The sequence below is a fragment of the Inquilinus sp. NPDC058860 genome, assembly GCF_042743185.1.
GTDB lineage: Bacteria > Pseudomonadota > Alphaproteobacteria > DSM-16000 > Inquilinaceae > Inquilinus.
Genome location: NZ_JBHYMS010000017.1, coordinates 55,006 through 109,448, shown reverse-complemented (window position 1 = coordinate 109,448; position 54,443 = coordinate 55,006). Strand labels below are relative to the sequence as shown.

The following is a 54,443-nucleotide window of genomic DNA, read 5'->3' as shown; positions in this document are numbered from 1 at the left end:
CCGAATCCATCGGATTGGCGTTGCGGCTGACCAGCGTCTGCAGCGCGCCGACCAGCTGGGCCGCGATCACCACCGGGTCCTTCGCGGTCTGCGGAATGGCGGCATGGCCGCCGACGCCGCGGATCCGGATGTCGAACATGTCGGCCGCCGCCATCATCGGGCCGGGGCGCACGCCGACGATGCCGGCCGGCAGCAGCGGCCAGTTGTGCAGGCCGTAGACCTCGTCGCAGGGGAAGCGGTCGAACAGCCCCTCCTTGACCATCACGTCGCCGCCGCCGCCGCCCTCCTCGGCCGGCTGGAAGATGAAGTGCACGGTGCCGTCGAAGTTCCGCGTCTCCGCCAGGTACTGCGCCGCTCCGAGCAGCATGGTGGTGTGGCCGTCATGGCCGCAGGCATGCATCTTGCCGGGATTGGTGGATTTGTGGGCGAAGTCGTTGAGCTCCTCCATCGGCAGGCAGTCCATGTCGGCGCGCAGGCCGATGGTGCGGCCGCTGTCGGTCCGCCCCTTCAGCACGCCGACCACGCCGGTCCTGGCCAGGCCGCGATGCACCTCGATGCCCCAGGAGGCCAGCTTCTCCGCCACGATGCCCGAGGTCCGCACCTCCTCGAAGCCAAGCTCGGGATGGGCGTGGAGGTCGCGCCGCCAGGCGGTCATCTCCTCCTTGCGGGCGGCGATCGAATTGATGACGGGCATCGGTCGGTCTCGTCTTGCGCTGGCTGGGATGGCGAAACTCCGATACTGGTCCGTCCGCGCCGCCAGGGCAACCCGGCGCAGCCGCGCAGGGGTCATTCGCGCGGCAACCGGCCGCTGCCCCGGGCCATGGACGGGCGCCGCCGGCCGTGACAAGCTGCGGCCGCACGCTTCCGCTGCCGTCATCAGGACCGGCCCGCCGATGAGTGACACGACGATCAAGCCCCGCAACGAAGTCAAGCCGAAGACGGAACGCCCGCGCCTGCACAAGGTGATCCTGGTCAACGACGACTACACGCCGCGCGAATTCGTGGTCACCGTGCTGCGGGCCGAGTTCCGCATGAGCGACGAGCAGGCCTACCGGGTGATGATGACCGCGCATCGCCGCGGCGTCTGCGTCGTCGCCGTCTATCCCAGGGAGGTGGCCGAGACCAAGGCCACGAGCGCGACCGAGGCCGCCCGCCGCAAGGGCTATCCGCTGCTGTTCACCACCGAGCCGGAAGAGACGTAGGCCCGCTCAGCCGATCGGCGTGGTCGGGCCCAGCCGCGGCAGGGCGGCGTCGATCGCCGCGGCGGTCGGCATGCTCTCCTGCGCGCCGAGGGCCAGGCAGGCCAGCGCTGCGCCGGTCGAGGCCCGGCGCAGCGCCTGGTCGAGCGGCAGGCCGGCATCGAGCCCCGCCGCCAGCACGCCGGTGAAGGTGTCGCCGGCGCCGGTGGTGTCGACCGGCTGGATCGGCAGCGCCGGCACGGCGAAGCCGGCCCCCCAATCGCCAAGATCTGGCCCGACCGCGATCGCGCCCTTGCCGCCGAGGGTGACGACGCAGGTGAGGCTCATCCGGCCGCTGAGCGCCTGCGCCGCGGCGCGGGGACTCGTGGCGTCGAGGCCGAGCCCGCCGGCGATCGCCAGCGCCTCATGCTCGTTCACCACCAGCAGGTCGAGGTCGCGCAGCGCCGCCTCGGGCACCGGCGCGGCCGGGGCGACGTTGAGGATGGCGCGGCAGCCGCGGGCCCGGGCGCGCTGCAGCAGCGCCCAGTTCTGCTCCGGCGGCAGCTCCATCTGCAGCACCAGCAGCGTGTCCGGGGTCAGCCGGTCGTCCGGCACCTGGTCGGCCCGGACCGCGAGGTTGGCGCCGCTGCCGACGGCGATGAAATTCTCGGCCCTGGCGTCGACGCAGATATAGGCGACGCCGGTCGGCCGGTCGCTGGTGGCGAGCAGCGCGGTGTCGATACCCTCACTGGCCAGGGTCGCGCGCATCACCTGGCCGAAGCCGTCGTCGCCGACCGCCCCGGCCATCGCCACCTTCGCCCCGGCCCGCGCCGCCGCCACCGCCTGGTTCGACCCCTTGCCGCCGGGCTTGGTGACGTAGCCGTCGCACAGCACGGTCTCGCCCGGCCGCGGCAGCGCCGCGACCGCCATCACCAAATCCATGTTGATCGAGCCGAAATCCAGGATCACGCGGCTTTCCTCCCCGACGAAGGGCGCGATCCTGGCGCGGTGCGGGCCGGAACGCAACCGATCCGCGCGAAATCCGCCCGCCGCCCCTGGGCGCAGGAGGAAAAACCTGCAAAGCTCGGCCTCTTCCCCAACTGCCGCGACCGAGAGGGACGAAAGTGACCGCCGAGCCGAAGGACATCCTGGCCGAGATCAAGGGCTATGAGGACGAGCTGATCGCCATCCGCCGCGACATCCACGCCCATCCGGAGACCGGGTTCGAGGAGGTGCGCACCGCAGCGCTGGTGGCGAAGACGCTGCGCGGCTGGGGCATCGAGACCCATGAGGGCATCGCCAAGACCGGCGTGGTCGGCACGCTGAAGGGCACCCGGCCCAGCAACAACCGTGCGGTGGCGCTGCGCGCCGACATGGATGCGCTGTTCATCGAGGAGAAGACCGGCCTGCCCTATGCCTCGACCGTGCCCGGGAAGATGCATGCCTGCGGCCATGACGGCCACACCGCCATGCTGCTGGGCGCCGCCCGCTACCTGTCGGAGAACCGCGACTTCGCCGGCACCGTGCACTTCATCTTCCAGCCGGCCGAGGAAGGCCAGGGCGGCGGCCGGCTGATGGTCGAGGAAGGGCTGTTCGACCGGTTCCCGGCCGACGCCGTCTACGGCATGCACAACAACCCCGGCCGGGCGGTCGGCGAGTTCGGCATCCGCCCCGGCCCGATGATGGCGGCAGCCGACACCTGGACCGTCACCTTCGGCGGCACCGGCGGCCATGGCGGGTCCGCCCCGCATCTGGCGACCGACCCGACCGTGGTGCTGGCGCATTTCATCCTGGCGGTCCAGGCCATCGTCGGCCGCAACATCCCGTCGGTCGAGCCGGCGGTGATCAGCGTCGGCCACGTCTCCGGCGGCTCGGCCGGGTCGCCCAACATCATCCCGCCGGAGGTGGTGGTCAGCGGCACGGCGCGCAGCTATTCGCCCCAGGTGCGCGACACCATCGAGCGCCGGCTGCGCGAGACCGCCGAAGGGCTGGCGGCGACCTATGGCTGCACCGCCGCGGTCGACTACAACCGCCGCTACCCGACCCTGGTCAACCATCCGGAGCAGACCGACATCGCCGCCGGCGTGGCCGCCCGGATCGTCGGCGAGGACAAGGTCGCGACCCGCATCCCGCTGATCACCGGGGCGGAGGACTTCTCCTTCATGCTGGAGCAGAGGCCCGGCGCCTTCATCATGATCGGCAACGGCGTGAACCCGGACGGCAGCTACCACTACGTCCACACGCCGCATTACGACTTCAACGACGAGATCCTGGCGCTGGGCTCCACCTACTGGGTCACGCTGGTGGGGCAGGAGCTGGGGGTACAGGAATGACGGAGTCAGTTGGGTTCGCATTGCGAACCCAACGGCCCGGCCCTGGGTGTTGGGTTCGCGGCCGCGAACCCAACCTACGCCGATAGCACCGTCCCGTCCGGCGCGAGCCGGACGGTGAACGGGTCGGCGACCTCGCCGGCGACGCTGAGATGCGACACCCAGCCGCTGACCTCGATCGAGCCGTCGGGCAGGGTGCGGGCGGCGGCGGGGCCGATCGCCCCTTCCGGCGCGGGCGGCACCAGGTCGGCGCCGCTCCTCAGCACCTCGCCGGTCATCACGATCTCCTCGACCCAGCGCACGGCGATCGCCTCGCGCGTCGCCTCGTCCGCCGCCGACCAGCCGGTGTCGGGCAGCAGCAGCGGGGCGAGGTCGTCCGGCGTCGCGGCCGGCTGCCAGACGCCGTCGATGGCGACGCCGCGCCAGGACGGCACCGCATCCGGCGCGACATGGCCGATGAAGGTCACCCTGCTGAAGCTGTCGGGGCGATAGAGATAGAGCGGGGCGGTGCCGTCATTGGCCGCGCGGACCGAACCGAGATAGGCGGCAAGCGCCTCCCCATAGGGCGGCCTCTCCGTCGCCATGGCGAGGTCGGCCTGGCCCAGGCTGAGGAGAACCGACACGCCCCAATAGCGGAACTTCGCCATCTGCTTCCTCCGTCGGTGCCCCTTCGCCCTCGGAGGTAAGTGGGAATTGCGGCGAAACAAGGGTCCGAAACAAGACCTTAACGTGTTGTATAGGCCCGCAAAAACACCGCGACGGCCCGTTCGGCGATGCCGCGCAGCTCCGCCGGCTCGGGCGCCGGCTCGACCCCGAACAGCGTGCGCTGCCGCCGGCCGCCCTGCAGCAGCGCGATCAGGTCGTCCGCCACCATCACCGGGTCGGCACGAACCAGCACCCCGGCCTCGATCTTGCCCCGCAGGAACTCCACCAGCCCGGCGCGGACGCGGCCCGGGCCGGCCGCGTAGACGATCCGCGCCAGGTCCGGGAAGGCGGCGGCCTGGGCGATCATCAGCCGCTGCACGCCGAGGATCTCGGGATCGAAGATCCGGCGCAGCATGTGCTCGCCGAAGGTGGCGAGCTCGGCCGCCAGGTCGCCGGCCGGGTCGAGCCCGCCGAGCGACTGCTGCTTGTACCGGTCGAAGAGGGCGTGGAAGAGGCCCTCCTTGCTGCCGAAATGGCTGTACAGGGTCTGCTTGGCGACGCCGGCCTCGGCCGCCACCCGGTCCATGCTGGCGGCGTAGCCCTCGGCCATGAACACCTTGACCCCGGCGTCGAGGATCGCCTCGCGCTTCTTCCGGCCGCGCGGGGTCAACGCGACCCTGGCCGCCGCATCCTGCACCGTCATCGAACCCAACCCGTCCCTGCGATCCCCATGCCCGGGGATCATGACGCCGAAGCCGGCGGGCGCAAAGCCCGCCGGGCTTACTCTTCGTCGCATGGGAAGGTCGGGTTGCCCCAGAGCGGAATGGCTACGCCCGTAGCGGCGGGACGCTGCGGTCAGTCCTCACCGCGATAGGCCCGCTCGATGGCGGCGATGTCGATCTTGGTCATCTGCAGCATCGCCTGGAACGCCCGGGCCGCCTTCACCGGATCGGCGTCGTGGGTCCGCTCGAGCAGGATCTTCGGCGTGATCTGCCAGGACAGACCGAACCGGTCCTGCAGCCAGCCGCACTGGTTGTGCTTGCCGCCGCCCTCGACCAGGCGGGCCCAGTAGCGGTCGACCTCCTCCTGGGTCTCGCAGAGCACCATGAAGGAGACCGCCCAGGAGAACTTGAAGTCTCCGCCGCCGTTGATGGCGGTGAAGTCCTGGCCCTCGAGCTGGAAGCCGACGGTCAGGGGAGTGCCGTTCGGCCCCGACATGGTGTCGCCGTTGCGCAGCACGGAGGTGATCCGCGAATTGTCGAAGACCGAGACATAGAACTCGGCCGCTTCCTCGGCCTTGCCGTCGAGGAACCATAGGAACGGCGAGATCTTCTGGGTGAGCTGGGCCAAGTCGGCCTCCTTCGTTGGCGATGCTCAGAGGACGGACGGTCCGGGACCGTCCCGACAGGGATCCTGAAAATTTTCTCGGCCGATGCGGCGGATCGCCGCCGAACCCGCCGCAAGCCTCGCTTGCCGGCATGGTTCGACTATGGTGCCATTTCACGCGGCGGCAACAGATGCGCTACACTTTCCGCTCGGGTCCCGGCCCGAGGCACGGCGAGACGGTGGAATGGACTACGAGAACATCTTCAGGACGGCGATCGAGACCCTGAAGGCCGAAGGCCGCTATCGGATCTTCGCCGAGCTCGAACGCCATGCCGGTGCCTTCCCGCGCGCCGCCCATCACGGCCTCGACGGCGCGCCGGACGTCACCGTCTGGTGCTCGAACGACTATCTCGGCATGGGCCAGCACCCGGCGGTGCTGGCGGCGATGCACGAGGCGCTGGACCGCTGCGGCGCCGGCGCCGGCGGCACCCGCAACATCTCCGGCACCCATATCTACCACCGGGCACTGGAGGCTGAGCTGGCCGACCTGCACGGCAAGGAAGCGGCGCTGCTCTTCACCTCCGGCTTCGTCTCGAACGACGCCTCGCTGTCGACCCTGGCGAAGCTGATCCCCGGCTGTGTCGTGTTCTCCGACGCGCTGAACCACGCCTCGATGATCGCCGGCATCCGCCATTCCGGCTGCGAGAAGCGGATCTTCCGCCACAACGACCCGGCCGACCTGGACCGGCTGATGTCGGAGTATCCGGCGACGCGGCCGAAGCTGGTGGCGTTCGAGAGCGTCTATTCGATGGATGGCGACATCTCGCCGATCGCCGAGATCTGCGACGTCGCCGACCGGCACGGCGCCATGACCTATCTCGACGAAGTCCATGCCGTCGGCATGTACGGCCCGCGCGGCGGCGGCATCGCCGAGCGCGATGGGCTGACCCGCCGGCTGACGGTGATCGAGGGCACGCTGGGCAAGGCCTTCGGCGTGATGGGCGGCTATGTCGCCGGATCTTCCATGCTGGTCGACGCGCTGCGCAGCCATGCACCCGGCTTCATCTTCACCACCTCGCTGCCGCCGGTGGTCGCCGCCGGGGCGCTGGCCGCGATCCGCCATCTCAAGGCCAGTGGCGCCGAGCGCGAGCGGCACCAGGAGCGGGCGGCGACGCTGAAACGCCAACTGCGCGCCGCCGGCCTGCCGGTGATGCCGTCGGCCAGCCACATCGTGCCGGTCTTCGTCGGCGACGCCCGGTTGTGCAAGGCGGCCAGCGACCTGCTGCTGGACCGGCACCGGATCTATGTCCAGCCGATCAACTATCCGACCGTGCCGCGCGGCGCGGAGCGGCTGCGCATCACCCCGACGCCGCTGCATGACGACCTGCAGATGGCGCGGCTGGTCGAGGCGCTGCGCGATGTCTGGTCGACGCTCGCGATCCCCGTCGCCGCCGCGGCAGCCTGACCTGCCGCGCAAGCCGCCCGCGCCGCCCCCGGCACGGGATCGCCGGCCGGTGAAGGTGCCGCCCGTGCCGCCTCGCGGAAAGCCTGCGTCAAAGCCGCCGAAGCGCTGAGCCCGCGGCGCCCGCCGCCCGGCGGGATCAGGCGGCCTTGTCCTGCTCCGCCCGGCGATGGCGGCTGACCTGCACCCCGTCCTCCGGCCGCAGCCGCAGGAAGCCGGGCAGCGACAGCAGCGGGATGACGGCCATCAGCAGGAACACCTCGTGGAACCGCTCCGGCGTCAGCGCATGGCTGTCGAAGGAGACCAGGCCGAGCATCGTGGCGGCGACCGAGACGCCGAAGCTGACGCTGAGCTGCTGCAGCACGCCGCCGAGGCTGGTGGCCCGGCTGAGCTTCTCCGCCGGCATGTCGGCATAGGACAGGGTGTTGGACGACATGAACTGCATCGACCGGACCAGGCCGAAGGCGAAGACATAGCCGCCGATCAGCCAATGCGGCGTGTCCGGCCGCATCAGCGCGAAGCCGGCGATCATGATTGAGCCGAGGACGGCGCTGCCGCCCAGCACCCCGCGGAAGCCGAAGCGGCGCAGCAGCGACGACAGCGCCGGGCGGATCAGCAGCGCGCCGAAGCTGCCGACGAAGGTCAGCGAACCGGAGGTGACTGGGCTGACCCCGAAGCCGACCTGCAGCATCAGCGGCAGCAGGAACGGCACGCCGTTCAGGCCGATGCGGCACAGCCCGCCGGCCAGCGTGCCGACCTGGAAGGAGCGCAGCCGGAACAGCGTCAGGTCCACCGCCGGGGCCGGCGCGCGCCGCGCATAGGCGATGAAGGCGACCAGCAGCAGGGCGGCGGCGGCCAGCACGCCGAGGATCGCCGGCACCGGAATGGCCGGCCGGCCGACATTCTCGAGCCCGTATTGCAGCAGCGCCAAGCCCGCGCCGACCATCAGGAAGCCACCGAAGTCGAACCGCGGCACCGCCGCCTCGCCGCGGACGTCCTCGACGTAGCGCAGCGCCGCCAGGATGCCGATGCATCCGAAGGGCACGTTGACGTAGAAGATCCAGCGCCAGGACGCGTAGGTGGTGAGGACGCCGCCGAGCAGCGGCCCGATCACCGGCCCCATGATCGCCGGCAGGGTCATGTAGGTCATCGCCGTGACCAGCTGGCCGCGCGGGAAGCTGCGCAGCAGGATCAGCCGCCCGACCGGCGTCATCATGGCGCCGCCCAGCCCCTGCAGCGCCCGCGTCGCCAGCAGCATGGCGAAGCTGTCGGCCATGCCGCACAGCACCGAGCCGACGGTGAAGGTGAACAGCGCCAGGGCGAACACCCGGCGCGCGCCGAACCGGTCGGCGAACCAGCCGCTGACCGGGATGAACACGGCGAGCGTCAGAACATAGGTCGTCACCGCCAGGTTCAGCCGCAGCGGCGTGGTGCCCAGGCTGGCGGCCATGTCCGGGATGGCGGTGGTGATGATGGTGGAGTCGAGCTGCTCCATCAGGAAGGCGACGGCGACGATCATCGGGATGATCACGCGCAGCCGCGGATCCCGCTCGGTCACGAATTGGGGCTGCTCGGGGACTCGGTCCGATGCCGTCATATGTCGGGTTTAGACCCGCCGCCGGTGGCTGGCACCTTGTCTCCATGCGCCGCAGGGTTGCGGCCGCGGCATGCGCCACTATCCCTCCTTGCGATGCTCGCGCAGATGCCGACCGATGGCGATCAGCGTGTCGAAGATCACCGCGGTCGACCAGCCGGCCAGCAGGATGCCGTTCAGCGTCGTCATCGGGCCGAGGAGGCGCCAGCGCGGGGCCGGCAGCACGTCGCCATAGCCGAGCGTGGTGTAGTTGACGAAGGCGAAGTAGAAGCCGTCGCCCGGCGCCCGCCACTCGATCACGCCGAGCGCGTCATAGACCAGCGCCCAGATGCCGATCTCGGCCAGATGGGCCAGCATCAGCACCGCCACGGTGCCGATCATGGCCGGGACCAGGATCCAGGCCGGCGCCCGGCGGTGGGCCGCCAGCGCCCAGCGGCGCGGCGCCCGCATCGCCTGCATCGCCACGGCGTGCACGGCGATGTTGACCAGGCTGACCGCCAGCCCGACCAGAAGCTGCCCCAGCATCGCTCCCTCCCCCGGACGCCTCTTCGGCATCATCCGGGAGCGGGTGGCCGGGCGCCAGCGGTCAGAAGGTCGAGGCGCCCAGCCGGGCCTCGTAATGCGCCTTCTGGCGGCGGGTGGCGACCACGGTGTTGCGCATCAGCACCGCCACCGTCACCGGCCCGACGCCGCCCGGCACCGGGGTGATCCAGCCGGCCACCGGGGCGACGCTGTCATAGTCGACATCGCCGACCACCCGGCTCTTGCCCTCGTCGTCCGTCACCTCGTTGATGCCGATGTCGATCACCGCGGCGCCGGGCTTGATCATGTCGCCGGTGACCAGCTTCGGCTTGCCGACGGCGACGAACACGGCATCGGCCCGGCGCGAATGCACCGACAGCGACCGGGTCATGTGGTGGCAGACCGTGACCGTCGCCCCTTCCGACATCAGCAGGAAGGCGATCGGCTTGCCGACGATCTCGGAATGGCCGATCACCACCGCCTCCAGCCCCTGAAGCTGCAGGCCGGTGCGCTTCAGCATCTCGACCGCCGCCAGCGCGGTGCAGGGCGCCAGCTCCAGCTCGTTGTAGACGATGTTACCGATCGAGGCCGGGTTCATGCCCTCGACATCCTTCAGCGGATGGATCGTCGTCTGCATCGCCTTGATCGAGATGTGCTTCGGCACCGGGCGCTGCAGGATGATGCCGCTGACCTGCGGGTCGACGTTCAGCGCGGTGATGGCGGCGCGCAGCTCCTCCTGCGTGATCCGCTCGGGCAGGCGCCGGGTCTCGAAGGCGATGCCGACGCCCTCGGCCGTGCGCCGCTGGTTGCGGACGTAGACGTCGACCGCGCTCTCGTCGCCGACCGTGATCGACACCAGCTTCGGCGGCCAATGCGCTTCGCCCAGCGCCTGCACCTCCGCCGCCACCTCGGCCAGGATGGCATCCGCCACCGTCCGCCCGGTCAGGTCCCGCTCGCCCATCGCCCGCTCCGCCGCCGTCTCCGCGTGCGCGGCTTTTGAGCCCGGAGGCGCTGTACGTCAACCCGCGCGGACGGATGGCACCTTTGTCTTGATCATTTGGCCTGGTGGGCGAAGCCGCGCAGCAGGTGCTTCTGGATATAGCCCGCTACCAACAGCACCGGCAGCGAGGACAGGAGGCCGATCGCCATCAGCCGGCCCCACAGCGTCTCGTCCTCGGTGATGAAGGTGGCGACGTAGAGCGGCAGGGTGAAGCGGCTGGGGCGCTGCAGGTACAGGAGCGCGAACAGGAACTCGTTCCAGCACAGGATCAAGGCGAAGATCAGCGTCGCCACCAGCCCGGGCAGGGCCAGCGGCAGCACGATGTGCCACAGGCGGCGGCCCAGCCCGGCGCCGTCGATCGCCGCCGCAGCCTCGATCTCGACCGGCACCTCGCGCACGAAGCCGAGCAGCATCCACAGGCAGAAGGGCAGCGTGTAGAGCTGGTAGACCAGCATCAAGCCGGAGAGCGTGCCGAGCAGGCCGAGATCGAGCAGCAGCGCGTGCAGCGGCAGCGCCACCACGATCGGCGGCATCAGCTTGACCACCAGCACCAGCAGCAGGAACAGCACGTCGAGCCGTTTCGGGAAGCGGAACCGGGCCAGGGCATAGGCGGCCAGGAAGCCGGCGGCGAGCGACAGCAGCGTGGCGCCGAAGGCGACGATGGCGGTGTTCTTCAGCCGCACCAGGAAGCCGTCGTCGAGGACGGCCCGGATGTTGTCGAGAGTGGGTTCGGTCGGCAGGAAGCCGCGGCCGGCGCGGGCCGGGTCCTCGAAGGCGGCGCCGACCATCCACACCACCGGCAGGGCGAAGACCAGCACGAACAGGGCGATGCCGAGATAAGGCAGGACGCGGCGGATCACTTGGCCGAGCCCCGCATCGCCTGGGCGGCGTAGACGGCGCACAGCGCGCAGGCGATCGCCATCATCACCACCGAGGCGGCGGCGGCGAGGCCGACATCGAAGAACTTGAAGCCCTTCTGGTACACATACATCGACATCGTCTCGGTGGCGTTGCCGGGGCCGCCGCCGGTCAGGGCATAGACCTTGTCGAACAGTTTGAAGGTGTCGATCAGGCGCAGCAGCAGGGCCAGGAAGATCTGGCCGCGCACCAGCGGCAGCACGATCCGGGTCAAGAGCACCCAGGGCCGGGCGCCGTCGGTCCGCGCCGCCTCCACGATTTCGGGCGGGATCGATTGCAGCCCGGCCAGGACGATCAGCGTGGTCATCGGCGTCCACTGCCAGGTGTCGACCAGCATCACCGACCACAGCGCCAGGCCGGGATCGGACAGCCAGGCCACCGGCGGCAGGCCGAGCCAGCCGAGCGCGCCGTTCAGCACCCCGACATCGTAATGGAACCAGGACCGCCAGATCGCCGAGCAGACCAGGGTCGACAGCATCATCGGATAGACCACGACCGACAGCACCGCGCCGCGGCCGCGGAACTCGCGGTTCAGCAGCAAAGCCAGGGCGGTGCCGAGCCCGACCTGGACCAGCGAGGCCACGACCGCGAAGCGGACCGTGTTGCCGATGTCGACCCGGAAGAACCAGTCGCCGAACAAGGTGGCGTAGTTGGCAAGGCCGACCCAGCGCGCAGTGTCGGCCGCGAAGTCGATCGCCTGGAAGGAATAGACCGCGACCTGGACCACGGGCGCGAGCGCGAACACGACCAGCAGCAGCGCGGCGGGAAGCAGGAGCAGGACGAGCTGCCGACGGTCGGTGAAGAGCATGGGGTGATGAACAGTCTTCCGGAATTCCTATCCTGTCATGCCCGGGCTTGACCCGGGCATCCAGGGCGGCTGGCACCGCTCCTGGTGGCCCCTGGATCGCCGGGTCAAGCCCGGCGATGACAGAATAGGGTAACCTCGCGCCGTTACTTCGCCAGCGCCTTGTCGATGTCGGCCGAGGCCTTCGTCAGCGCCTCCTCGGGGGCGACCTGGCCGACCAGGGCCAGCTGCAGGTAGTCGCCGAGGATCGATTCGACCTGCGGCCACTGCTTGATACGCGGCCGCGACACGCCGGCCTCGAGCGCCTTCAGCTGATCCGGATACCAGCGGTACTTGGCGACCAGATCCTTGTCGGCGTAGAGCGCGGTCAGCGTCGGCGGCAGGCCGAAGCGCAGCGCCAGCTCCTTCTGCATCTCGGCGCCGTTCAGGAAGGCCAGGAACTTCTGCGCCCCTTCGGCATTCGGCGCGCCGGACGGCACCGCCACCTGCCAGATGCCCAGCATCGGCGCCGGACCCTTGGTCTCACCCGGGGCCGGGCCGATCGCGACCTTGCCCACCACCTTCGACTTGTCGGCGTCGTCGAGCGACGGCACCCAGGCCGGCCAGACCTCGATCGCCATCGCGGCGCGGCCCTGCTGCAGCGCGTCGCGCACCTCGGTGGCGTTGTAGGTCTCGACCCCGGTCGGGGCGTAGGCCTTCAGCGACAGGAACTGCTGCAGCGCCTTGACGCCGGCCGGCGACGCCAACGCCGCCTTGCCCGACCCGTCGATGATCTCGCCGCCATGGGCCCAGAAGATCGGCAGGAAGCCGGTGACGATCGGGTTGCCCTTGGTGCCGCGGAACACCACGCCGGCGACATTCGGGTCCTTGGCCTTCAGCGTCTCGGCCGCCTTGACCACATCGCTCCAGCTCTTCGGCGCGGCCAGGCCGGCCGCCTGGAACAGGTCGGTGCGCCAGGCGAACATCTCGACATTGCCGGCGAAGGGCAGCGCCACGACCTGCCCGTCCTTGCCCTTGGACAGGGCGGCCAGGCTGGGGATCACGCCCGACAGGTCGGCGGTCACAGGCTTCAGCCAGCCATTGGCGGTGAATTCCGGCATCCAGGTGTCGTCGGCGACGATCACGTCATAGGCGTCGGCGCCGCCGCGCAGCGATACCACCAGCTTCTCGTACAGGCTGCCATAGGGCAGCTTCAGCAGTTCGACCTCGGTGTCCGGCGACACCGTCTTATAGGCGTCGATGGCATAGGCCAGGGCGTCGCCATAGACGCCGTCGCGGCCGGCGATCACCAGCTCGTCCGCCTGCGCGGCCCCGGCCAGCAGCAGCGCCGCCAGCCCAACCGCGCCGGCGATGCCGGCCGTTTTGCGGTGCGCCGTGCGGAGCACGGCACGGCCGATCAACTTCGTCGTCATCTCCAATCCCTCCCAGTCCGCAGGATGGTCGGCGGCGCCCGGTTTGTGAACACGTGTTCATACGCCTTCACACCCGATCGTCGGCCGCACCGCTCTCCGGCGGCGGTTCTATCATGGTCCCGGACCCCGCACGCTTTCAAGGAAATGAATGTTTCATGACGGTCCTATGACATTCCTCCAGGTCTGCCGATTTCAGCTTTACGGCGCCTCGCCGTCATGAACACGTGTACGCTATCCTGGAGACTTCGACAAAGGAGCGCCGGTTGGGGCGACGACGGCAGGACAGCGGGACGCGCCCGGTGACGGCCCAGGCGGTGGCGGAGCAGGCCGGGGTGTCGCGCGCCACGGTCTCGCGCATCATGTCCGGCCAGGCCCGGGTGGCGGCCGAGACGCGCGAGCGGGTGCTCGAGGCGGCTTCGGCGCTCGGCTACCAGGTCAACATGCTCGGCCGCGGCATGAACCGCCAGCGCTCGGACCTGGTCGGCATCGTCGTGCGCGGCGCCACCGATCCCTACCGCGCCGCGCTGTTCGAGGCGCTGCTGCGCGAGATCGACGGCCGCGGCCTGCAATCGCTGGTCAGCGAGGTCGGCGACGAGGCGGCGCTGGACCGCACCATCGCCCGGTTCCTGCAGTACCGGGTCAGCGGCGTGCTGGTGACCTCCGGCGCTCCGCCGATCGCCCTGGCCGAGCAATGCGCCCGGCTGGGCATCCCGGTGGTAGCGCTGAACCGCGCCGTGTCGATCCCCGGGGTCGACGCCGTGCTGTCGGACAACGAGACCGGCGGCCGGCTGGCGGCGGAGGCGCTGCTGGAAGCGGGCTGCCGGCATCTCGGCTTCCTCGGGGTCGAGGGCGGCACCTATAGCGGCCTGGCCCGCAGCGCCGCCTTCGTCGCCGCCCTGGCGCCGGCCCTGGCCGCCGGCCGCGCCACCTTCCGCCCGATCGTCGCCGCCGGGCCGGACCACGATGCCGGTGCCGCGGCCGCCACCGGGGCCTGGGACGCGCCACTGGACGGGCTGTTCTGCGCCAGCGACGTGCTGGCCTGCGGCTTCCTGGACGGGGCCCGGACGGCAGGGCGCGCCGCACCGCGCGATCTCTCGATCATCGGCTTCGACGACGTGAACCCCGCCGGCCTGGCCCCCTATCGCCTGACCACGATCCGCCAGGACGCGCCCCGCATCGCCGCCCGCGCCGTGGCGCTGATGCTGGAGCGGGCCGAGGATCCCGCCCGGCCGGCGGTGGTGGAGACGGTGCCGGTGACCCTGGTGCGGCGGGACACGGTCGCGGGGCGCTGAGCCTTAAGAGACGCGCCGCTGCACCCCGTCGATCGGCGACAGGTGCGAGATCAGCCGCTTGCCGGTCCAGTACAGGAGCCGGATCAGCGGCGGCTCGATGCCCACCGCCAGCTCCGCCCCCTGCTCGAGGTTGAACCCGACCGCATGCGACGGGCTGGGCCCGATCGAGGCCGGGATGCCGGCGAAGGTGGTGTCGACCGCGCGGTGGACGTGGCCGCACAGCACATGCACCACCTGGCGGTGCCGCACCAGCACGCGGGCCAGGCCGTCGCCGTTGCCGCAGCGCCAGCCGTCCATCCGGGTCATGCCGGTCTCGAAGGGCGGGTGGTGCATGAACACCAGCGCCGGCTGCTGCGGCGCCTCCGACAGCCGCGCGTCGAGCCAGTCGAGGCGCTCGTCGCACAAGAGCCCCTCGATCCGGCCCGGGATGGTGGTGTCGAGCCCGATCAGCCGCAGGCCGCCGGTCTCGCCGGCGATGTTGAGGAAGGGGCCGTCGCTGCCGATGCCGGCATGGCCGGCGAAGGCCTCGCGCATCGCCTCGCGCGAATCGTGGTTGCCGGGAATCGCCAGCATCGGCAGGCCCAGCGGCGCCAGCGCCTTCTGGAACAGCCGGTACGATTCGACGTCGCCGCGGTCGACCAGGTCGCCGGTGACGAGCAGCAGGTCCGGCCGCGGCGACAGCGCGGCGAGATGCTCGGCGCAGCGGCGCAGCGCGCCGAGCGCGTCGATCCCCGTCTCGACCGCGACCTCGGGCGTGGTCACGTGGGTGTCGGTGATCTGGGCGATCAGCATGAACGTCCTCGGCGCCGCGGGAGACGGGGCCGGCACGGCCGCGTAGGGACCGTGCCGGCCGGATCTGGGTCCCAGACCGTTACACCGGCGGCGAGGCCCAGCGCCAGCACCGGAATGTGAATACGGCTATTGCGCGCCGAGCGCGACCGGCAGGCTGAGCGTTTCCTTGCCGCGGACCACGGTCAGCAGCACCGAGGTCTGCGGCCGCATCAGGCCGACGGCGTTGCGCAGCGCGGTGGCGCCGTCGATCGGGTGCCCGTCCAGTGCCGTCACGACGTCGCCGACCCGAAGGCCGGCCGAAGCCGCGACGGTGCCGGGAACGATCCCTGTGATCAGCGCCCCGCGGGTGACGACGGGGATGCCGCGCGACGCCGCCTTGGCCGAGGTCAGGTCCTCGATCGCCACGCCGAGGCGGGCCCGCGACACCGAGCCGAACTGCTCGATCTGGTCGATCGAGTTCTTGACCATGTGCATCGGGATGGCGAAGCCGATGCCGGCATTGGCGCCGGACGGGCTGATGATGGCGGTGTTGATGCCGACCAGATGGCCGTCGAGATTGATCAGCGCCCCGCCGGAACTGCCGGGGTTGATCGCCGCGTCGGTCTGGATGAAATCCTCATAGCCCTCGATGCCCAGGCCGCTGCGGCCGGTGGCGCTGACGATGCCGAGCGAGGCGGTCTGGCCGAGGCCGAAGGGATTGCCGATCGCGACCACGAAGTCGCCGACCTTGGGCATGTCGGTGTCGTCCACCGGCAGCTCGGTCTTCAGCCCGTTGGCCGGGATGCGCAGCACCGCGATGTCGATGTCGGTGGCCGAGCCCACCACCTGGGCCGGCACCTCGTTGCCGTCGCCGAGCGTCACGCCGATCTCGGTGGCGTTCTCGACGACATGGGCGCTGGTGACGACCAGGCCCTTGGCGGCGTTGACGATCACGCCGGAGCCGACGCTGCGGAACGCCTTCTCCTTCTCGCCGCCGAAATAGCGGCGGATGTCGGGGTCGCGCAGCATCTCGGCGCTGGGGCGCACGGTGCCGCGGACCTGGACGTTCACCACCGCCGGCATGGCCTCGGTCAGCAACGGGTTGAGCGACGGCAGGGAGCCGCTCGCGGCGGACCTGGCCGAGCCGCCGGAATTGCAGGCCGCCAGCGCCAGCATCGCAGGAACCAGCAACAGCGTCAGGATGCGGCGCATCGAGTTTCTCCTTCCGATCCGCTGGAAGATGTGCGCCGGTTTGCGCCAAGCGTCCAGGTTTGGGTGCAGCCCCGCTCCACCGAACCCGCGAGGGCGGCGAAAGTTCACGGGCGGCGTGGCCCCGCGTCGTGCCAGGGTGGCGGCAGCAGCCGGCCGGGGGCAAGGGTTTTGCGACCGGAGCGTCGCTGCCCCTCCCATCCCGCCGCCGGCCGGGCTATAGTCTGACATGACGACTGTGTGACATCGGCGTCGGCGACAGGCGTCGGGCCGCGATCCGCTCAGATCCGGAGGGTGTTTCATGACCGCGAGCGACCATGCCGACAACGCGGATATCGAGGCTTTGACAAAATTTTTGTCCGAATCCGACGCGGCCGCGGTGGCGCCCTACGCCCTGGTGCGCCGCGGCAGGATCAAGTGCTTCTTCGACAGCCCGACGACGGCGGCCGAAAGCGGTTCCCGCGCCTATGGCGATCGGGCCTTCTCGGTGATCGACGTCCGCGCCCGGAAGGTCGTCCGCCGGCGGTGAGGGCAAAGGCTTTCCACTTGCCGCCGTCGATCATTCGTCAAGCCGGAGTGGCTTGGGTATCGCCTCCCTAGGCATCTCTGGAAGGTCGATGCCGCCGAGCCACTCAAAACGCTGGCGGATCGCATCAGCCAGATTCGCTGTATCGTCGCGGTCTCGCGACAGCGCAGATCGAAGTATCTGCAGCGCTTCGTCTTCGATCGTATGGCCATTGCAGGCGGCACGCTGGCGCAGGCAAGCCATCAGTTGCGCGTCGAGTTGGTGGATGATGATACTCGCGAAGGCGGGCTCCTACGATCGATGATGCGCCCGTGATTCTCCTTTGGGAGCGTCGCCTTCACAATTCCTATTCCGTCATCCCCGCGAAAGCGGGATCTCATGACAGCTCAATCGGAAAAAGATTCCCGCTTTCGCGGGAATGACGTCCGGGGGCAGAAGAGCGAATACCCTCAGTCCCGATCCTCGATCGCCCTCTGCCGCAGCAGGTGGTCGGCCAGGACGCAGGCCATCATCGCCTCGCCCACCGGCACGGCGCGGATGCCGACGCAGGGGTCGTGCCGGCCCTTGGTCAGGATCTCGGTGTTGTGGCCATCGATGTCGACCGTGCGCCGCGGCGTCAGGATCGAGCTGGTCGGCTTGACCGCAAAGCGCACCACCACCGGCTGGCCGGTCGAGATGCCGCCGAGGATGCCGCCGGCGTTGTTGGCGGTGAAGCGGACCGCGCCGTCATTGCCCATCAGCATCTCGTCGGCGTTCTCCTCGCCGGACAGGGCGGCGGCGCCGAAGCCGGCGCCGATCTCGACCCCCTTGACCGCATTGATCGTCATCATCGCCCGGGCGAGGTCGCTGTCGAGCTTGTCGTAGATCGGCTCGCCCCAGCCGGGCGGCACGCCCTCGGCCACCACCTCGACCACGGCGCCGGTGGAGGACCCGGCCTTGCGCACGCCGTCGAGATAGTCAGTCCAGCGCGTCGCGGTCCCGGCATCGGGGCAGAAGAACGGGTTGCGGTCGACCTCGTCCCAGTCCCAGCGATCGCGGTCGATCTTGTGCGGCCCGATCTGCACCAGGGCGCCGCGGATGGTGACGCCCGTCAGGATCTTGCGGGCGACGGCGCCGGCGGCGACACGGGAGGCGGTCTCGCGCGCGCTGGACCGGCCGCCGCCGCGCGGGTCGCGGATGCCGTATTTCTTCCAGTAGGTGTAGTCGGCATGGCCGGGCCGGAACTTGGCCGCGATCTCGGAATAGTCCTTGCTGCGCTGGTCGGTGTTCTCGATCAGCAGCGAGATCGGCGTGCCGGTGGTCTGGCCCTCATAGACGCCGGACAGGATCTTGACCTCGTCGGCCTCGCGCCGCTGGGTGACGAAGCGCGACTGGCCCGGCTTGCGCTTGTCCATCCAGGGCTGGATGTCGGCCTCGCTCAGCGGGATGCGCGGCGGCGCGCCGTCGACCACGACGCCGATCGCGGGCCCGTGGCTTTCGCCCCAGGTGGTGAAGCGGAACAGGGTTCCGAAGCTGTTGCCGGCCATAATCTCGTTCCGTCCGGGCCAAACCAGAGTGGCCGCACAAGTCTCTCACCATGTCATTGCCGGGCTTGACCCGGCAATCCAGGGCCACTGCGAACAGCTCTGGCCATCCCTGGATGCCCGGGTCAAGCCCGGGCATGACAAAGAAGGGGCAAAACCGGCGAGGCGCCGGCCGCCTATTCGCCCCCGGCCACGCGGTCGAGGGCGTCGCCCTCGAGCCGATAATAGATCTTCTGCGGCAGCCGCGCCGCGCCGATCCGGTCGTAGAGGCGCTGCGCCCCCTCGTTCCAGGTCTCGGTGGTCCAGTCGAGCCGGGTGCAGCCGCGCTCCTGCGCCAGCCGCGCCAGGAAGCGCAGCAGCGCCTCGCCGGCGCCGAGCCCGCGCGCGCCGTCGCGGACGTAGAGGTCCTTGAGCTGCAGATGGCCGGTCAGGGCCCGCCCCGGGAACAGCATGCCGAAGCTGGCGACGCCGACCGCCCGGCCGTCGATCTCGGCCAGGGCGACCTCGGTCGGATGCTCGCCATAGACGTAGCGCCCGACCCGCTCGGCCGTGACCGCATCCGGGTCGAGCACGCGGCCCTCGGCATAGTGCCGGTCGAGATCCTGGAACGTCGCCGTCACGGCCGCCCGATCGGCATCCGTGGCCAGCCGGACCGTGACGACCGCGTTCACGGCTTCGGCGCCAGGCTCTGCAGCAACTCGGCCGTCGCGGCCGCGTTGTCGACCGCGACCATGCCGACGGTGTGATAGCCGCAATCGACGTGGTGCACCTCGCCGGTCACGCCGGAGCCGAGGTCCGACAGGAGATACAGACCGGCGCCGCCGACCTGCTCGATGGTGACGTTGCGCTTCAGGGGCGCGTTCAGCTCGTTCCACTTCAGGATGTAGCGGAAGTCGCCGATGCCGCTGGCGGCCAGGGTCTTGATCGGACCGGCCGAGATGGCGTTGACGCGGATGTTGCGACCGCCCAGGTCGACCGCGAGATAGCGCACGCTGGCCTCCAGCGCCGCCTTGGCCACGCCCATGACGTTGTAGTGCGGCATCACCCGCTCCGCCCCGTAATAGGTCAGGGTCAAGAGGCTGCCGCCTTCGGTCATCAGCGGCACCGCCCGCTGCGCCACGGCGGTGAAGCTGTAGCAGGAGATGTCCATGGTGCGCAGGAAGTTGTCCCGCGTCGTGTTCAGGTACAGGCCGTCGAGCTCGTTCTTGTCGGAGAAGGCGATGCCGTGCACCAGGAAGTCGAGCCGGCCCCAGTCCCGCTCCAGCGCCTCGAACACCGCGTCGATGCTGGCGTGGTCGGTGACGTCGCAGGGCAGCACATGGGTCGAGCCGACGCTCTCGGCGAGCGGCTTGACACGCTTGTGCAGGGCGTCACCCTGGTAGGTGAAGGCGAGCTCCGCACCCTGCGCCGCACAGGCCGAGGCGATCCCCCAGGCGATCGACCGGTCGTTGGCGACGCCCATGATCAAGCCGCGCTTGCCTTGAAGGAGCGGAGAGGGAACCGTCATTGCAGAGCCTCAGTTGGGGTCAGGAAGCCCGAACGGGGCGCGCCGCGGGTCCTCGTGAAGGTGCGGGGATCGTACACGAACGCCCTATCGGGTCAAATGTGGGCTGATGAATGGCATCGGGACCGGGTGATCGGCAAGAGCGGAGCGCTAGCCACAAGATCCGCAGCTGGGCGAAGGCGATCTACACCTTCGGCCGCTACGCCGTGCTGCGCTTCTGGAACGACCGCGGGGCGCAGGCGGCCTCGGCCCTGACCTATTCCTCGCTGCTGGCGCTGGTGCCGATGGCGACCATCGCCTTCTCGATCCTGTCCGCCTTCCCCGCCTTCGGCGTGATCAAGGGCGCGGCCCAGGCCTGGCTGGTCGAGATGCTGGTGCCCGAGGTCGGGCACACGGTGCTGAACTACCTCGAAGGGTTCAGCCAGAACACCGGCCGGCTGACCGCCTTCTCGATCGTCGGCCTGGTGGTCAGCTCGGTCCTGCTGTTGGCCACCATCGAGGACGCCTTCAACGGCATCTGGCGGGTGAAGGAACAGCGCGCCTGGGTGGTGCGGATCGTCACCTTCTGGGCGATCCTGACCCTGACCCCGATCCTGGTGGTCGCCAGCTTCTCCTTCACCATCACCTTCTTCGGCAGCCACACCGGCGGCGTCGCCCAGCAGCTGTGGGCGCCTTTCATCGGCTTCGTGCCGCTGGTGCTGCAGTTCATCGGCTTCACGCTCTTGTACCAGTTGATCCCGAACCGCTCGGTGCGCTGGACCGACGCCGTCATAGGCGGGCTGATCGCGGCGGTGCTGTTCGACATCTCCAAGCGCCTGTTCGCCTGGTACCTGCGCGCCTTCCCGGCCTATGAGACGATCTACGGCGCCCTGGCCACGATCCCGATCTTCCTGCTGTGGCTCTATCTCGCCTGGTCGATCGTGCTGATCGGCGCGGTGATCGCCGCGGCGCTGCCGGACTGGCGATCCGGTCGCCTCCTCGGCGGCGAGATCGACAGCCTCCTGCCCGGGCCGCGCCTGACCATCGCCGTCGCCATCCTGCGCGAGCTGGCGGCGGCCAGCCGCCTCGGTGTCGGCCTGCACCGCCCGACCCTGCTCGACCGCGTGCCGGTCGGCATCTCCGCCCTCGACGGCATGCTGGAGCAGTTGCGCCACGCCCGCTTCGTCGAACGCTCCGCCTCCGATACCTGGCTGATCTCGCGCGACCTCCGGATGACGACGCTGGCCGACCTGATGCGCGGCCTCGGCATCGGCATGCGCGGCAAGATCGGCGAGGTGCCCGGGCTGGAGGGCGCCTGGCTGCAGGCGCTGGCGGACCGCGTCCACACCGCCGAGGAGGCGCATCAGGACAGCCTGGACGTGCCGCTGGCGGCGGTGCTGGTCGACGAGCCCCAGGCCGATCGCCTCGGCGGCAGAGCGGAGAACCCGCCGATATCGCTGCATCGGGTGGCCCCGAATGCGGAAGGCCCGCCATGAGCGGCGGGCCTTCGTCGGTCGTGCGGACGGTGCGTCTTAGCCGTTGACGACCCGCCAGGTGCCGTCGCCTTCGCGGCAGGCGGTGCCCCGGCCGGTCTGGGCCCGGCCTTCGACATAGATGGTCTGGGTGAATTCGCGGCAGTCGCGCCCGTATTGCTGGTCGCGGTAGGTGCGGGTCGGGGTGACCGTGCCGTAGTTGCCCGAATCCGGGTTGCGCCAGGAGCTGGAGGTGCCGGTCGGCGCGCTCTCGAAGGCCTGGTTGTAGGTGCGCTCGGCATACAGCTGGTCCGACCGGTCGAGCGAGGAGCCGACGGAATTGCCGAGCCAGCCGCCGATCAGCACGCCGGCGGCCGTCGCGGCCAGCTTGCCGGTGCCGCTGCCGAACTGCGAGCCCAGCAGGCCGCCGCCGGCGGCGCCGATCAGGGTGCCGGCGCCCTGCTTCGGGCCGTAGTCCTGGCACCCGGCCAGGGCGACCGCGCCCACGAGCACGGCGGCGATGGTGAACTTCCTCATTCTCTCCGATCCTCCTGCGATGCCCGCAGCGGGCATCGGACCTGTCCTGGCCGCCATGGACTTCACGGCGTCGATCCCTAATGTAGCCGAAATTCGACCGAATGAAGGCCGTGCGCCATGACGACGCCCCCCTCCACCACCCCGAATTCCGGCAGTGCCGCAACCGAACCCGCCAACCTTGATTTCGTTCCGCCGGCGGACCCGTTCGCGCTGTTCGAAACGTGGTTCGCCCTGGCTTCGGCGCATGAGATCAACGATCCCAACGCCATGGCGCTGGCGACCGCGTCGGCCGACGGCGCGCCGTCGGTCCGGATGGTGCTGCTGAAGGGCGTCGACGATGCGCAGGCGGCGGCGCGCGGCTTCGTCTTCTTCACCAATCTGGAGAGCCGCAAGGGCAAGGAGCTGGCGCGCAACCCGCGGGCGGCGCTGTGCTTCTACTGGAAGAGCCTGCGCCGGCAGGTGCGGGTCGAGGGGCCGGTGACGCCGGTCGAGCCGGCCGAGGCCGACGCCTATTACGCCAGCCGGGCCCGCGGCAGCCGGATCGGCGCCTGGGCCTCGGCCCAGTCGCGGCCGCTGGCCGACCGGGCGACGCTGGAGCAGGCGGTCGACGAGGCGACCCGCCGCTTCGGGCCGGAGGAGACGGACGGGCCGGTGCCGCGGCCGCCGCACTGGTCCGGCTTCCGCCTGGTGCCGTGGCGGATCGAGTTCTGGCAGGAGCGGCCGTACCGCCTGCATGACCGGGTGGTGTACGAGACGGGCCTGAGCGGCTGGCGCCACCACCGGCTGTATCCGTGACCGACGCCGTTCCGAACGGCGGCGAGCAGGCCCGGCGCGACCGGCTGCTGCGGCTGGCGACGTCGGTCAGCGTCTCGGTGGCCTCGACCCTGGCCGTCCTGAAGCTGGCCGCCTGGCTGGTGACCGGATCGGCCGCGATCCTGTCCTCGTTGCTGGACAGCATGGTCGACGTTGCCGCGTCCGGCATCCTGCTGATCAGCGTGCGCCACGCGCTGCGGCCGCCGGACCGGTCGCACCGCTTCGGCCACGGCAAGGCCGAGCCGCTGGGCGCCATCGCCCAGGCCGCCTTCGTCGGCGGCTCGGCCCTGCTGCTGATCTTCGAATCGGCCGGCCGATTCATCACCCCGGAGCCGGTGGCCGAGGTGCCGCTGGGCATCGCCGTGATGTCGATCTCGCTGGTGGCGACGGTCCTGCTGGTCGTGTTCCAGCGCGGCGTCGCCCGCCGCACCGACTCGACCGCGATCGCCGCCGACCGGCTGAACTATGTCGGCGACACCGCCACCAGCGTGGTGGTGCTGGCGGTGCTGGTGATCGGCCAGCGGCCTGGCTGGCAATGGCTCGACCCCGCCACCGCGATCGGCGTGGCGCTGTGGCTGTTGGTCAGCGCCGCCCGCATCGCCCGCCGCGCCGTCGACCATCTGATGGACCGCGAGCTGCCGCGCGAGGACCGGGACCGGATCGCCGCCATCGTCCGGGCCGATCCCGAGGTGGCGGGCCTGCACGACCTGCGCACCCGCAGCGCCGGCGGCACCCGCTTCATCGAGCTGCATGTCGAGATGGATGGCGGCCTGACCCTGTGGCAGGCCCACACCGTCTGCGACCGGCTGGAGGCGGCGCTGTCCGACGCTTTCCCCGATGCCGAGGTGATCCTGCACCAGGAGCCGGCCGGGCTGGAGGACGAGCGCCTCGACCATCGCATCTACAAGCGCGGAGGCTAGCCCCTCGAAGCAGGGACGGTCTTGTGGCAATCGGGTCTTTCTGGGGAATCAAAATATGGATATTCCATAAAATATTGATATCTTGGGGGCAGCAGCTGGAGTCTCGTCATGCGCAGCTTCACGACCTCGGATCTGAACAAGCAGGTGGGAGAGATCACCGACGCGGCCCGCAAGGCACCCGTCATCATCACCCATCATCGCAAGCCCAAATTCGTGCTGATGTCCGTGGAGCACTATGATCGGCTGCGCACCGCAGACGATCCTCGCCGGGCGTATGGCGTTGGGGAAACGCCGGACGATATCTCGGCCCGGTTCGCCGTGGAGCTCGACAAGCTCGCCCGCGGTGAAGGATATGACGATGAAGATTGACGACCTGAAGTCCGGCGTCATCATCGACTATCCCTACCTCTGGCGCTGGCAGCATCAACAAGGCGAGACCGAGGGGCGGAAGAATCGTCCAGTTTGCGTCGTGATCGCGCTCCGCCAGCCTGAGTCCGGCAAGACTTGGCTCGCCTTGCTGGCGATCTCCGGCACGCCTCCGCAGCCCAGCCGCCACGCCTTGGAATTGACCGAGATCGAATGCCGCCGCGCCGGGCTGAAGACTTGGAAATCGGCGTGGATCAGCATCGACGAATACAATTTCGACATCGCGGAATCATCCTACTTCCTCGACCTCGGACAGGAACCACGCGGCAGATTCAGCAAATCCTTCATGATGAAGCTGGCCGCCGAGTTCCGTCCGTTTTTCCAGATGCGACAGTCGCGCGTCGATCGCTTGGACTGACGCCGACGTCACCTTACTCAGTGCGAGCCGGGTTCGACCCGGCCTCTGCCGCCTGCTAGGCTGCGCCCGCGACCAGAGAGGATTCCCATCGTGCCGCAGCCCGATCACGTCATGGCCTTCCCGATCCCGGACGAGGCGGCGCTCGACGAGGACCTCAAGGCCTATTACGCCAAATGCATGGAAAAGCTGGGGCTGGTGCCGAACGTGATCCGCGCCTACAGCCTGCGGCCGAAGAAACTGCGCAACTTCATCGCGACCTACAACGAGCTGATGCTGGGCGACAGCGGCCTGTCGAAGCTGGAGCGGGAGATGATCGCCGTCACCGTCTCCTCGGCCAACCGCTGCTACTACTGCCTGGTCGCGCACGGCCAGGCGGTGCGGCGCCTGGCGGAGGACCCGGAGCTGGGCGAGATGCTGGCCTTCAATTACCGCGTCGCCCGGCTGCCGCCGCGCCACCGCGCCATGCTGGACTTCGCCTGGCTCCTGACCACCGAGCCGCACCGGGTCGGCGACGCCGAGCGCGCGGCGCTGCGCGGGCACGGCTTCTCCGACGAGGACATCTTCGACATCTGCGACGTGGCCGGATTCTTCAACATGTCGAACCGCGTCGCCACGGGCGTCGACATGATGCCGAACCGCGACTATCACGCGATGAACCGCTGATTCCCGGGCAGGACGCATCATGGGCCGTTTCATCCGCGCCATCCTCATCATCTTCGGCGTGCTGTTCCTGCTGCTGCTTGCCGTGGTCGGCGGATCGGCCTGGTACCTGGCGACACGGACGCCCTCGCTGCCGAAGGGCGACCTCGCTTTGGTGCTCGACCTGCGCAAGGGCGCGCCGGACCAGGTGCCGGGCGGCTTCAGCCTGACCCGCAGCCCGCTGACCCTGCACCAGACCATCGACGCGATCGACCGCGCCGCCGCCGATCCGCGGGTCGGCGCCATCGTCGCCCGGCTGGCGCCCGACGCGGTGCCGCTGGCCTCGGCGCAGGAGCTGCGCGACGCCGTCGACCGGGCGCGGCGGGCCGGCAAGCTGACGGTGGCCCATGCCGACGACTTCGGCAGCGCCGGCCCCGGCAATGTCGCGGTCTATCTCGCCGCCGGCTTCGACCAGACCCTGATGATGCCGCAGGGCGGCGTCGGCCTGACCGGCATCTCGGTCGAGGTGCCGTTCGTGCGCGATCTGCTGGACACCGTCGGCATCCAGCCCGAGGTCAGCAAGCGCGGCCAGTACAAATCGGCGCCTGAGACCTTCACCGAGCGCGACTTCACCCCGGCCAGCCGGGCGATGAACGAGGCCATGGCCCAGGGGCTGTACGACCAGCTGGTCGCCGGCATCGCCCAGGGCCGCGCCCTGCCGCCGGACCAGGTCAAGCGGCTGATCGACGGCGGCCCCTACACCGCCAGGGAGGCGGTCGAGGCCAGGCTGGTCGACAAGCTGGCCTATTGGGACGAGGTCGACGGGCTGGTCGACGCCCGGGCCGGCCGCAAGCTGGCCGAGGTCGGGACCGGCGACTATCTCGCCGCGACCGAGACGGAGGTGAAGGGAGACCAGCCGCGGATCGCGGTGATCTACGCCACCGGCCCGATCGTCGACGAGGCGTCGGACAGCCGGCTGGATCGCGAGATCGTCGGCCGCGAGCTGGCCGAGACCATCGACGACGCGGTCGAGGACGAGAAGATCAAGGCGATCGTGCTGCGCATCGACAGCCCCGGCGGATCGGTCGTCGCCTCGGCTCTGGTCGGCCGGGCGGTCGGGCGGGCGCGCGACGCCGGCAAGCCGATCGTGGTGTCGATGGGCGAGGCCGCGGCCTCCGGCGGCTACTGGATCGCTGCCCAGGCCAAGGCGATCGTGGCCGAGCCCTCGACCCTGACCGGGTCGATCGGCATCTTCGCCGGCAAGCCGGTGCTGCAGGCGCTGTGGAAGAAGGTCGGCGTCAGCTGGGGCACCGTGCAGCGCGGCCGCAACGCCGGGATCTGGACCCTAAACGAACCGCTCGATGCCAGCGAGAAGGGCCGGTTCGAAGCCGGCATCGATGCCGGCTACGACGCCTTCCTGCAGCTGGTGGCCACGGGCCGCGGCATGGACCCGAAGGCGGTCGACGCCGTCGCCCAGGGTCGGGTCTGGCTGGGCAGCGAAGCGGTCAAGAACGGGCTGGTCGACCGGCTGGGCGGGCTGGACGCCGCGATGGTCATCGCCCGCCAGGCGATCGGCCTGAGCCCGGACGCCAAAGTGGCGGTGGTGCGCCTGCCGCGTCCGCGCTCGGCGCTGGACACGCTGCGCCGGCTGATCTCGGGCAGCCCGTTCGGCGGCGCGGCGCTGCTGGAGGAGGCTGGGCTGGGGCCAGTCGCCGAACGCTTCGGCGCCCTCGCCGCTGCCGCGGACGGCCCGGTCGCGGCGATGCAGCCGCTGCTGCTGGGACGATAGCTTCGTAGGTTGGGTTCGCTATGGCCAACCCAACACTGGTTCCGGCGGCACGATGTTGGGTTCGCGTCGCGAACCCAACCTACAGCGGTGATCATCACCCCTCGAACCGTGCTCCGATCAGGAACTCGACATTGCCTTCGGGGCCGGTGATCGGGCTTTCGGTGACGCCCAGCACCTGCCACCCCGGGCGGGCGGCGAGCCAGGCGGAAATGCGGTCGCAGACCTCGCGATGCAGTTCGGGGTCGCGGACCACGCCGCCCTTCCCCACCCGGTCGGGCCCGACCTCGAATTGCGGCTTGATCAGCGCCACCAGCCAGGCACCCGGCGCGGCCAGGGCCAGCGCCGCAGGCAGCACCGTCTCCAGCCCGATGAAGCTGGCGTCGCAGACGACGATGCCGACCGGGTCCGGGATCAGCCCCCGGTCCAGGTGCCGGGCGTTGGTCCGCTCCAGCACCACCACGCGCGGATCCTGGCGCAGCGACCAGGCCAGCTGGCCGTGCCCGACATCGACGGCGTAGACCTTCGCCACACGCCGGTTCAGCAGCACGTCGGTGAAGCCGCCGGTCGAGGCGCCGACGTCGAGCCCCACCAGCCCGGCCGGGTCGATGCCGAAATGGTCGAGGCCCTTGACCAGCTTCAGCCCGCCGCGGCTGACCCAGGGATGATCGCGGCCGCGCACCGACAGCGCCTCGGGCTGGGCGATGCCGTCGCCCGGCTTCTCGACCCGGCGCGTGCCCTCATAGACCAGCCCGGCCAGGATCAGCGCCTGGGCCCGCGCCCGGCTTTCCGCCAGGCCGCGCTCGACCAGCACCAGATCCGCCCGCGGCCGCTTCGCCATCGCCCTCTCCTGTCGCGTCTCGCGCCGGTTTACACCCTTTGCCGTTCTGGGGTGAGATCGGTTTCCGACCCCGCGCCTGCCGGAAGGACCGACCGTGAGCCTCTGCAACTTCGCCATCGTCGGCCCCGGCTGGCGCACCGAGTTCTTCCTGCGCGTCGCCCGGGCGCTGCCGGATCGCTTCCGCATCGACGGCGTGGTGGTGCGCGACCCGGTCCGCGGCGCCGCCGTCGAGGCGCAATGGGGGCTGCCGACCTTCCGCACGACCGAGGCGCTGCTGCGCCTGACCCGGCCGCGCTTCACCGTGGTGTCCGTGTCGCAGCCGGCCGCACCTGGGGTGATCGCCGAGCTGGCGGCCGCCGGCCAGCCGGTCCTGACCGAGACGCCGCCGGCGCCCGATCTGGACGGGCTGCTGCGGCTCAACGAGCTGGTCCGCGGCGGCGCCCGCATCCAGGTGGCGGAGCAGTACTTCCTGCAGCCGACCCATGCGGCCCGGCTCGCGCTGATCGCCGCCGGCCGGATCGGCACGCCGAGCCACGCCCATGTCGCGGTGGCGCACGGCTATCACGGCACCAGCCTGATCCGGAAACATCTCGGCCTCGGCTTCGAGAACGCGGCCATCCGGGCCCAGGCCTTCACCAGCCCGATCGTCGCCGGCCCGACCCGTTCGGGCCCGCCGGACGAGCACCGCATCGCCCGATCCGAGCAGACCATCGCCACGCTCGATTTCGGTGACCGCTCGGCGGTGTTCGACTTCACCGGCGACCAGTACCACCACTGGATCCGGTCGCCGCGGGTGCTGGTGCGGGGCGAGCGCGGCGAGATCAAGGACGACGAGCTGCGGTATCTGCAGGACCACCGCACGCCGGTGACGCTGCGCCTGCTGCGCCAGGACGCCGGGCAATACGCCGACATCCAGGGCCATCACCTCGTCGGCATCCAGGCCGGGGCGGAGTGGGTCTACCGCAACCCCTTCGCCGGGACCCGGCTGAACGACGATGAGATCGCGGTCGGCGCCTGCCTGGCCGGCATGGCCCGCTATGTCGAGACCGGGGAGGAGATCTACGGCTTCGCCGAGGCGGCGCAGGACCAGTATCTGGCGCTGTCGATCGCCGCGGCGAAGGCGACGGATGAAGCCGTGCGGACGGAGACGCAGCCCTGGGCGGCCTGACGCCGGGCCGTCAGTGGATGCTGGCGTCGCCGGGACGGACGCTGAAGATCGACTGCACCAGCCCGGAGAAGCGGCGCGGGTCGTATGGCTTCGGCAGGATCGGCAGGTTGCGGTAGGCCGGGGGCAGGCTTTCCCGCGGATAGCTGGTGGCCAGGATCACCGGCACGCCGCGCTGCAGCAGGATGTCGACCGCCGGGAAGGCCGCGGCGCCGGCGAGGTTGAGGTCGACCATGGCGCCGTCGATCGGCTGGCTGCGCGCCATCTCGACCGCGCGCGAGACCGTCGTCGCCGGGCCGACCACGGTGCCGCCCCAGGTCCGCAGGGTCAGCTCCAGGTCGAGCGCCACGATCTGCTCGTCCTCGACGATCAGGATGCGGCGGCCGTGCAGGTCGACCGCATCCTCCGCTTCGCTGTAGAGCAATCCCATTCCGCTTGTCCCCGCGGCCGGCGCGTCGGGCCGTCCATCGGGTCCCTTCCAGTGCCGCTGCTGGACGCAGCGTGGATTCGTCATATCGCTGCCATAAACACCGGATTCCGTGTGCTGTTCCCGATCGCGATATTGCTGCGACGGAATCTCCCCCCTGTGCCGTGAAAGACACAGGCCGCATCAACCAAGAAGAAACCGGCCGTTGGTAGTAGAGTACGCGCGCTGGACCGGCGCGGCGACGGAAGGGGGCTTTGCGGACGCATGCGTGCGTGGAAACAACTTGTGGCCATCGGCCTGCTCACCGCCGCGGCGGCGGGCGTGTGGCGTTATGCGCCGTGGCAGGCCGACGGCGCGGTGGCGCCACGCGGCGGTCCGATCACAGCCCCGGTGACGCTGGCGCCGGTGCATATCGGCACGGTGACCGAGGCGATGGACGCCGTCGGCACCACGCGGGCGCGCGAGGCGGTCACCATCACCGCCAAGACCACCGGCATCGTCGACCGGATCGAGTTCGAGGACGGCCAGGCCGTCGCCGCCGGCGCCCCGATCATCCGGCTGGACAGCGCCGAGCTGGAGGCGACCGTCGCCTCGGCCGAGGCCGAGCTGCGCAATGCCCGCCTGTCGCTCGACCGGGCCGAGGCCCTGTCGAAGGCGCGCAACATCCCGCAGGCCCAGGTCGACACGCTGCGCGCCGACCTTGAGGTCAAGACCGCGGCGGTGGCGGCGCAGAAGGCCCGGCTGGCGGAGCGGGTGATCACCGCCCCCTTCGCCGGCACGCTGGGCATCCGCAAGGTCAGCCAGGGCGCCCTGGTGTCGCCCGGCACCGCGATCGTCACGCTGGACGATCTCAGCCGGGTCAAGGTCGACTTCAACCTGCCGGAGATGCTGCTGTCGCGCCTGACCCCGGGCCTGACCCTCGAGGTCCACAGCGACGCCTATCCCGACCGCGCCTTCACCGCCACCGTCATCTCGGTCGACACCCGCGTCGACCCGGCGACCCGGTCGGTCACCACGGTGGCCGAGATCGACAACCGCGACGGGCTGCTGCGCCCCGGCATGTTCATGACCGTACGGGTGCAGCTGTCGACCGACCCGTCCGCCCTCTTGGTGCCGGAACAGGCGCTGGTGCCGCAGGGCGCCCGCCAGTTCGTCTATCTGGTCGTCGACGGCAAGGCGGTGCGGCGCGAGGTGACGCTGGGCACCCGGCTGCGCGGCCAGGTGCAGATACGGTCCGGCCTGGCCGCCGGGGAGTCGGTGGTGATCGAGGGCATGCAGCGGCTGCGCGACGGCGTGCCGGTCCAGGTGCAGCCGGCCGGCACGGCGCCGGCGGGGGCGTGACATGGTCCTCTCCGACACCGCCATCAAGCGCCCGGTCTTCGCGATCGTCGTCAGCCTGCTGCTGGTGGTGCTGGGCGTCTTCGCCTTCCAGCGCCTGACCGTCCGCGAATACCCCAACATCGACCCGCCGGTGGTGTCGATCACCACCACCTATGAAGGCGCCTCTGCGCAGGTGATCGAGAGCCAGATCACCCAGGTGATCGAGGAGGGCGTGGCCGGCGTCGCCGGCATCCGCACCATGCGCTCGACCAGCCAGGAGGGGCGGTCCAGCGTCCGGTTGGAATTCGACATCGAGCGCGATGTCGAGAGCGCCACCAACGACGTGCGCGATTCGGTCGGCCGGGTGACCGCCCGACTGCCGGACAATGCCGACACCCCGATCATCCGCAAGGTCGACGCCGACGCCAGCCCGATCATCTATGCCACCCTGACCAGCGACGGCCGCTCCGCGATCGAGCTCAGCGACATGGCCAAGCGCTATGTCGTCGATCCGCTCTCGGCCGTGGACGGCGTCGCCCAGGTGACGATCGGCGGCGAGCGCCAGCCGTCGATGCGGGTCTGGCTGGACCGCAACGCCATGGCGGCGCGGCTGGTCACGGCGCAGGACGTCAGCGACGCGCTCGAGGCCCAGAATGTCGAGCTGCCGTCGGGCCGGGTCGAGTCGAACGACCGCGAGCTGACGGTGCGCACCAACACCCGGCTGTCGACGCCGGAGGAGTTCGCCCGCATCGTGCTGCGCCGCGACGGCGACACCCTGGTGCGGCTGGGCGACGTGGCCAGGGTCGAGGTCGGCGCCCGCGACGACCGCAGCGGCTTTCGCGCCGACGGCAAGCCCGCGGTCGGCATCGGCGTGGTCAAGCAGTCGACCGCCAACACGCTGGACGTGGCCGAGGGCGTGCGCCACGCGCTGGACGCGCTGCGCCAGTCGCTGCCGCCGGACGTGCGGATCGAGATCTCCTCCGACGACAGCGTCTTCATCGACAAGTCGATCGAGGAGGTGTTCCTGGCGCTGGCGATCGCGCTGGCGCTGGTGGTCGGCATCGTCTTCGTGTTCCTGCGCAGCATCCGCGCCACGCTGATCCCGGCGGTCGCCGTGCCGGTCTCGATCACCGCCTCCTTCATCGTCCTGGCGGCGCTGGGCTATTCGATCAACGTGCTGACCCTGCTGGCGATGGTGCTGGCGATCGGCCTGGTGGTCGACGACGCCATCATCGTGCTGGAGAACATCAGCCGCCGGATCGAGCATGGCGAGCCGCCGCTGGTCGCGGCCTATCTCGGCTCGCGCCAGATCGGCTTCGCCGTGGTCGCCACCACCGCGGTGCTGACCGCGGTGTTCGTCCCGATCTCCTTCCTGCAGGGCAATGTCGGGCGGCTGTTCAGCGAATTCGGCATCACCGTCGCGTCCTCGGTGCTGTTCTCGGCGCTGATCGCCCTGACCCTGACGCCGGCGATGTGCAGCCGGCTGCTGCGCCCGGCCAACGAGGAGACCTGGCTGCACAAGGTGACGGAGCACGGCTTCGACCTGCTGAACCGCGGCTACAAGGCGACGCTGGGCTTCGCCCTTGCCGCCCCGCTGCTGGTCGGCGCCATCGCCGTCGCGCTCAGCCTCGGCGCCGTGGCCCTGCTGCAGAATCTGCCGCAGGAGTTCGTGCCGACCGAGGACCGCGGCCGGGTGGTGGTCAGCGCCACCGGCCCGGAAGGCTCGAGCATGGAGTACACCGGCGCCCAGCTGGCCCGGATCGAGGCCGCGCTGACCCCCTATGTCGAGGCGCAGGACGTCACCCGCCTGCTGGCCATCCTGGCGCCGGCCTGGGGCCCGACCGGGGTGAACCGGGTCACCGTCATCGGCCAGATGAAGGCCTGGGACGAGCGCAGCCGGTCGCAGCAGCAGGTGGTGCGCGAGCTGGCGGCCAAGCTGGCCGACATTCCCGGCATCCGTGCCGTCGCCATCAACCCGAGCGGCCTCTCCCGCGGCTCCGGCGCCCCGGTCCGCTTCGTCATCGGCGGCAACACCTACGAGCAGCTGGCCGAGTGGCGCGACCGGCTGGAGGACCGGCTGCGCAACTCCCACGTGCTGCGCAACCTGCAGGCCGATTACGACGAGACCAAGCCGGAGCTGCGCGTCGCCATTGACCGCAACCGCGCCGCCGATCTCGGCATCTCGGTCCGCGCCATCGGCGAGACGCTGGAGACCATGTTCGGATCGGTCGCCGTCACCCGTTACGAGGATGACGGCGAGGAATACGACGTGGTGCTGCAGGCGAGGGCCGAGGACCGGCAGACGCCGCGCGACCTGTCCAACATCTTCGTCCGGGCGTCCGGCGGCACGCTGGTGCCGCTGACCAGCCTGGTGAAGCTGCAGGACGTCGCCGGCCCGGCCAGCCTGGGCCGCTTCGACCGGGTCCGCGCCATCACCTTCACCGCCAGCCTGGCCGACGGCGCCACGCTGGGCGACGCGGTGACCGAGATCCGCGCCGCCGTCGCCGAGGTGCTGCCGACCGAGGCCCGCCTGTCCTGGGACGGCGATACCCGCGAGTTCCTGGAAAGCAGCGCCTCGCTCTACATCACCTTCGGCACCGCGCTCCTGATCGTCTTCCTGGTGCTGGCGGCGCAGTTCGAGAGCTTCGTCCACCCGGTCACCATCCTGCTGACCGTGCCGCTGGCGATCTTCGGCGCGCTCGGCTCGGTGGCGCTGCTCGGCATGACCGTGAACATCTACACCCAGATCGGCATGGTCATGCTGATCGGGCTGACGGCGAAGAACGCGATCCTGATCGTCGAGTTCGCCAACCAGCTGCGCGACGAGGGGCTGGAGGTGCTGGAGGCTGTGCGCGAGGCCGCCGCCACCCGGCTGCGGCCGATCCTGATGACCTCGATCGCCACCGCGCTGGGCGCCCTGCCGCTGGCGATCGCGACCGGGGCCGGCGCCGAATCGCGCCAGGCGATCGGCGTCGTCATCTTCGGCGGCGTCATGGTCTCGACCCTGCTGTCGCTCTACCTGGTGCCGGTGCTGTACCGGGCCCTGGCCCGCTTCACCGCCCCGGCCAACCGCACCGCCAAGGAGCTGGAGCGCCAGCTGCTGGTCCATCGCAGCGAAGGCTCGCCGGCGGAATAGGAGAATCCGCGCCTTTCGGCGAATTTTTCGCCCGACCACCGGGAGCTTGCGTGAGAATCGCAGGCCGGCCGCCCTGTGGCGTCCTGGCACAGCGGTTGCACGGCGCTGGTCGCCGCCCGGGCCGGGCGGCGCTGCGTCGGGGGAGTTGATGAAGCGATGGGTTCTCGCGGCCGGGGTCGCCGCCGTCCTTCTGGCGGTGCCGGCCGCCGCCTATGTCGCCGCGGTGCGGCCCAACTATCCGCCCGTCCCGGTGCTGGAGGCTCCGCCGCCGCGGAACCAAGCCGAGGCCGACCGCCAGGACCTGGAGCTGCTGCGCCGGCTGCCGGAGGTCGACCGCAGCTTCTCGGCCGACGCCCGCGACCGGTTCGATCTGCGGATCGAAGGCCTGCTGGCGGAGGTGTCGGCCGCGGGGCCCGCGGGGATGGACCGGGCCCGCTTCGAGATGGCGATCACCCGCGCCGTGGCGCTGGCCGGCAACGGCCACACCTATGTCCGAGGTGTCGCCATGGGCCGGTCGCTGAACGCACTGCCGCTGCGGCTGATCTGGTTCGACGACGGCCTCCATGTGGTCGCCGCCCGGGCGGCGCTGGCCGAGCTGCTGGGGGCGCGCGTGGCCGCGCTGGGCGGCCGGACGCCCGAGGATCTGGCCGTTGCGCTGCGCCCCTATACCGGCGGCAACGACAGCCGGGCCCGGCTGCTGTCGGTCAATCTCCTGTCCTCTCCCGCCGCGCTGCACGCCCTGGGACTGCTGCCCGCGCCGGATGCCGCCGTCCTGGTCTTCGACCTGCCGGACGGCCGGCGCGTCGAGCGGCGGATCGAGGCCGATCCGCGCCCGGCGATCCGGCCGGAGAACGAGGTGCGGCGGCCGGCATCCGATCTGCTGCCGACCGCACTGCCGGCGGATGACGGCCCGTGGCTTCATGTCCTGTCGGGGGCGACCGCCCTGCCGCTCTATCTGCAGCACGCCGACCGGGCCTATTGGCACGCCACTCCGGCGCCGGACGCGCTGTTCGTCGAGCTGAGGCAGATTCGCGACATGCCCGGCGACGGGCTGGAGGCATTCCTGGACCGGGTGCTGGCGGAGGCGGCGGAGCGCCGGCCGAAGACCGTGATCGTCGATCTGCGCGCCAATCCCGGCGGCGACTACATGCTGGCCGCCGCCTTCAGCCGTCGCCTGCCCGAGGTGCTGGGACCGGAGGCGCGGATCCATGTGCTGACCGGCCCCGACACCTTCTCCGCCGCGATCTCCACCCTGGCCCGGCTGAAGCATTTCGGCGGCGGCCGGGTCGAGATCGTCGGGCGGCCCGTCGGCGACTTCGCCGCCTTCTGGGCCGAGGGCGGGCGGCTGACCCTGCCGAATTCGGGCATCGCCATCCGCTATTCCACCGCCTTCCACGATTGGGGCCAGGGCTGCGGGCCGGCGCAGATCGGACGCTGCTTCTGGCTGAACTACCTGTACGGCGTGGCCGGCGGCGATTTGTCGCCGACCGTGAAGGTGCCCTTCACCTTCGCCGACTACCGCGCCGGCCGGGATCCCGACCTCGAAGCCGTCACGGCGCGGCGGGCCGCCGTCGCGGCCGGGGGCTGATCCGGGGCCGGAACCTCCGGGGCCGGCGGCCGTTCAGGATCGGTCCCGCCGCCCCGGCGGGACTTTCCAAATCCGCCCGCTTCGTTCACAAGCGAGGCGGCCTCGATTCACCCCGGAGCACTGACTTGGACTATCTGAGCGCGATCATCCTCGGGGTGATCGAAGGCATCACCGAATTTCTGCCGATCTCCTCGACCGGCCACCTGATCATCGCCGAGCACTGGCTGGGCGAACGCTCGGACACCTTCAACATCGTCATCCAGGCCGGCGCCATCCTGGCCGTGACCATCATCTACTGGCGCCGGATCTTCGACCTGGTGCTGGGCTGGCGCCGGCCGGAGAACCGGCACTACGGCATCCGGCTGCTGCTCGCCTTCGTGATCACCGGGGTGCTGGGCTTCGCCGCCAAGAAGATGGGCTTCACCCTGCCCGAGAACATCCTGCCGATCGCGATCGCGCTGGTGGTCGGGGGGTTCTGGATGATCTGGGCCGAGCAGCAGGCGGCGAAGCTGCCCGACAGCCACAAGATCACCTGGCTGGTCGCCATCGTGGTCGGCCTGGCCCAGTTCGTGGCCGGCGTCTTCCCCGGCACCTCGCGCTCGGCCGCCACCATCTTCGCCGCCATGCTGGCCGGCGCCAGCAACCGCGCCGCGGCCACCGAATTCGCCTTCCTGGTCGGCATCCCGACCATGTACGCGGCCAGCGCCTACGAGCTGTACGGCCAGATCAAGGAAGGCGGCGCGCATGAGGATTGGGGCGCGCTGGGCGTCGCCTTCGTGGTCTCGACCGTCACCGCCTTCATCGCGGTGAAGTGGCTGCTGGGCTACATCCAGACGCACCGCTTCACCGCCTTCGCGATCTACCGGATCATCTTCGGCGCGCTGCTGCTGGGCGCGGTGGCGCTGGGCTGGATCGCCTGACGACCCGTCAGCGGTCGTTCTCGTGTCCCGGCCGATAGAAGTAGTAAGGATTTCGGGAAGCGCCCCGGGACGACCAGCCGCGATCGTACCGGCGGTTGTCGCCGTCGTAGCGGCGGACATAACGGCGGCGGTCGCCGTAGCTGCGCCGGTAGGAACGCCGGTCATCGTCGTAGTAGCGACGGCTGCTGTAATACCGCGGGTAGGAATACCGGCTGGGATAGCTGTAGTAGCTCGGCCGGGAGGTGCGATGGCCGTAGCCATAGTCGTAATCGTTGTAGGCGTAGCCGCCGTATCCGTAATCTCCGGGATAGGCGACGCAGGCGCCCAGGCCGGCCGCAGCCGCCAGGGCACCGATCAGAAGCAACCGACGCAGACCGGTCGGGGACATGAGCTGGCACTCCATCGGGCCGCGGGCGGCCTCGCGACATTCCACCCGCAGCCGGGCAAGAAGCGGTCGGCGGGCCGCCGCTATCGCCGGTTGCCACGGTTGTCGTCACCGTAGCCGTAGCCATAGCCGCGGTAGCCGTAGCGCGGGTAACCGTAGTATCGGGGGTAGCCGTAGCGGGGCGCGCGGTAGTACCGCGGGTAACTGTAGCCGTAGTTGTAGTACGCGGGGTAGCCGTAGTACCGCGTGTATCCGTAAGCCCGTGGCGGGGCATAGGCGTAGTCGTCATAGCCATAGGTGCTGTAGCCGGCATAGCCCACCGGATAGGCATAGCAACCGCCGAGACCGGCCGCGGCTGCAGCCAGGGCGCCGGCCAGGAGCAGCCGGCGCGGACGGGTCCAAGACATGACCTGACACTCCATCAGGCCGCGGGCTGGAGCCGCGATGGCGTCGCGGCGTCCCCCGCGGCGTGACGAATCAACGCCGCGGCGCCCGTCCGGTTCCGCCCGGCCCGTCCGTCACACCGGGTGGCGCATCCACAGGTTGCGCTCGCGGCCGATCCGGACCGGCGCCGGGACGCCCGTCACGACGATCATCCGGCCTATCCCCGGATCCGGCGCTGCAGCCGGCGCCAGCTCTCCTTCGGCAGCGGCGCGTCGGCGCGCCTGTCCCAGGCGGCCAGCCCGGCGGGCGACGCCGCGCCGTCGTCCAGCACCGGACCGAGGAACACGGCCGCGAGCGGCACTCCGGCGGCCCAGGCGGCTTCGGCGACGTCCAGATCCGCCTCCAGCCGATCGATCCGGACACCGTCCTCGATCCGGCCCTCGCGCAGCGGCGGGTCGTCGGCCGCGATCCGCAGCGTCAGATGAAACGGGAGCTTCGGCCAAACCTTGGCCAAGCGGTCGAGCGCCCGGCGCAGCGAGTCGGGGTCGGCGCGTTCCGGCACGGTTCCGCGCGGTCGGCCGAGCAGATCCACCCCGCCCGGCGCGTCGGCGCTCATCCGGGCCCAGAGCGGCCCGGCATGGTCGAGCAGCAGCAGGTCGACCGGGCCGCGGCAGCGCTTCTCGTCGTCCTCCTCCACCAGCCGGCCCAGCCGCTCGGCTGCCAGCTCCGGATACCGTCCGTCGCGCAGGCTGATGACCGACGCCTCCCAGCCCAGCGCCTCGGCGATCGCGACGGCGTCGGAGGAGGCCAGCGTGTCGTCCCAGGGCTCGGGCGGCGGGCCGGCCAGCGCGGCGCCCAGCCGCCAGCGGCCGCTCTCCTGGCGCAGCGCCGACAGCGCCAGGCCGCGGCCGAGCAGCAGGTGGTGCAGAATGGCGCGGAAGGCGGCGTCCTCGGCCATGCCGATCGGGCGGTCCCGCCAGGCGGCCTCGTCGCGGGCGAAGCCGGGGGCGCCGGCATCGACCGTCAGCGCGGCCATGCGGTCGCCGATCCGGCCGGCGACGCGGCAGGCGAATTCGGCGAAGCGCCAGGCGGTGTCGCGCGCGGTCCAGCCGCCGCGGATGCGGATGTCGCGCGGCAGCCGGGCCGGCGCCAGCACCGGCCAGGGGGTTAACCCGGCCTCCCCCATCGCATCGACCCGGCGGTCGAGCCCGGCCAGCGCCGCGGGGTCGAGCCGGCCGCGCCCTTCCGGCTGCAGCGCCGCCCAGTCGAGCGCGAAGCGGCCGGCGGCGGCGCCCATCTCGACGGCCAGGCGCAGCGCCTCGGCCTCCTGCCGCGGCGTCGCCGGCGCGCCGAGGTCGGCGCCCCAGATCGGCGCGGCCGGCGCCGGCTCTAGCTCGTCTCCCCGCCCTCCGGGCCCCAGAAGATCACCCATGTCGCAAAATCATCGCTGAAGTCCTCGAACCGATGCTCCATATGCGCCGGAACGAAGATCACGTCACCCGGCCCGAACGGTTTGCGCTCGCCGTCGCGGAAGAACGTGCCGGTGCCGCGCCAGACGACATAGAGCTCGTCGCGCTTGTGCGGGCCCTGCGGATCGGTGCCGCGCGGGGCGTAGAGCCCGGTCTTCATGGTGCCGTGCTGCAGCCGGTACACGAACTGCTCGGCCGGCAGCGCGGGAAAAAGGGCTGCGGTCTCGGCCACCCCGATCAGCCAGTTCTCGGCGCTCATGGCGCTCTCCTTCTGTCCCTGGTCCGGGGACGGTAGGCCCACACGCCGCGGCGAGCGACCGGAACCTTGTCTCGCGACAACCCGCGGCTTCCCTCCGCCGTCGATTCGAGGCTATGTCGCGATAGGCCCGTCCGGAGAGCGCGATGACCGATTTCGACCCGACCGATCCCGCCGCCTATCCGCATTGGGCGGAGGAGCGCGTGCGCTACTCCGACACCGATGCGCTGGGCCATGTGAACAACAACGCCTACGGCGTCTATTTCGAGACGGCGCGGCTGCACTTCTTCCGCGACGCCGGCATCCATCTGGGCAAGACCCGCGCCGCCGTGGTGGTGCGCATCACCATGAACTTCCTGCACGAGCTGACCTGGCCGAACGACGTGCGCATCGGCACCCGGATGGTCCGGCTGGGCGGCAAGTCCTTCACCTACGCCCAGGCGCTGTTCTCCGGCGACCGCTGCCATGCGACGGCGGAGACGGTGAGCGCGATGTTCGACCTGGAGACGCGGCAATCCTTCCCGATTCCGGAGGAACTGCGAACCCGCTTCGCGCCCGAGCTGTAAGTCAGGCGGTCTCCACGGCCGGCCGCGTCTCCGGCATCGTCAGCGTGATCAGCACCAGGCCAGCGGCGGCGACCGCGGCAAGGGTGGTGAAGGCGGCGTAGCTGCCGAAGCTGTCGGCCATGAAGCCGGCCAGGATGGTGCTGACCGCGGCGCCGATGCCCATGGCGCAGCCGACCAGCCCCTGGGCGAGGTTGAAATGGCCGCTGCCGCGGGCGAGGTCGGCGACGGTCAGCGGCACCAGCACGCCGAGCACCGCGGCCGACACCCCGTCCAGCACCTGGAACAGCACCAGCAGCTGCGGTTCGCCGGTCAGCGAGAACAGGAAGGCGCGGATCGCCAGCGCCAGGAAGCCCAGGATCAGGAACGGCCGCCGGCCCCAGCGCTGCGCCGCCCGGCCCATCCACGGCGAAAGGAAAGTGACGGTGAGCTGCGGCACGATCACCGCCGCCGCCACCATCAGCGTCGCCGCCTGGCTGGACCGCAGCGTCACCATGCTGGCGGCGAGCGGCAGCATCGCCGCATTCGCCAGGTGGAACATGGCGATGCAGCCGGCGAACACCACCAGCGTGCGGTTGCGCACCAGCACGGCGAGGCCGGCGGCCGAGGCCTTCAGCCCCTTGCCCTGCCGCTGCGGCGCCGCCGGAGCCGGCCGGATCTCCTCGGGCCGGATGCGGGTCAGGGCGAACAGGGCCGGGGCCACCAGCACCGCCGCCAGGAAGAACACCGCCTGGGTCGACAGGTACTGGCCGCACAGCCCCATGACGGCGGCGGCGATGCCGGTGCCGGCCGAGGCGAAGGCGGCGTTGCGGCCCAGCCGCTCGCTCATCCCGGCCGGGCCGGCCAGGCCGAGGCTGAGCGAGACGATGGCGAAGCTGACGATGCAGCTGGCCGCCGCATGCAGCACGCGCGAGGCCAGCACGATCGGGAAGATCGGCCAGGCGGCGAAGGCGAAGGCGCTGACACCGATCGCCGCCAGCGCGGCGGCGGCCGTCGCCCGCACCGACCGGACCGAATCGACGAAGGCCCCGAGCGGCACCTGGCCGACCAGCCCGACCAGGCCGCTGACGGTGAGGACCAGGCCGATATCGACCTGGGTCCATTGCCGCGTCGTCAGGAACACCGCGACAAAGGCGCCGAAGCCGGTCTGCACATCGGCGACGAAGAACACGAACCAGTCGAGCCCGCGCCGGCTGCCGCGGGAGGACTGCGGTGCGCCCGCATCGACCGGGACCTCGGTCCCGGCGGCGTCCTTCCGGTCGAATCCGCCGTTCTCCGCCATCGGCCCGGCTAGGGCTTGGGTGCCGGTGCGTTGGCCTCCGGCGTGGCTGCGGGAGCGGGGGCCGGGGCGGGCGTCTGGGATGGCGAGCCCGGCGCGTCCGGGGCGGCCGGGGCCGGCGCCGTGTCCGCCCGGCCGACCACGACCACGGGCTCACCCCGCTTGTAGGCCGGCGCGCCGCGCAGCTGCGCCTCCGTCAGGTCGGTGACGATGGCGTCCATGCTGCCGTCCTTGGGGAAGTGCAGCACCCGCCAGTCGACCGCGATCTGGCGCGAGCCGACGCCGAGGAAGCCGCCGAAATCGACGATGGCGGCCCGCGTCATCCCGGCGCGGTCGACCACGACGTCGACGACCCGCCCCAGATCCTCGCCCGAGGCGCTCCGCACCGACTTGCCGAGCAGCGTGCCGGCCGCGTCGCCGTCGATCACCACCGCCGGGGTCTCCGAGGCCTGGCGCTGGTCCGGCGCGGGCGCCGCGGGGGCGCCCGGGGCCGCCGGGGTCTCGGCCGCCGGAGCCTCGGCCGGCGGCGTCTCGGGCGGCGCCGGCGGCGCGTCCTGGGCGCGGGAGATGCCGGCCGCCGCGAAGACGGCGAGCACGGCCGGAAGGAGAATGCGCATCGCGGAACCTGCCTCTGTTGTGGACCTGATCTGGGGCGCATGCGGCCGATGACAACCGCTTCGCCAGGATGAACCCGCGCCGGGCCCGCCCGTTCTTGCCGCACCCGCGAAATAGCGCTAGGACAGGGCCGAGTTTTCGGCCCCCTCATCAAGGATGGCATGCAATGGCGCGCAACAAGATCGCCCTCGTCGGCGCCGGGCAAATCGGCGGCACCCTCGCCCTTCTCGCCGGCCTCAAGGAGCTCGGCGACATCGTCCTGTTCGACGTGGTCGACGGTGTGCCGCAGGGCAAGGCGCTCGACATCGCCGAGGCCTCGCCGGTCGAGGGCTTCGACGCCGAGCTGAAGGGCGGCAGCGACTATTCCGCGATCGAGGGCGCCGACGTCGTCATCGTCACCGCTGGCGTGCCGCGCAAGCCGGGCATGAGCCGCGACGACCTGATCGGCGTCAACACCAAGGTGATGCAGGCGGTCGGCGCCGGCATCAAGCAGTACGCCCCGAACGCCTTCGTCATCTGCATCACCAACCCGCTGGACGCCATGGTCGGCGTGCTGCGCGAGGTCTCCGGCCTGAAGCCGGAGAAGGTGGTCGGCATGGCCGGCGTGCTCGATTCGGCGCGCTTCCGCTACTTCCTGGCCGAGGAGTTCAAGGTCTCGGTCGAGGACGTCACCGCCTTCGTGCTGGGCGGCCACGGCGACACCATGGTGCCGCTGGCCCGCTACTCCACCGTCGCCGGCATCCCGCTGCCGGACCTGGTGAAGATGGGCTGGACCACGCAGGAGCGGCTGGACCAGATCATCCAGCGCACCCGCGACGGCGGCGCCGAGATCGTCGGCCTCCTGAAGACCGGCAGCGCCTTCTACGCCCCGGCCTCCTCCGCCATCGCCATGGCCGAGAGCTACCTGCGCGACAAGAAGCGCGTGCTGCCCTGCGCCGCCTATCTGACCGGCCAGTACGGCATCGACGGCCTCTACATCGGCGTGCCGGTGGTGATCGGCGCCGAGGGCGTGGAGCGGATCGTCGAGGTCCAGTTCAACACCGACGAGAAGGCCGCCTTCGACAAGTCGGTCGCCGCGGTGAAGGGCCTGGTCGAGACCACCAGGAAGCTGATGGATTCGGCGGCCTGAGCCGAGCATCCGCGAGAGGGAGCGGCCGGCGCCTCGCCGGCCGTTTTCGTCTTCAGCCCATGAAGGGCAAGGTGTAGAAGCCGCCGCCGTCGGCCCGGCGCCCGGCAACGGCAGCGCTGGCGGTGCCGCGCAGGACCTGGACGATGTCCGCGGCGACGAGGGGGATGCGCCGGTAGTATTGGTGGGTGTCGAGATCGACCTGATCGGTCGGCACCACCGGCGAGCAGTTCACGACGGCGACATTGGCGCCGAGCCCCGCCGGCAGCGACGGCCCCTGCCGGCCGAGCCGCAGGGGATTGGCCATGACGCTCCAGCTGAACCACAGCGGGACGTCCCGCCGGTTGAGGTAGACCGTAACCCGGTCCGACAGGCCGCACAGCGGCTGCAGCTTGCCGGTCTCGGTCAGCGTGTCGAAATCCTCGTCCGCCGCAGCCAGGATCGTCTCCTCGGCCAGCCGCGGCGGCATCGGCAGATGCGTCCGCGCATGCTGGATGCCGTTCCGCAGGGCCCAGTTTCCCATGCTGTGGGCCAGCAGGATGCGCCGCCGGGCGGGGCTGAGCGTGCCGGCGAAGTTCGACCAGCGGATCAGCGCGTCGCCGCAGGCCGGGCCGGACCGCTGCGCCGTGTCGCGGTCCTGGCGGTAGGCGGCCTTGTTGTCGCCGACCAGCGAGCCGAAGTCGATCAGCACGCCCAGCGATGGCCAGCAGAAGGCGAAGGGACACAGCTTCGGCCCGCCCTGCGCCTGATAGAACCCGGCGAGCTGCGCCGCCCGATCCAGGGCGCTGCGGAAGGTGTTGGCGAAGCCATGGACGAAGAACATCGGCTCCGACCCCTCGGCCTGAATCTGCTGCCGCATCGTGTCGAAAGTCGCGGCGGTGCCGTGCCGCCGGCCTTCCGCACCGTCGCGTGGCACGGACAGAACCATGCGGCCGCCGGGCGTGAGATCGGCCCAGCCGAACCAGAGCTCGCCGGCGGTCCCGTTCGACTGATCGGCCGTGAAATCGGTGGGGTTCGAGCGCGAATTCGGCGCCCGGTTGGTCGCGAAATAGACCCGCGTCATTTCGAAATTCCTTCGACAATCCGCCCGACCGGACCGCAGCCGCGGCACCGCCCGGCAATCCGCAGGATACCATCCGCTTGGGGACCGCCGTCGGGCCGAATCCCGGCCGAATCAAGGCAGGTTCATCCTTGCCGATTTCTGCCGCATTCGCGCGGCAGCTTCGACCACGGCGCCGCTTTCCGGCCCCGTCCGGGGCCCGGCGCGGCAGTGCGCCTCTCGCCTCCGCTGTCCTGGATGGCTAGAGTGCGCGCCCCATGGAACGACCGAGGATGCCCATGACCCGTCTGATCCTGGCCGCCGCCGGCCTGTCCGTCCTGACCCTCGCCGCCTGCGGCAGCGACAACACGGTGCCGATCGACCGGCCGATCATGCAGGGCGAGCCGGCGCCGCCGGCGGTCCCGGCCGAGCCGATCCAGCGCCGGCCGCTGTCGGCCCCGCCCTCCTCGCTGACCGGCCAGCAGGACCAGTCGCAGCAGCAGCCGGCGCAGTAACCACCCGGCTTCAAGGCACGGGCAGGTTGTCGAGCAACCGCGTGGCGCCGAGTCGGACCGCGGCGATCAGCCGCCGCGGCCGGCCGGGCGCCGGCTCGGCCAGCGTCTCGGCGTCGCGCAGCACCAGATAGTCGACCGCGTCGAAGCCGGCGTCGCGCAGCCGGTCCGGCCCCGCGGGCAGCAGCGACGGGTCGGCGGCGATCTCGGCCATGATCCGGTTCAGCCGCCGCGCCACCGCCAGCTGCGCTTCGCCGAGATAGGCGTTGCGCGACGACAGGGCGAGGCCGTCGCGGTCGCGCACCGTCGGCACCGGCAGGATCTCGCAGGGCAGGTCCAGGTCACGCACCAGCCGGCGCACCAGCAGCAGCTGCTGAAAATCCTTCTCGCCGAAGGCGGCGAGGTCCGGCGCCGCCTGGATCAGGAGCTTCGCCACCACCGTCGCCACCCCGGCGAAATGGCCCGGCCGCACCGCCGCCTCGAGATCGGCGACGATCGGGCCGCTGGGCACAATCGAGAAGGCGAAGCCCTCCGGATAGATCTCGTCCACCGTCGGCAGATAGGCCAGGTCGGCGCCGATCGAGGCCAGCCTGGCCAGGTCCTCGGCCTCGCGCCGGGGATAGCGGCTGAAATCCTCCTTCGGCCCGAACTGGGCCGGATTGACGAAGATGCTGAACAGCACCCGGTCCGCCCCGGCCCTCCGCAGGGCGGCCGCCAACTCCAGATGGCCCTGGTGCAGCGCACCCATGGTCGGCACCAGGCCGATGCGGTCGCCGGCCCGGCGCCAGCCGGCGACGGCGGCGCGCAGCTCGGCCACGCTTCGGGCGATGATGGGATCGGTCATGACGGCTTCTTCTCGGCGAAGACATGCTCGGGGCCCGGAAAGCGCCGGGCGCGGACATCGGCGGCGAAGCCCGTCGCCGCCTCGGTGATCACCGCCTCCAGATCGGCGTAGCGGCGGACGAAGCGCGGCGTGCCGGCGCCGGTCAGGCCCAGCAGGTCGTCGGTCACCAGCACCTGGCCGTCGCAGGCGACCGAGGCGCCGATGCCGATGGTCGGGACCGGCACCTCCTGCGTGATCCGGCGGGCCAGCGGCTCGACCGTGCCCTCGATCACCAGCGAGAAGGCGCCGGCGGCGGCCAGCGCCCTGGCCGCGGCGAGGATGCGCCCGGCCTCCTCCGCCGAGCGGCCGCGGGCATTGTAGCCGCCGAGCACGTTGACCGATTGCGGCAGCAGCCCGACATGGCCCATCACCGGGATGCCGCGGGCGGTCAGGAAGGCGACCGTCTCCGCCATCTCCTCGCCGCCCTCCAGCTTCACCGCGGAGGCGCCCTCGGCCATCAGCCGGGCCGAAGCGGCGAAGGCATCGCGTGGCGAGGCCTGGTAGCTGCCGAAGGGCAGATCGGCGATGATCGCGGCCCGGGCCGAGCCGCGGCGGACGGCGGCGGTGTGCAGCGCCATCATCTCGAGCGTGACGCCGACCGTGCTGTCCAGCCCGTGCACCACCATGCCCAGGCTGTCGCCGACCAAGAGCGCGTCGACATGCGGGTCCAGCAGCCGGGCCACCGGCGTGGTGTAGGCGGTCAGCACGACGATCGGCTCCCGCCCCTTGCGGGCGCGGAGCTGCGGGATCGTGATGCGCCGGATCGCGGCGGAAACGCTCACCTCAGGGCACTCCCCGGTCGGTTCGGGATCTGTCGTCCCGGACCGGGATGCTGCAGTGCAAAATCCGTCGAGGCAAGCCGGTTGTCACGAGGTGAAAAACGACGGGCGGCCGAAGCCGCCCACCAAAGCCCGCAGATCGCCCGAAACGTCAGGCCGCGGCGGCCTGCCTGCTCGCGGCGTCCGGCACCGGGCTCCTGTCGAAGCCGACCGCGATGCGGTTCCAACTGTTGATCGAGCACACGGCCAGGGTCAGGTCGACCAGCTCGCGGTCGCTGAACTGCGCCTTCGCCGCCTCGTAGACGGCGTCCGGCACGTGGCGGGTGTCGGCGACCAGGGTCAGCGCCTCGGCCCAGGCCAGCGCCGCCTGCTCGCGCGGGCTGAACAGGTCCCGCGCCTCGCGCCACCCGGCAAGGCAGTCGAGCCGTTGCTGGCCCTCCCCGGCCTCGCGCAGGCTCTTGGCATGCATGTCGAGGCAGTAGGCGCAGCCGTTGATCTGCGACACGCGCAGGTCGATCAGGAGCAGCAAGGACTTGGGCAGGCCGCAGCCCTCGAGATAGGTGTGCACGCCCAGCTGAGCCTTGATGGCATCGGGCGCGACGACGGCATAGTTGAGACGCATCGACATTTCGGAAGGACTCCCGTTTGCGATCGGAACCGGCCGGCCGTCAGGCCGCGGCGGCCCGCACGCTTTCCGCATCCGGCTTCGGCACCACGGCGAAGCCGACATTCAGGCGGTTCCAGGCATTGATCGAGCACACGGCCAGGGTCAGGTCGACCAGCTCGCGGTCGCTGAACTGCGCCTTCGCCGCCTCGTAGACGGCATCCGGCACCTGGCGGGTGTCGGCGACCAGGGTCAGCGCCTCGGCCCAGGCCAGCGCCGCCTGCTCGCGCGGGCTGAACAAGACCTGCGCCTCGCGCCAGCCGGCGACGCAATCCAGCCGCTGCTGGCCCTCGCCGGCCGCGCGCAGGGCCTTGGCGTGCATGTCGAGGCAGTAGACGCAGCCGTTGATCTGCGACACGCGCAGGAACACCAGCTCCTGCAGGGTCGTGGGCAGGCCGCAGCCCTCGAGATAGGTGTGCACGCCCAGCTGGGCCTTCATGGCACCGGGCGAGGCGGCGGCCCAGTTGATTCGCTTGGACATTCGGAACGCTCCCGTCTTGAGGTCGGATCCGCCCATCGGGCGGTCTCGACATCAAGACGAGGCAGCGTTCGCGGATGTGACAGGCCCGCCGAAAAATCGTCAGGCGGCGTTCGGCACCGCACGGCCGAAGCCGTTCCGCCCGGCCCAGGCCTCGATCGCGCGGGCGGCGGACAGCACCGCATGGTCGCCGCGGCGGCGGCCGACGATCTGCAGGCCGAAGGGCAGGCCGGCCTCGTCGCGGCCGAAGGGCAGCGCCACCGAGGGCAGCCCGGCCAGGGTCGGGCCGTAGGCCAGCGCCAGCCAGTGGAAGTAGCTGGACAGGACGGCGCCGGCGATCGCCGCCGGGTACCAGTCCTGCCACGGGAAGGGCGGGTGGCCGGCCACAGGACAGATCACCACATCGGCCCCGGAGAGGAACGCATCGGCGTCGCGGACCACCCGGGTCTGCACGGTCAGCGCGCTGGCCACGTCGGCCAGGCCGAGCCTGAGCCCGGCAGCGACATTGGCGCTGACGTTCGGCCCGACCTTGTCCGGCGTCGCCTCGACCTTCTCGCGATGGGCGGCGACGAAGCCGACGGCGCGCAGCGTGGCGAAGGCTTCGTCCACACCACTCATGTCGACGGCGAAATCGACGCTGCGGCCGACCGCCGGCTCCAGCGCCTGCCGGGCGGCGCGGAAGCTGCGGCGGACGCGGCCGTCGACCGGGGCGAAGCCGAGATCCTCGGTGAAGGCGACGGTCAGGCCGCCGGGATCGACGGTGTCGAGGGCGCGGAAGGCCGCGCCGTCGACGCCGAGCGACAGCGGATCGCGCGGGTCGTGGCCGACCATGGCGGACAGCATCAGGGCTGCATCCGTCACGGTGCGCGCCATCGGCCCGTCGACCGACAGCGGCGACCAGCCATGGCCGCGGGTCTCGGTCGGGATCAGGCCCGGCGTCGGGCGGAAGCCGACGATGCCGCAATACGCCGCCGGGGTGCGGAGGCTGCCGGCGAGGTCGGAGCCGGTGGCCAGCGGGACCATGCCGCAGGCCAGCGCCACCGCCGAGCCGCCGGAGGAGCCGGCGCAGGTCAAATCATGGTCGAACGGGTTGCGGGTCGGGCCGAACACCTCGTTGCGGGTGTTGGCGCCGGCGCCGAATTCCGGCGTGTTGGTCTTGGCCAGCACGATCGCCCCGGCCTGGCGCAGCACCGCCACCACCCGCTCGTCCGCCGCCGGCACGTTGTCGGCGAACAGCGGCGAGCCATAGGCGGTCAGCAGCCCCTCGGTGTCGCTGAGGTCTTTCACTCCGATCGGCAGCCCGTGCAGCGGGCCGAGGGCATCACCGCGGCGCACCGCGGCCTCGGTCGCCCGCGCCTCGGCCCGGGCCCGGTCATAGGCCTTGGCGGTGATGGCGTTGACCGCCGGGTCCGCAGCCTCGATCCGAGCGATGCAGCTCTCGACCAGGTCGACCGGCGAGACCTCCCCCGCCCCGATCAGGCGCCGCAACTCCACCGCCTCGAGATCGCACAGCTCCGCCATGACCGCCTCTTGCTCCGGAAATTCTTGTCCGGCAAATCTGCGGGGGCGCGGCGGACAGCGTCAACCGCGATCGGCGGCCACCAGATCCGCGTCATCCGGATGCCGCTCGATGAAGGCGGCGATGAAGGGGCAGAGCGGCCGGACGGTCAGCCCGGCGGCGCGAATCCGGTCCAGCGTGCCGCGCGCCAGGGCGGTGCCGACGCCGCGGCCGGACAGCGCCTTCGGCACCTCGGTGTGGGTCAGCGCGACCACATCGCCCTCGCGGCGGTATTCGACGAAGGCGGTGACGCCGTCGACCACCATCTCGTAACGGCTCAGCGCCGGATTGTCGGCCACCTCGGCCATCGTCCTCTCCTTCGGATTCGCCTCGGCGAGTATGGCCCGGCGGTCCCGTCGTGACAAAAAGGGTACACAAACACTCCGAGGCATGATCCAACTTTGCCCTTGAACAGGGGATCGCCCCGGCATCCGGGTTCTCGGCCATGCCCGACCCGCGCCAGGCGGCGACGGATCAAACGAGAGATTTGGGCAGGATGTTCATCGCATTTCTGAAATCGATCGTCCGGGACGGCAACCTGCGGGTGATCGACGCCGCCGGCGTCATGCACAAGGTCGGCGACGACTCGCCGCCCCGCGCGGTGATCCGGCTGAAGTCGCCGCGCCTGGCCTACACGCTGATGCTCAATCCGGGCCTGGCGCTGGGCGAGGCCTATATGGACGGCCAGCTCACCGTCGAGGAGGGCTCGCTCTACGACTTCCTGGCATTGGTGGCGAAGAACCTGAAGGTCGACCGCCATGGCTGGCTGGCGCTGATCGAGCGGGTGACCCGCGGGCTGAAGCAGCACAACCCGGTCGGCAAGGCGCAGCGGAACGTCGCCCATCACTACGACCTGTCGGCCGAGCTGTACGACCTGTTCCTCGACGCCGACCGCCAGTATTCCTGCGCCTATTTCGCCACCCCCGGGGACAGCCTGGAGACGGCGCAGCTGAACAAGAAGCGGCACATCGCCGCCAAGCTGCTGTTCGACCGGCCGGGGCTGAAGACGCTGGACATCGGCTCCGGCTGGGGGGGCCTGGGCCTCTACCTCGCCCGCGAGGCCGGGGCCGAGGTCACCGGCGTGACGCTGAGCACGGAGCAGCACAAGCTGAGCACGGCACGGGCGGTCGCGGCCGGCCTCGAGGACCGGGCCAAGTTCCACCTGCGCGACTACCGGCAGGAGGCCGGCCCCTATCAGCGCATCGTCTCGGTCGGCATGTTCGAGCATGTCGGCAAGCGCAACTACGCCGAGTTCTTCGCGAATCTGCACGACCTCCTGGCCGATGACGGCGTCGCCCTGATCCACTCGATCGGCTATTCCGACACGCCGGGTCCGATCAATCCTTTCATCCGCAAATACATCTTCCCCGGCGCCGATCTGCCGACCCTGTCCGAGCTGGCGACGATGGCGGAGCGCCACGGCCTGTTCGTCACCGATGTCGAGGTGCTGCGCATCCACTACGCCGAGACGCTGCGGCACTGGCGCGAGCGCTTCATGGCCCGCTGGGCCGATGCGGCGAAGCTGTATGACGAGCGTTTCTGCCGGATGTGGGAGTTCTACCTGGCGCTGTGCGAGGTCGGCTTCCGCTACCGCACCACCGTGGTGTTCCAGCTGCAATTCGCCAAGCGCATCGACACCGTGCCGATCACCCGCGACTACATGGTCGAGCGTGAACGGGCGATGGCGCTGACCGACGGCGGCGACAGCCTGCCCGAGCCGAGCCGGGCCACCGCCTGACGCGGAAACGGCCCGCCGGAGTCGGCGGGCCGTTCAGAGGATCAGGAGACGCAGTCCGCGGCCGGGACCAGGGCCGGGGCGCGGCGGTCGAGCCGCAGGCTGACCATGGCCACCGCGACGCCGACCAGGGGCACCAGCGCCGCGACCCAGGGCACGGCGGCGAGGCCGGGCCCGTGCTCGATCACCTGGCCGCCGAGCCAGGCCCCCAGCGCGTTGCCGAGGTTGAAGGCGGCGATGTTGAAGCTCGAGGCCAGGCTCTGGCCGGCGCCTTCCGCCTTCTCCATCACCCACATCTGCAGCGGCGCAACGGTGGCGAAGCCGGCGGCGCCGACCAGGCCGACGAAGACCACCACCAACACGGTGCTGTGCAGGGCGAAGGTCATGAGGCCGAGCACCACGGCCAGGACCAGCATGCTGCCCAGCACCGTCGGCACCAGCCAGCGGTCGGCGAATCTGCCGCCGAGCAGGTTGCCGACCACGAGACCGCCGCCGAACACCAGCAGGATCGGGGAGACTGCGGCCTCCGACAGGCCGGTGATCTGCGTCAGGATCGGCGCGATATAGGTGAAGACGGCGAAGACGGCGGCGAAGCCGAGCACGGTGGTCAGCAGGCCCAGCAGCACCGGGCGGCGCGCCAGCACCTTCAAGTCCTGCCGCCAGTCCGACTTCTCGGCCGGCGCCTCGTCCTTCGGCACGGCGACGGCGATCACGGCGAGGGCGACCAGACCGACCGCGGTCACCGCCCAGAAGGTGGCACGCCAGCCGAAGCCCTGGCCCAGCCAGGTGCCGAAGGGCACGCCCAGGATGTTGGCGACGGTCAGGCCGGTGAACATGATGGCGATGGCCGAGGCGCGCTTCTGCACCGGCACCAGGCCGGTGGCGACCACCGAGCCGACGCCGAAGAAGGTGCCGTGGGCGAAGGCGGTCAGCACCCGCGCCGCCATCAGCGTGGCGTAGTCGGGCGACACCGCGCAGGCCAGGTTGCCGATGGTGAAGATCACCATCAGGCCCAGCAGCGCGGTCTTGCGCGACATCCGGCCGGTCAGGGTGGTGAGGATCGGCGCGCCGGCGACGACGCCGAGCGCATAGCCGCTGAGCAGAAGGCCGGCGGTGGAGATCGAGACGCCGAGATCGGTCCCGACCTCCAGCAGCAGGCCCATGATGACGAATTCGGTGATGCCGATGCCGAAGGCACCGACCGCGAGGGCATAGAGGGCGATGGGCATGACGGCCACCTTGCGATGAAAGCTCACCGCTAGATGGCCGCCGAGCTTGGCTTGAACTATGCTTCCGAGAAGCCAATCAGTTGTGACGTGGCTTCCAAGGTGTCGAACCCCCGATCATCCTCGCTACTCCGCCGCGATCGCCGTCCCCTGGGCCGCACGGCGCGCCGCGATTCGCTGCTGCCGCCGCTCCGCGCGGATCTTCGCCCGCTCCAGCTCGCGCCTGCGCTTCGCCGCCGCCAGCCGGGCGGCCTTGCGCTCATCCGCCGTCTCGGCCTCCTGCAGCGCCACGGCGGCATGGCCGAGCTGGCCGATCAGCCGGTCCTGCCGCTGGGCGTAGCGGAACGAGGCCAGCAGCGCCTCGTCGTCCATCGCGGTCCGGCAGTAGTAGCGCTCGAACACCTTCATGTTGAAGTCGAGCACATGCGAATAGACGTGCCGCCGATCGTCCCGCCACTGGTGGCTGAAGCCGTGCATGACGATGTCGTAGCTCGGGAAATAGAACAGCCGCGGATCGTTCGGCGCGTTGCGGCGGAAGAACTCGTCCATCGCCGAGCGCAGGATCGCCTTCGACACCGCATTGGCCGACAGGCAGGTCACCGGCCGGAAGGTGGCGGTCAGCGGGATCGGCGATACCGTGAACAGCACCGCCGCATCCGGCCGGAAGGCGCGGATCAGCGCATGGATCGCCTGCAGGTTCTCCAGGGTCTCGGCATGGCTGGCGACCCGAAACTTGTGCCGCGACGGGTCGTGCCTGTCCTTCGGCACCGCCCGCCAGAACACCTCGCCGGTCGGCTCGTCGTACCACACCTCCGACAGGCCGAGGGTGATGACGAACAGCTCCGCCTCGTCGAACAGCGCCTTGGTGCGCAGCCGGACGGCTTCGTCATAGCCGAATTCGGCGGCATCGTAGCCGTGCCACAGCTCGGCCTGCGGCGTCTTGCCGAGCCATGCCCATTCGAACTGCTGGCGGATGGCGAAGGTGTTGACCATGCCGTCGCCCATCTTCGAGACATAGGCGAGATTGTCGCGCTTGGTCAGCACGTTGAAGCCGGCCTTGTGCAGGTACCGGCTGATGTTCTCGGCGAAGCAGGAGCCGAAGGCGACGATCGGCGTCTCCTTGGTGACGAACCGATCCGCCGGCATCCAGCCCTTGGCAAAATATTCGGAGACGACGCTGCTGCGCTCGAGCGACTTGTCGCTGGGATAGAAATTCGTCGTCTCGCCACGGAAGAACGACGCACTCGCCTTGCGTCGAACGCCATCCTGTTCGATCACGATAGTCGACATCCTCTCCCCCATTGTATCGGATCAAGCCCCGTCGCGCACGGAACCGTCCACACCTCGGACTCTGTTTTGATGCAGCGCAGCATGACACGCCTCGGCCACGAAATCTACCGCCGATTCGACATAAATTCATCGAAACCAGATTTCGAAGACTACAAAGTACAAATGTTAAGAATTCCCGTGAGGAAGCCATGAACATCAATCGGTCCGGCGAGATGGAAGTCTTCGCGCGGGTGGTGGAGGAGGGCAGCTTCTCCGCCGCCGCGCGGCGCCTCGGCCTGACTCCTTCCGCCGTCGCCAAGCTGATCGGGCGGCTGGAGGACCGGCTGGGGGTCCGCCTGCTGGCCCGGTCGACCCGCAGCCTGCGGCCGACGCCGGAGGGCGACCTGTTCTACGACCAGGCCAGCCGCATCCTGGCCGACATCGCCGAGGCCGAGGCCGGCGTCTCCGGCTCCTCGGCACCGCGCGGGCGGCTGCGGATCAGCGCTTCGATCCCCTTCGGCACCCATTGCGTGGTGCCGCTGCTGCCGGAGTTCCGCACCCGCTTCCCGGCGGTGACGCTGGATGTCAGCCTGACCGACGAGGTGGTCGACATCCTGGCGGAGCGCACCGACGTCGCCATCCGCCATGGGCCGCTGCGCGACAGCAGCCTGCAGGCCCGCAAGCTGGGCGCCAGCCGACGCCTTCTGATCGCCGCGCCGTCCTATCTCGAGCGGCGGGGCACGCCGCGGACCCCCGCCGACCTGGCGGCGCACGACTGCCTGACCTTCAACTATCGGCGCAGCTTCACCGACTGGATCCTGGCCGGGCCGGACGGGCCGCGGCCGATGCAGGTGACCGGCCCCTTGGTGGTCAACAACGGCGAGACGCTGCGCCAAGCGGTGCTGGCCGGGATGGGGATCGGCCGCACCGCCCTCTATCACATCAGGGACGACCTGGCCGCCGGCCGGCTGGTCGAGCTGCTGCCGGACCACGACCCGCGCGAGACGGAGGAGATCCACGCCCTGTTCCTGGGCCGCGGCACCATGCCGGCCCGGGTGCGCGCCTTCATCGACTTCCTGGTCGAGCGGCTGCGCTTCGACTGAGCTCTACCCTCGCGCCGCCAGCGCCGGGAGGTCATCCCAGACGTAGAGCAGGTTGTGCGAGCGCCAGAGCGGGCCGGGGTCGGTGTAGGCGCCGGCGCGGCGGCCGCCCTGGGCCTCGTAGAAGGCGATCGCCGGATCGTTGCCGACCACGACGCCGAGGCCGAGCGCCGCATAGCCCCGTTCGGCCAGCGCCGCGGCCAGGGCGGCGAGCAGCCGGCGGCCGATTCCGCGGCGGGCGAAGCCGCGGCCGACATAGAGGTACTTGACCTCGCCCCGGTCGCCGAAGGCGGGGTCGCCGGGCGGCCCGGCCAGGCCGAAGCCGGCCAGCGCCCCGTCGATCTCGGCCACCAGCGTGATCTGCGCCGGATCGGCCAGGATCGCCTCCCACCGCGCCTGCCGGCGGGCGACGTCGAGCGCGGCCGCGGCCTCGGGCGGCGCCAGGTCGCGATAGGTGTCGTGCCAGACCGCGACATGCAGCGCCGCCAGGGCCGGCGCGTCGGACGGGACCGCGGGGCGCAGGATCATGCTGCCGCCGGCGCCGCGTCCCGGGCCTGGGCGCGCTGCACCGCCGGACGAGCGGCCAGCGTGGCGAGATAGGCCGCGAGCGTCGGCGTCTCCGGCAGCTTGCCCCAGCCCTGCAACCATTGCAGCAGCGACCCGATCAGCACGTCGGCGGCGCTGAAGCGGGCGCCCAGCAGATAGGGCCCGCCGGCCTGCAGCGCCATCTCCACCCGCCGCAGCGCTTCCGGGAAGGGGCACCAGCCGATGGTGCTGGC

The 54,443-nt window shown here is 70.7% G+C and carries 59 protein-coding genes (2 of these 59 only partly in view); 22 read left to right on the top strand and 37 right to left on the bottom strand.

Features of this window, described 5'->3' with window-relative positions; all coding sequences use genetic code 11:
- Positions 1 to 694, bottom strand: partial view of a M20 aminoacylase family protein gene (locus ACFW16_RS14435; RefSeq protein WP_380306038.1) — the 5' portion only. It extends 479 nt beyond the left edge of the window; only the first 694 of its 1,173 coding nucleotides appear in the window; the start codon lies at positions 692 to 694; its stop codon lies off the left edge, out of view.
- A gap of 199 nt (positions 695 to 893) precedes the next feature.
- On the opposite strand from ACFW16_RS14435, the gene clpS reads away from it, so the two are divergent.
- Positions 894 to 1,202, top strand: coding sequence for an ATP-dependent Clp protease adapter ClpS (gene clpS / locus ACFW16_RS14430; protein WP_380306036.1), 309 nt, complete (start codon positions 894 to 896; stop codon positions 1,200 to 1,202).
- 6 nt (positions 1,203 to 1,208) lie between these two features.
- Here the strand turns inward: clpS and ACFW16_RS14425 are convergent, their stop codons facing one another.
- Complete coding sequence (locus tag ACFW16_RS14425) at positions 1,209 to 2,147, bottom strand: ribokinase (RefSeq protein WP_380306034.1); 939 nt, start codon at positions 2,145 to 2,147, stop codon at positions 1,209 to 1,211.
- A 155-nt stretch (positions 2,148 to 2,302) separates the two neighbouring features.
- Between ACFW16_RS14425 and ACFW16_RS14420 the strand changes: the two genes are divergently transcribed.
- A complete protein-coding gene (locus ACFW16_RS14420) occupies positions 2,303 to 3,511 on the top strand; it encodes a M20 aminoacylase family protein (RefSeq protein WP_380306032.1) in 1,209 nt (402 codons plus the stop codon).
- 74 nt (positions 3,512 to 3,585) lie between these two features.
- Here ACFW16_RS14420 and ACFW16_RS14415 read toward each other — a convergent pair whose 3' ends face one another.
- From ACFW16_RS14415 to ACFW16_RS14405, 3 genes are all read right to left on the bottom strand, one after another.
- The gene (locus ACFW16_RS14415) at positions 3,586 to 4,155 is read right to left on the bottom strand and encodes a hypothetical protein (RefSeq protein WP_380306030.1); all 570 of its coding nucleotides are present in this window, start codon (positions 4,153 to 4,155) and stop codon (positions 3,586 to 3,588) included.
- A 77-nt stretch (positions 4,156 to 4,232) separates the two neighbouring features.
- Positions 4,233 to 4,856 (bottom strand): TetR/AcrR family transcriptional regulator, encoded by a 624-nt coding sequence (locus ACFW16_RS14410; protein ID WP_380306028.1) that lies wholly within the window; start codon positions 4,854 to 4,856, stop codon positions 4,233 to 4,235.
- Between the two features lie 152 nt (positions 4,857 to 5,008).
- Positions 5,009 to 5,503 (bottom strand): VOC family protein, encoded by a 495-nt coding sequence (locus ACFW16_RS14405; protein ID WP_380306026.1) that lies wholly within the window; start codon positions 5,501 to 5,503, stop codon positions 5,009 to 5,011.
- 220 nt (positions 5,504 to 5,723) lie between these two features.
- On the opposite strand from ACFW16_RS14405, the gene hemA reads away from it, so the two are divergent.
- Positions 5,724 to 6,944: a 5-aminolevulinate synthase gene (gene hemA, locus ACFW16_RS14400; RefSeq protein WP_380306024.1), complete on the top strand. Its 1,221-nt coding sequence runs from the start codon at positions 5,724 to 5,726 to the stop codon at positions 6,942 to 6,944.
- Positions 6,945 to 7,080: 136 nt separating this feature from the next.
- Here the strand turns inward: hemA and ACFW16_RS14395 are convergent, their stop codons facing one another.
- The 6 genes from ACFW16_RS14395 to ACFW16_RS14370 all read right to left on the bottom strand — a co-directional run bounded on the left by ACFW16_RS14395 (position 7,081) and on the right by ACFW16_RS14370 (position 13,192).
- On the bottom strand, positions 7,081 to 8,499 hold the full coding sequence (locus ACFW16_RS14395) for a DHA2 family efflux MFS transporter permease subunit (RefSeq protein WP_380306022.1): 1,419 nt from the start codon (positions 8,497 to 8,499) through the stop codon (positions 7,081 to 7,083).
- Positions 8,500 to 8,616: 117 nt separating this feature from the next.
- Positions 8,617 to 9,060: a potassium channel family protein gene (locus tag ACFW16_RS14390; RefSeq protein WP_380306020.1), complete on the bottom strand. Its 444-nt coding sequence runs from the start codon at positions 9,058 to 9,060 to the stop codon at positions 8,617 to 8,619.
- Positions 9,061 to 9,121: 61 nt separating this feature from the next.
- Positions 9,122 to 10,018 (bottom strand): bifunctional 5,10-methylenetetrahydrofolate dehydrogenase/5,10-methenyltetrahydrofolate cyclohydrolase, encoded by an 897-nt coding sequence (locus ACFW16_RS14385; RefSeq protein ID WP_380306018.1) that lies wholly within the window; start codon positions 10,016 to 10,018, stop codon positions 9,122 to 9,124.
- Between the two features lie 92 nt (positions 10,019 to 10,110).
- The gene (locus ACFW16_RS14380) at positions 10,111 to 10,917 is read right to left on the bottom strand and encodes a carbohydrate ABC transporter permease (protein ID WP_380306016.1); all 807 of its coding nucleotides are present in this window, start codon (positions 10,915 to 10,917) and stop codon (positions 10,111 to 10,113) included.
- Positions 10,914 to 11,783, bottom strand: a complete 870-nt coding sequence (locus ACFW16_RS14375) for a carbohydrate ABC transporter permease (protein WP_380306014.1) — start codon at positions 11,781 to 11,783, stop codon at positions 10,914 to 10,916. Before ACFW16_RS14375 ends, ACFW16_RS14380 begins: the two co-directional genes overlap by 4 nt.
- Before the next feature lie 143 nt (positions 11,784 to 11,926).
- A complete protein-coding gene (locus tag ACFW16_RS14370) occupies positions 11,927 to 13,192 on the bottom strand; it encodes an ABC transporter substrate-binding protein (RefSeq protein ID WP_380306012.1) in 1,266 nt (421 codons plus the stop codon).
- A gap of 224 nt (positions 13,193 to 13,416) precedes the next feature.
- Here ACFW16_RS14370 and ACFW16_RS14365 point away from each other — a divergent pair, with 224 nt between their 5' ends.
- A complete protein-coding gene (locus ACFW16_RS14365) occupies positions 13,417 to 14,484 on the top strand; it encodes a LacI family DNA-binding transcriptional regulator (RefSeq protein ID WP_380306010.1) in 1,068 nt (355 codons plus the stop codon).
- 3 nt (positions 14,485 to 14,487) lie between these two features.
- Here the strand turns inward: ACFW16_RS14365 and ACFW16_RS14360 are convergent, their stop codons facing one another.
- Together ACFW16_RS14360 and ACFW16_RS14355 are read right to left on the bottom strand one after the other, a co-directional pair.
- Entirely contained in the window at positions 14,488 to 15,276 is a 789-nt protein-coding gene (locus ACFW16_RS14360; protein ID WP_380306008.1) for a phosphodiesterase, read from the bottom strand.
- Positions 15,277 to 15,402: 126 nt separating this feature from the next.
- A complete protein-coding gene (locus tag ACFW16_RS14355; RefSeq protein ID WP_380306006.1) occupies positions 15,403 to 16,467 on the bottom strand; it encodes a trypsin-like peptidase domain-containing protein in 1,065 nt (354 codons plus the stop codon).
- Positions 16,468 to 16,765: 298 nt separating this feature from the next.
- Here ACFW16_RS14355 and ACFW16_RS14350 point away from each other — a divergent pair, with 298 nt between their 5' ends.
- A complete protein-coding gene (locus tag ACFW16_RS14350) occupies positions 16,766 to 16,993 on the top strand; it encodes a hypothetical protein (protein ID WP_380306005.1) in 228 nt (75 codons plus the stop codon).
- 30 nt (positions 16,994 to 17,023) lie between these two features.
- Here ACFW16_RS14350 and ACFW16_RS14345 read toward each other — a convergent pair whose 3' ends face one another.
- The 4 genes from ACFW16_RS14345 to fabI form a co-directional block, all read right to left on the bottom strand.
- Positions 17,024 to 17,257: a plasmid stabilization protein gene (locus ACFW16_RS14345; RefSeq protein ID WP_380306084.1), complete on the bottom strand. Its 234-nt coding sequence runs from the start codon at positions 17,255 to 17,257 to the stop codon at positions 17,024 to 17,026.
- Between the two features lie 182 nt (positions 17,258 to 17,439).
- On the bottom strand, positions 17,440 to 18,516 hold the full coding sequence (gene aroC / locus ACFW16_RS14340) for a chorismate synthase (protein WP_380306003.1): 1,077 nt from the start codon (positions 18,514 to 18,516) through the stop codon (positions 17,440 to 17,442).
- Between the two features lie 173 nt (positions 18,517 to 18,689).
- Entirely contained in the window at positions 18,690 to 19,184 is a 495-nt protein-coding gene (locus tag ACFW16_RS14335) for a GNAT family N-acetyltransferase (protein ID WP_380306001.1), read from the bottom strand.
- A complete protein-coding gene (fabI, locus tag ACFW16_RS14330; RefSeq protein ID WP_380305999.1) occupies positions 19,181 to 20,020 on the bottom strand; it encodes an enoyl-ACP reductase FabI in 840 nt (279 codons plus the stop codon). The genes ACFW16_RS14335 and fabI overlap by 4 nt, the downstream gene beginning before the upstream one ends.
- Before the next feature lie 110 nt (positions 20,021 to 20,130).
- On the opposite strand from fabI, the gene ACFW16_RS14325 reads away from it, so the two are divergent.
- Entirely contained in the window at positions 20,131 to 21,492 is a 1,362-nt protein-coding gene (locus tag ACFW16_RS14325; RefSeq protein WP_380305997.1) for a YihY family inner membrane protein, read from the top strand.
- Between the two features lie 36 nt (positions 21,493 to 21,528).
- Here the strand turns inward: ACFW16_RS14325 and ACFW16_RS14320 are convergent, their stop codons facing one another.
- Complete coding sequence (locus ACFW16_RS14320) at positions 21,529 to 22,005, bottom strand: RT0821/Lpp0805 family surface protein (protein ID WP_380305995.1); 477 nt, start codon at positions 22,003 to 22,005, stop codon at positions 21,529 to 21,531.
- A gap of 117 nt (positions 22,006 to 22,122) precedes the next feature.
- Here ACFW16_RS14320 and pdxH point away from each other — a divergent pair, with 117 nt between their 5' ends.
- From pdxH to sppA, 6 genes are all read left to right on the top strand, one after another.
- The gene (pdxH, locus tag ACFW16_RS14315; RefSeq protein WP_380305993.1) at positions 22,123 to 22,800 is read left to right on the top strand and encodes a pyridoxamine 5'-phosphate oxidase; all 678 of its coding nucleotides are present in this window, start codon (positions 22,123 to 22,125) and stop codon (positions 22,798 to 22,800) included.
- Positions 22,797 to 23,738 (top strand): cation diffusion facilitator family transporter, encoded by a 942-nt coding sequence (locus tag ACFW16_RS14310; protein WP_380305991.1) that lies wholly within the window; start codon positions 22,797 to 22,799, stop codon positions 23,736 to 23,738. Before pdxH ends, ACFW16_RS14310 begins: the two co-directional genes overlap by 4 nt.
- A gap of 108 nt (positions 23,739 to 23,846) precedes the next feature.
- Complete coding sequence (locus tag ACFW16_RS14305) at positions 23,847 to 24,107, top strand: type II toxin-antitoxin system Phd/YefM family antitoxin (protein ID WP_380305990.1); 261 nt, start codon at positions 23,847 to 23,849, stop codon at positions 24,105 to 24,107.
- Positions 24,097 to 24,522, top strand: coding sequence for a hypothetical protein (locus ACFW16_RS14300; RefSeq protein ID WP_380305988.1), 426 nt, complete (start codon positions 24,097 to 24,099; stop codon positions 24,520 to 24,522). Before ACFW16_RS14305 ends, ACFW16_RS14300 begins: the two co-directional genes overlap by 11 nt.
- A gap of 90 nt (positions 24,523 to 24,612) precedes the next feature.
- The gene (locus tag ACFW16_RS14295; RefSeq protein WP_380305986.1) at positions 24,613 to 25,185 is read left to right on the top strand and encodes a peroxidase-related enzyme; all 573 of its coding nucleotides are present in this window, start codon (positions 24,613 to 24,615) and stop codon (positions 25,183 to 25,185) included.
- Positions 25,186 to 25,204: 19 nt separating this feature from the next.
- Positions 25,205 to 26,950: a signal peptide peptidase SppA gene (gene sppA, locus ACFW16_RS14290; RefSeq protein ID WP_380305984.1), complete on the top strand. Its 1,746-nt coding sequence runs from the start codon at positions 25,205 to 25,207 to the stop codon at positions 26,948 to 26,950.
- A gap of 94 nt (positions 26,951 to 27,044) precedes the next feature.
- On the opposite strand, the gene ACFW16_RS14285 is transcribed toward sppA, so the two are convergent.
- Positions 27,045 to 27,788: a TlyA family RNA methyltransferase gene (locus ACFW16_RS14285; RefSeq protein ID WP_380305982.1), complete on the bottom strand. Its 744-nt coding sequence runs from the start codon at positions 27,786 to 27,788 to the stop codon at positions 27,045 to 27,047.
- Between the two features lie 94 nt (positions 27,789 to 27,882).
- Here ACFW16_RS14285 and ACFW16_RS14280 point away from each other — a divergent pair, with 94 nt between their 5' ends.
- Positions 27,883 to 28,956 carry a Gfo/Idh/MocA family protein gene (locus tag ACFW16_RS14280; RefSeq protein WP_380305980.1) on the top strand — a complete coding sequence of 358 codons (1,074 nt, stop codon included), beginning with the start codon at positions 27,883 to 27,885 and terminating at the stop codon, positions 28,954 to 28,956.
- A 10-nt stretch (positions 28,957 to 28,966) separates the two neighbouring features.
- Here the strand turns inward: ACFW16_RS14280 and ACFW16_RS14275 are convergent, their stop codons facing one another.
- Positions 28,967 to 29,383 (bottom strand): response regulator, encoded by a 417-nt coding sequence (locus ACFW16_RS14275; protein WP_380305978.1) that lies wholly within the window; start codon positions 29,381 to 29,383, stop codon positions 28,967 to 28,969.
- A gap of 282 nt (positions 29,384 to 29,665) precedes the next feature.
- Here ACFW16_RS14275 and ACFW16_RS14270 point away from each other — a divergent pair, with 282 nt between their 5' ends.
- From ACFW16_RS14270 to ACFW16_RS14255, 4 genes are all read left to right on the top strand, one after another.
- The gene (locus ACFW16_RS14270) at positions 29,666 to 30,721 is read left to right on the top strand and encodes an efflux RND transporter periplasmic adaptor subunit (RefSeq protein ID WP_380305976.1); all 1,056 of its coding nucleotides are present in this window, start codon (positions 29,666 to 29,668) and stop codon (positions 30,719 to 30,721) included.
- 1 nt (position 30,722) lies between these two features.
- Complete coding sequence (locus tag ACFW16_RS14265) at positions 30,723 to 33,836, top strand: efflux RND transporter permease subunit (RefSeq protein WP_380305974.1); 3,114 nt, start codon at positions 30,723 to 30,725, stop codon at positions 33,834 to 33,836.
- 148 nt (positions 33,837 to 33,984) lie between these two features.
- A complete protein-coding gene (locus ACFW16_RS14260) occupies positions 33,985 to 35,424 on the top strand; it encodes a hypothetical protein (protein WP_380305972.1) in 1,440 nt (479 codons plus the stop codon).
- Between the two features lie 125 nt (positions 35,425 to 35,549).
- The gene (locus ACFW16_RS14255; RefSeq protein WP_380305970.1) at positions 35,550 to 36,344 is read left to right on the top strand and encodes an undecaprenyl-diphosphate phosphatase; all 795 of its coding nucleotides are present in this window, start codon (positions 35,550 to 35,552) and stop codon (positions 36,342 to 36,344) included.
- 7 nt (positions 36,345 to 36,351) lie between these two features.
- Here the strand turns inward: ACFW16_RS14255 and ACFW16_RS14250 are convergent, their stop codons facing one another.
- From ACFW16_RS14250 to ACFW16_RS14235, 4 genes are all read right to left on the bottom strand, one after another.
- On the bottom strand, positions 36,352 to 36,708 hold the full coding sequence (locus ACFW16_RS14250) for a hypothetical protein (protein WP_380305968.1): 357 nt from the start codon (positions 36,706 to 36,708) through the stop codon (positions 36,352 to 36,354).
- Between the two features lie 104 nt (positions 36,709 to 36,812).
- Positions 36,813 to 37,136, bottom strand: coding sequence for a hypothetical protein (locus ACFW16_RS14245; protein ID WP_380305966.1), 324 nt, complete (start codon positions 37,134 to 37,136; stop codon positions 36,813 to 36,815).
- 194 nt (positions 37,137 to 37,330) lie between these two features.
- Complete coding sequence (locus ACFW16_RS14240; RefSeq protein ID WP_380305964.1) at positions 37,331 to 38,545, bottom strand: family 1 glycosylhydrolase; 1,215 nt, start codon at positions 38,543 to 38,545, stop codon at positions 37,331 to 37,333.
- Positions 38,503 to 38,841 carry a cupin domain-containing protein gene (locus tag ACFW16_RS14235; protein WP_380305962.1) on the bottom strand — a complete coding sequence of 113 codons (339 nt, stop codon included), beginning with the start codon at positions 38,839 to 38,841 and terminating at the stop codon, positions 38,503 to 38,505. The genes ACFW16_RS14240 and ACFW16_RS14235 overlap by 43 nt, the downstream gene beginning before the upstream one ends.
- Positions 38,842 to 38,984: 143 nt before the next feature.
- On the opposite strand from ACFW16_RS14235, the gene ACFW16_RS14230 reads away from it, so the two are divergent.
- Positions 38,985 to 39,404: an acyl-CoA thioesterase gene (locus ACFW16_RS14230; protein WP_380305960.1), complete on the top strand. Its 420-nt coding sequence runs from the start codon at positions 38,985 to 38,987 to the stop codon at positions 39,402 to 39,404.
- Position 39,405: 1 nt separating this feature from the next.
- Here the strand turns inward: ACFW16_RS14230 and ACFW16_RS14225 are convergent, their stop codons facing one another.
- On the bottom strand, positions 39,406 to 40,683 hold the full coding sequence (locus ACFW16_RS14225; protein WP_380305958.1) for an MFS transporter: 1,278 nt from the start codon (positions 40,681 to 40,683) through the stop codon (positions 39,406 to 39,408).
- Positions 40,684 to 40,691: 8 nt separating this feature from the next.
- Positions 40,692 to 41,297: a PRC-barrel domain-containing protein gene (locus tag ACFW16_RS14220; RefSeq protein ID WP_380305956.1), complete on the bottom strand. Its 606-nt coding sequence runs from the start codon at positions 41,295 to 41,297 to the stop codon at positions 40,692 to 40,694.
- Positions 41,298 to 41,461: 164 nt separating this feature from the next.
- Here ACFW16_RS14220 and mdh point away from each other — a divergent pair, with 164 nt between their 5' ends.
- Positions 41,462 to 42,424, top strand: a complete 963-nt coding sequence (gene mdh, locus ACFW16_RS14215; RefSeq protein ID WP_380305954.1) for a malate dehydrogenase — start codon at positions 41,462 to 41,464, stop codon at positions 42,422 to 42,424.
- Positions 42,425 to 42,476: 52 nt separating this feature from the next.
- Here the strand turns inward: mdh and ACFW16_RS14210 are convergent, their stop codons facing one another.
- The gene (locus tag ACFW16_RS14210; RefSeq protein WP_380305952.1) at positions 42,477 to 43,484 is read right to left on the bottom strand and encodes an alpha/beta hydrolase; all 1,008 of its coding nucleotides are present in this window, start codon (positions 43,482 to 43,484) and stop codon (positions 42,477 to 42,479) included.
- Between the two features lie 275 nt (positions 43,485 to 43,759).
- Here ACFW16_RS14210 and ACFW16_RS14205 point away from each other — a divergent pair, with 275 nt between their 5' ends.
- Positions 43,760 to 43,975, top strand: coding sequence for a hypothetical protein (locus tag ACFW16_RS14205; protein WP_380305951.1), 216 nt, complete (start codon positions 43,760 to 43,762; stop codon positions 43,973 to 43,975).
- Positions 43,976 to 43,985: 10 nt separating this feature from the next.
- Here ACFW16_RS14205 and panC read toward each other — a convergent pair whose 3' ends face one another.
- The 6 genes from panC to ACFW16_RS14175 form a co-directional block, all read right to left on the bottom strand.
- A complete protein-coding gene (gene panC, locus ACFW16_RS14200) occupies positions 43,986 to 44,816 on the bottom strand; it encodes a pantoate--beta-alanine ligase (protein WP_380305949.1) in 831 nt (276 codons plus the stop codon).
- Complete coding sequence (gene panB, locus ACFW16_RS14195) at positions 44,813 to 45,637, bottom strand: 3-methyl-2-oxobutanoate hydroxymethyltransferase (RefSeq protein ID WP_380305947.1); 825 nt, start codon at positions 45,635 to 45,637, stop codon at positions 44,813 to 44,815. The genes panC and panB overlap by 4 nt, the downstream gene beginning before the upstream one ends.
- A gap of 148 nt (positions 45,638 to 45,785) precedes the next feature.
- Positions 45,786 to 46,262, bottom strand: a complete 477-nt coding sequence (locus ACFW16_RS14190; protein ID WP_380305945.1) for a carboxymuconolactone decarboxylase family protein — start codon at positions 46,260 to 46,262, stop codon at positions 45,786 to 45,788.
- A gap of 40 nt (positions 46,263 to 46,302) precedes the next feature.
- Positions 46,303 to 46,779, bottom strand: a complete 477-nt coding sequence (locus ACFW16_RS14185) for a carboxymuconolactone decarboxylase family protein (RefSeq protein ID WP_380305943.1) — start codon at positions 46,777 to 46,779, stop codon at positions 46,303 to 46,305.
- A 99-nt stretch (positions 46,780 to 46,878) separates the two neighbouring features.
- On the bottom strand, positions 46,879 to 48,297 hold the full coding sequence (locus tag ACFW16_RS14180; protein ID WP_380305941.1) for an amidase: 1,419 nt from the start codon (positions 48,295 to 48,297) through the stop codon (positions 46,879 to 46,881).
- A 60-nt stretch (positions 48,298 to 48,357) separates the two neighbouring features.
- Positions 48,358 to 48,642, bottom strand: a complete 285-nt coding sequence (locus ACFW16_RS14175; protein WP_380305940.1) for a GNAT family N-acetyltransferase — start codon at positions 48,640 to 48,642, stop codon at positions 48,358 to 48,360.
- A gap of 188 nt (positions 48,643 to 48,830) precedes the next feature.
- Between ACFW16_RS14175 and ACFW16_RS14170 the strand changes: the two genes are divergently transcribed.
- On the top strand, positions 48,831 to 50,072 hold the full coding sequence (locus ACFW16_RS14170) for a class I SAM-dependent methyltransferase (RefSeq protein WP_380305938.1): 1,242 nt from the start codon (positions 48,831 to 48,833) through the stop codon (positions 50,070 to 50,072).
- Positions 50,073 to 50,113: 41 nt separating this feature from the next.
- Here the strand turns inward: ACFW16_RS14170 and ACFW16_RS14165 are convergent, their stop codons facing one another.
- On the bottom strand, positions 50,114 to 51,298 hold the full coding sequence (locus ACFW16_RS14165) for an MFS transporter (protein WP_380305936.1): 1,185 nt from the start codon (positions 51,296 to 51,298) through the stop codon (positions 50,114 to 50,116).
- A 123-nt stretch (positions 51,299 to 51,421) separates the two neighbouring features.
- Positions 51,422 to 52,573 carry a GSCFA domain-containing protein gene (locus ACFW16_RS14160; RefSeq protein WP_380305934.1) on the bottom strand — a complete coding sequence of 384 codons (1,152 nt, stop codon included), beginning with the start codon at positions 52,571 to 52,573 and terminating at the stop codon, positions 51,422 to 51,424.
- A gap of 200 nt (positions 52,574 to 52,773) precedes the next feature.
- On the opposite strand from ACFW16_RS14160, the gene ACFW16_RS14155 reads away from it, so the two are divergent.
- The gene (locus ACFW16_RS14155; RefSeq protein ID WP_380305932.1) at positions 52,774 to 53,667 is read left to right on the top strand and encodes a LysR family transcriptional regulator; all 894 of its coding nucleotides are present in this window, start codon (positions 52,774 to 52,776) and stop codon (positions 53,665 to 53,667) included.
- A 3-nt stretch (positions 53,668 to 53,670) separates the two neighbouring features.
- Here ACFW16_RS14155 and ACFW16_RS14150 read toward each other — a convergent pair whose 3' ends face one another.
- Together ACFW16_RS14150 and ACFW16_RS14145 are read right to left on the bottom strand one after the other, a co-directional pair.
- The gene (locus ACFW16_RS14150; protein WP_380305930.1) at positions 53,671 to 54,192 is read right to left on the bottom strand and encodes a GNAT family N-acetyltransferase; all 522 of its coding nucleotides are present in this window, start codon (positions 54,190 to 54,192) and stop codon (positions 53,671 to 53,673) included.
- Positions 54,189 to 54,443, bottom strand: partial view of a glutathione S-transferase family protein gene (locus ACFW16_RS14145; protein WP_380305928.1) — the final stretch only. The gene runs 396 nt beyond the window's last position; 255 of the gene's 651 nt are visible here — the last part of the coding sequence; the start codon falls outside the window, past its right edge; it ends in the stop codon at positions 54,189 to 54,191. Before ACFW16_RS14145 ends, ACFW16_RS14150 begins: the two co-directional genes overlap by 4 nt.

Coding starts and splice junctions, on each gene's coding strand:
- ACFW16_RS14360 (WP_380306008.1), bottom strand. CDS start 15,276: ATGCTGATCGCCCAGATCACCGACACCCACGTGACCACGCCCGAGGTC.
- ACFW16_RS14415 (WP_380306030.1), bottom strand. CDS start 4,155: ATGGCGAAGTTCCGCTATTGGGGCGTGTCGGTTCTCCTCAGCCTGGGC.
- ACFW16_RS14210 (WP_380305952.1), bottom strand. CDS start 43,484: ATGACGCGGGTCTATTTCGCGACCAACCGGGCGCCGAATTCGCGCTCG.
- ACFW16_RS14190 (WP_380305945.1), bottom strand. CDS start 46,262: ATGTCGATGCGTCTCAACTATGCCGTCGTCGCGCCCGATGCCATCAAG.
- ACFW16_RS14325 (WP_380305997.1), top strand. CDS start 20,131: ATGGCATCGGGACCGGGTGATCGGCAAGAGCGGAGCGCTAGCCACAAG.
- ACFW16_RS14350 (WP_380306005.1), top strand. CDS start 16,766: ATGACCGCGAGCGACCATGCCGACAACGCGGATATCGAGGCTTTGACA.
- ACFW16_RS14155 (WP_380305932.1), top strand. CDS start 52,774: ATGAACATCAATCGGTCCGGCGAGATGGAAGTCTTCGCGCGGGTGGTG.
- aroC (WP_380306003.1), bottom strand. CDS start 18,516: ATGGCCGGCAACAGCTTCGGAACCCTGTTCCGCTTCACCACCTGGGGC.
- ACFW16_RS14260 (WP_380305972.1), top strand. CDS start 33,985: ATGAAGCGATGGGTTCTCGCGGCCGGGGTCGCCGCCGTCCTTCTGGCG.
- mdh (WP_380305954.1), top strand. CDS start 41,462: ATGGCGCGCAACAAGATCGCCCTCGTCGGCGCCGGGCAAATCGGCGGC.
- ACFW16_RS14180 (WP_380305941.1), bottom strand. CDS start 48,297: ATGGCGGAGCTGTGCGATCTCGAGGCGGTGGAGTTGCGGCGCCTGATC.
- ACFW16_RS14175 (WP_380305940.1), bottom strand. CDS start 48,642: ATGGCCGAGGTGGCCGACAATCCGGCGCTGAGCCGTTACGAGATGGTG.
- ACFW16_RS14355 (WP_380306006.1), bottom strand. CDS start 16,467: ATGCGCCGCATCCTGACGCTGTTGCTGGTTCCTGCGATGCTGGCGCTG.
- ACFW16_RS14370 (WP_380306012.1), bottom strand. CDS start 13,192: ATGACGACGAAGTTGATCGGCCGTGCCGTGCTCCGCACGGCGCACCGC.
- ACFW16_RS14225 (WP_380305958.1), bottom strand. CDS start 40,683: ATGGCGGAGAACGGCGGATTCGACCGGAAGGACGCCGCCGGGACCGAG.
- ACFW16_RS14390 (WP_380306020.1), bottom strand. CDS start 9,060: ATGCTGGGGCAGCTTCTGGTCGGGCTGGCGGTCAGCCTGGTCAACATC.
- ACFW16_RS14170 (WP_380305938.1), top strand. CDS start 48,831: ATGTTCATCGCATTTCTGAAATCGATCGTCCGGGACGGCAACCTGCGG.
- ACFW16_RS14185 (WP_380305943.1), bottom strand. CDS start 46,779: ATGTCCAAGCGAATCAACTGGGCCGCCGCCTCGCCCGGTGCCATGAAG.
- pdxH (WP_380305993.1), top strand. CDS start 22,123: ATGACGACGCCCCCCTCCACCACCCCGAATTCCGGCAGTGCCGCAACC.
- ACFW16_RS14410 (WP_380306028.1), bottom strand. CDS start 4,856: ATGACGGTGCAGGATGCGGCGGCCAGGGTCGCGTTGACCCCGCGCGGC.
- ACFW16_RS14245 (WP_380305966.1), bottom strand. CDS start 37,136: ATGTCTTGGACCCGTCCGCGCCGGCTGCTCCTGGCCGGCGCCCTGGCT.
- ACFW16_RS14320 (WP_380305995.1), bottom strand. CDS start 22,005: ATGAGGAAGTTCACCATCGCCGCCGTGCTCGTGGGCGCGGTCGCCCTG.
- panC (WP_380305949.1), bottom strand. CDS start 44,816: ATGACCGATCCCATCATCGCCCGAAGCGTGGCCGAGCTGCGCGCCGCC.
- ACFW16_RS14285 (WP_380305982.1), bottom strand. CDS start 27,788: ATGGCGAAGCGGCCGCGGGCGGATCTGGTGCTGGTCGAGCGCGGCCTG.
- hemA (WP_380306024.1), top strand. CDS start 5,724: ATGGACTACGAGAACATCTTCAGGACGGCGATCGAGACCCTGAAGGCC.
- ACFW16_RS14220 (WP_380305956.1), bottom strand. CDS start 41,297: ATGCGCATTCTCCTTCCGGCCGTGCTCGCCGTCTTCGCGGCGGCCGGC.
- ACFW16_RS14275 (WP_380305978.1), bottom strand. CDS start 29,383: ATGGGATTGCTCTACAGCGAAGCGGAGGATGCGGTCGACCTGCACGGC.
- ACFW16_RS14265 (WP_380305974.1), top strand. CDS start 30,723: ATGGTCCTCTCCGACACCGCCATCAAGCGCCCGGTCTTCGCGATCGTC.
- ACFW16_RS14235 (WP_380305962.1), bottom strand. CDS start 38,841: ATGAGCGCCGAGAACTGGCTGATCGGGGTGGCCGAGACCGCAGCCCTT.
- ACFW16_RS14240 (WP_380305964.1), bottom strand. CDS start 38,545: ATGGGTGATCTTCTGGGGCCCGGAGGGCGGGGAGACGAGCTAGAGCCG.
- ACFW16_RS14205 (WP_380305951.1), top strand. CDS start 43,760: ATGACCCGTCTGATCCTGGCCGCCGCCGGCCTGTCCGTCCTGACCCTC.
- ACFW16_RS14375 (WP_380306014.1), bottom strand. CDS start 11,783: ATGCTCTTCACCGACCGTCGGCAGCTCGTCCTGCTCCTGCTTCCCGCC.
- ACFW16_RS14165 (WP_380305936.1), bottom strand. CDS start 51,298: ATGCCCATCGCCCTCTATGCCCTCGCGGTCGGTGCCTTCGGCATCGGC.
- fabI (WP_380305999.1), bottom strand. CDS start 20,020: ATGACGGTTCCCTCTCCGCTCCTTCAAGGCAAGCGCGGCTTGATCATG.
- ACFW16_RS14305 (WP_380305990.1), top strand. CDS start 23,847: ATGCGCAGCTTCACGACCTCGGATCTGAACAAGCAGGTGGGAGAGATC.
- sppA (WP_380305984.1), top strand. CDS start 25,205: ATGGGCCGTTTCATCCGCGCCATCCTCATCATCTTCGGCGTGCTGTTC.
- clpS (WP_380306036.1), top strand. CDS start 894: ATGAGTGACACGACGATCAAGCCCCGCAACGAAGTCAAGCCGAAGACG.
- ACFW16_RS14385 (WP_380306018.1), bottom strand. CDS start 10,018: ATGGGCGAGCGGGACCTGACCGGGCGGACGGTGGCGGATGCCATCCTG.
- ACFW16_RS14150 (WP_380305930.1), bottom strand. CDS start 54,192: ATGATCCTGCGCCCCGCGGTCCCGTCCGACGCGCCGGCCCTGGCGGCG.
- ACFW16_RS14300 (WP_380305988.1), top strand. CDS start 24,097: ATGAAGATTGACGACCTGAAGTCCGGCGTCATCATCGACTATCCCTAC.
- ACFW16_RS14230 (WP_380305960.1), top strand. CDS start 38,985: ATGACCGATTTCGACCCGACCGATCCCGCCGCCTATCCGCATTGGGCG.